This is a genomic window from Schaedlerella sp. (assembly GCF_056796775.1).
In genome coordinates this window covers 1-57,671 of the sequence record NZ_JBQIKP010000002.1, presented here as the reverse complement: position 1 = coordinate 57,671, position 57,671 = coordinate 1, and the positions used below count along the sequence as shown (strand labels likewise).

The following is a 57,671-nucleotide window of genomic DNA, read 5'->3' as shown; positions in this document are numbered from 1 at the left end:
TTCCGTAAGGGGTGCGGACCAGCACCACCGGAACCGGCCCCTCCTTCTGAGGAAGATATATATCCGCCGCCAGACGGATCCCGTCCCGCATGGGCACCATGCAAGTCTGCGCCGGCCGGACGCAGCAGATCGGCTCCTGATACATCTCCTTCCACCTTGGCAGGATCGTCCTGTCCTCATACCCCTCCCGCACAAGCAGGGAGCAGCAGTCCCGGGCGGGCGTCACAAAGGCGATGATCCGCCCGTTTTCTACCAAAAAGTCCTGGGGAAATTTGATCTCACGCTCCACATACTCCGTCTCGCTCTTTTGCTCATAGCGGGTGCCGGCCGCGGTCTGAAAGCCCTCCGGATTGCTGGCCAGGGCACGCTCGTATTCCTCCGTGTGAAGCAGGGCGTCCAGAACATCCATCTTCCCCAGCTTTTTATACCACTCCTCTTCCTTTTTCAGTACTCTCCTCTCACCATACTCTCCCGTCTCTACATTCAACGGTTGATGGTAAATGTGTTCTCCTTCTTTTTCGCAGATACCGTATTGGATACCTGACAGATAAAATCCCCAGCGCTCCATAGTTTCTCCTTCCGTTCTTTGAAAACCACTCTGCTTTCGCAATTAAAGCAATGCAGAATGCCTGCCGCTTGCAGATATTTCCTGTCGTCTATGCCCCGATGATCGCTCTGATCAGATACGCCACCAGGATTCCCGCGTAATTTCCGCATACTCCGCCGACCACGCCCATGAGCAGACCCACGCTGATGAGCCGGTTCCATTTTGCGCTGGACGCCACCAGGGAGGCAGTCGTTCCGTCCGCGATGGCTCCTGTGATGCCCAGGATCACATACTCGTAGGGCACCTTAAGAAACCTGCTGATCAAGAGATGGAGCAGGATGCTTCCGATGATCACGCAGAAGCAGAATACGGTAATGATCATCGTGGAGCCGAAGAACGATGCCAGATCCACGCTGAATCCGATGATCGCCAGATACATCATCCCGAAAAACAGCCCCAGGTTGATATTTCCCCGCAGCCTGTTCACAAACGGAATCTGCGCGGCTGCAATGGAAAATGTGGAGATCAGCAGAACCCTTCCCGCACTGGCAAAATCTGAGGGCAGGAAGGCGGAGAGCTTTGTGGAAATGGTCACGATCAATATGGAGATCGCAAGGAGCCAGGCAATATCTTTGATGCTCCATTTTTCATCCCCCATCAGCACCGGGTGATCTCCTTCGCCGACCCGCTCCTTTTCCTCCAGTTCGAAGGGCCATATCTTTTTCAGAAATTTAACATTTTGGAACAAGGCCGGAGCCGCAAACATCAAAAACAGGGTCGGCATGCCGATCACATAATCCGCCGCGTTCGCCGCCGCAATGGTATCGTTGGCCGCGTCCAGCCCCACCGCGATGGCCGTCAGGTTGCCGCTGCCGCCGGTATAGGTTCCTACGAACATTCCGGCAATCTTCCATCCCTCCGGCATCTTCCCGCCGAAGATCACACCGAACACTGCCGCCACCAGGCACACGCTGAATACTGCCGATACAAGCGCCGCCAGCGCTTTTCCGGACAGCTTGGCAAGCTCCTTTAGATCGACATTCAGCAGATAGATGGAAATGGACATGGGAACGCAGTATGTGATGATCACTCCGTACACGTCCTGATATCCCGGCACAATATGAAGGTTGACCAGGATCATCCCCAGGACGATCACGGTCAGCGCCGGTCCTATATACTTAAACGCTTTAAACTTCTGTACCCACAGAGCAAATGCGACCATCAGAAGGATGACTGTCAGCATCGAATCCGTAGACTGAAAAATTGGAAACCGCATATTTTTTCTCCTCTTTTTGTTTTTTTTGCTGCATCAGATCTCTCAGCTTCAAATTGTACTCATCTTGTGCCGGAGTACTGCCTCCGGCAGCTTTTTCTGCATAAGCACGGATTAGAATGTCACACCGAATCCCGGCTTGTCCAGCAGCGTAAAGAGATCCTTCTCCTGGATAAATCCGCCTTCCACCGGGTTCTCTTTATAATACAGAAAGCTGTCGCAGTCGGCCTCCGTCACATTTTTCTTTGCCGCCACCAGGCTTAAACCCGCCGTGATCGCCAGCTTGGTCTCCAGCATACAGCCTACCATGCAGGTCACGCCGTTTGCCTCCGCAATGGCATTGATCTTCTGTGCCGGATACAGGCCGCCGCATTTCATCAGCTTGATATTGAAAATGTCCGCGGAACCCAGACGGCACGCCCTTGCCGCATCCACCGGGCCGTGGATGGACTCGTCCAGCATCATGTGGATTCCCTCCGAATGATCCCGAAGATACGCAGCTCCCTCCAGATCCCAATGGGGCAGGCACTGCTCCACCGCCTCAATGCCGTATTCCCGGAAGCCCCTGAGAGCACGCCGTGCTTTGGCGGTATCGTATCCCTGGTTCGCGTCCACCCGCAGACGTATCTCAGGCCCCACTGCTTCCCGGATCAGCTTCATGGCACGGATATCCTCCTGACAGTCAATACCCGCCTTAATCTTCAAGATCCGGTATCCATCTTCGAAAACACGTTTTTTCGCTTCGGCCGCCATTTCCTCCGGGGTGCTGATGCCGATGGTGATGTCGCTCTGCACGCTGCTGCCAAAGCCGCCAAGCAGTTTGTACACCGGCTGTCCGAACGCTTTTCCCATCAGATCATACATGGCAAGATCCACGGCGCACTTAGCGGCTCCGTTTCCCACGATCACGCTGTCCATCATAGCATGCACGGCTTCAATATCCATGGGATCCATGCCGATCAGCCCCTGCCGGAAAATGTCCAGCACCGCGATGACTCCATCCACCGTCTCTCCAGTCACCGGCGCAAAGGGGGAAGCTTCCCCGAAGCCCACACAGCCCTCGTCCGTCTCTATGCGGATCAAAACACTTTCCAGAGCTTCCACTGTGGCAAACGCCACCTTGAAGGGGGCGATCAGGGGAATCGTAACCTTTTCTACTTTCATTCCTGTAATTCTCATTTCTTCTCTCTCCTTTTCACAATTAAAAGTAAGAAAATACCGAAATTTTGCTTTCAATATTTTATTTAATTTTACTATATGTATAATTATCAGTCAACTAATTTCTTAAGGGAAATCATTGCCGGTTCAGTCAATAGCCGAATATTCATAATATGCTTTTTGTAAACATGACTGCAACTGTCCAGGCGGAAATTTTTCTTGCAGAATCTACACAAAAACAGTAGAATAAAAGTAATCGCAATATAAGGAGTATTTATGGCAGATAATAAAATCAGAAAATACCGTAAAAAATTAAACCTGACGATCAAAGACCTGGCGGAACGCACGGGTCTGTCCATCGGATATATTTCACAGCTGGAACGGGATGAGGCAGAGCCATCCCTGTCCTCCCTTCGGAAGATCGCGAAGGAATTTGACGTGCCGATCTATGTACTGATCGAGGAGGAAAAGGAAAACGACGGCCTGACGATCCGCAGGGAAGAAAGGATATCCGTGCATACGAAAAAAAATGTCGTTGAATACGAATTTCTCACCCCTCTTCCTTCCCAAAATTTTTTGCCCAGGGTTTTAGTGATGAGGGCGGTCATGCAGCCCCATTCCCGGGACAGCGAGATTCCGATCGTACATCACTCCGAGGAAACGCTGATCGTCCTTTCCGGCACCCTGAACCTGATGCTCGGAGACGATCTCATTGTCCTTCGGGAAGGCGACACGACCATCATCCGGGAAGACATTCCCCACACGTGCATCAATGAGACGGATGATATCACGGAGGTCCTCTGTACTATCAGCCCGCCGGTCTGGAATACGCTGCATTTTCCGAAATGACCTTCCCTGGAAAGATTCCCCATGCGAAAGGCACGCCGGCGTATTGTTCTGCTGAAATAAACCTCAGGCCAGTAAGGAACTGTCGGTTTGCCGCCGCGCAAATGAGCACGATTGGAGTTGAGCATTATCATGAGACCAAAACTTTTAATCGTAGATGACGAACCCGGCATCGTAGACATGATCCGGAGTTATTTTCAATCAGAATACGATATCCTGACTGCGTACAGCGGACGGGAGGCCCTGGAAAAGGTCTCCGCCCGGCCGGACCTGATCCTGCTTGACATCAATATGCCGGAGATGGACGGGCTCGCGGTCTGCCAGCAGATCCGGGAGTACGTCAGCTGTCCGGTCTTATTTTTGACGGCGCGTATTGAGTCCTCGGATAAGATCATCGGATTCCAGGCCGGGGCCGACGACTATATCGTAAAGCCCTTTGACCTGGATGAGCTCGGCGCCCGGATCGCCGCGCATCTGCGGAGGGAGCAGCGGCGGCAGGGCAATGCGGCGGTGCGTTTTTTCGGGAATCTGTCCATCGACTATTCCGCCCGGACCGTACATCTGGACGGGGAAAATATTTCGTTCTCCAAACGGGAATTTGACATTATTGAGCTGCTCTCCATGAATGCCGGACAGGTTTTTGACCGGGAGAGGATCTATGAGCTTGTCTGGGGGCTGGACGGAGGCGGAAGCAGCGATACGATCATGGAACATATCCGGAAGATCCGCGCCAAGCTTTCCGGTGCTTCGCCTGGCAGCTATATTGAGACAGTCTGGGGGGTGGGTTACAAATGGGTTGGATAAAGCGGATGCGTTTAAAAAATGCATTGTTTGCGATGATGTTTTTCGGTCTGCTTCTGGCGTCCCTTCTTTCCATCGGTGCCTTTATCGGATGCAACCGGTTGATCCAGACGCTTCCGCAGGCCACCGCCTCCATAGAGATCAGTTCAAATCCGTCGGTCACCATTATACATCCGGAGGCGTCTGCTCCGCCTGCCTGGTCCCAGGCTGTCGGTTCTCTGCTGGGAGTCCTGCTGATCGCCCTGCCGATCCTGATCTTCACGCTTGTGATCCTGCTGACCTCCATTCTATTTTATCGGACCAAGCTGAAAGAACCTCTGCATATCCTGAAAAGCAGTACAGAGCGTATTATGCAGGATGACCTGGATTTTGTGATCCCGGCACCCTCCGGCCAGGATGAGCTGGGGCAGCTCTGCGGGGCATTTGAGAAAATGCGGGAAAACCTGCTGGCCAATAACCAGACGCTTTGGCGGCAGGCCGAGGAACGGAAACGGCTGAATGCCGCCTTTGCACATGACCTGCGCAATCCGGTCACGGTTTTAAAGGGAACCGCCAAGCTGCTGCGGAAGGGGATCTGTGATGAGCAGACCATCGGCCGGCTGGAGGATTATACGCTCCGCATTGAGCAGTATATCGAGAGCATGAGCAGCATCCAGCGGCTGGAGCAGGTGTCTGTGCAAAGAAAAATGATTGCATGCGATCTGCTGTATCGGGAACTGGAGGATACGGCACGGCTGCTCGCGCCTGGGCTTTCCTGCCGAATCACGATGCAGGAGTGTGAATCCTTTGGAACGAAGACGGCGGAAACTAAAGCAGTCGGGATAGATACGTCAGTGATTGAGACAGTGGCCGTGGCAATTGACCATGGATTATTTATGACGGTTGCTGAAAATTTGATTGCGAATGGGGCGCGTTTTGCAGAGCGTGAGCTGATGATCGGGTTGGAAATTGCAGATTCCTTTTTACTGCTGTCCGTAATGGATGACGGTCCTGGATTTCCTGACGAATTGCTGCAGAACGGGCCGAAACCATTTGGCAAAGTCAAACAATACACAACATACTCCAGAAAGGCAGCGGAATGCACAGCATGTTCCGAAACGATCATGGACGATGCAAAGCCTTCCAAAGTCTCAGCAGAAAATGGCACCCATTTCGGCATGGGACTGTATAGCTGCCAGACCATATGTCTGAAGCACGGCGGGAGGCTGACATTGGAAAATATCGAAGGCTCCGGCGCAAAGGCAGCCGCATTTTTCAAAATAGAATAAAGTTCCAAAACCTTGAGCGTTTCTTGAGATTTACCAGATACACTCTTCTTATGTCATCACCGGATGGAATGTTCCCAATCCCTTCCGGCCAGACAGCTTTTGCTGTCAAACCAGACAAAAAGGAGAGTGTTATTTTTATGAATATCGAAGCAAAGGAATTATCAAAGATCTACGGAACCGGCGGAGGGAAGGTCACGGCGCTGGATCGTGCCTGCCTGGAGATCGCCTCGGGAGATTTCATTTCTATCATGGGGCCATCCGGAAGCGGCAAGAGCACCCTGCTCCATCTGCTGTCCGGGCTGGACCGGCCCACCTCCGGCAGTCTCGTCTATGACGGCAGGGACATCTACGGGCTTCGGGACCGGGAGCTGTCCGCGTTCCGGCGGCAGCGCATCGGCTTTATTTTTCAACAGTTCAATCTGCTTCCTGTCCTGACCGCGAGGGAAAATATCATCATGCCTCTGCTTCTGGACAAAAAACAGCCGGATGAAACATATTTGGATCAGCTTACGGAACTGCTGGGAATCCGGGAGCGGCTCACCCATCTGCCTCATGAGCTTTCCGGGGGACAGCAGCAGCGGACCGCCATTGCACGGGCCCTGATCGCCAAACCGGATATCATCTTTGCGGATGAGCCTACCGGCAACCTGGACAGCCGAAGCGGCGGCGAAGTCATGGAGCTGCTGAAAAATATCTGGCGGAGCATGGGAAAAACGCTGGTGATCATTACCCACGATAAACGGATCGCACAGATGGCCGAGCGCCGGTTTATGATCGTGGACGGGGTACTTTCGGAGGTGAATGCGGCATGAAATCTTATTTAGCACTGGCATGGAAAGAATTGAAGGCCCAGAAGGTCACCTCTGTCCTGATCCTCATCGCCGTGATCCTGTCTGCCGCCGCGACCTCCGCCATGGGGCAGTCCATCGGCATTCTGCAGACGATGCGCGAGGACCAGGCGGCCGGTCTGAACGGGGACCGTTATGCCACGTTCCATCAACTGAATGAATCACAGCATCAGGCCCTTTTGTCGGATTCCCGCCTGGAAGATGTAGGCAGCTGGATCTTTCTGGGATCCGTCCCTCTGAAAAACAGCAGCCTGACTCTTTCTCTTCGGGAATATCATGACAATGGACTGCAGGCATATCCTTCCGTCGGAGCACTGAAGGAGGGCCGGCTTCCGGAGAAAGCAGGCGAGATCGCGCTCTCCGGGGAAGCACTGCGGTATCTGGGGTTCGATATAGACAGCAAAGCTTCTGACGTATCGCAAATCGGCGGCGAAGAAAATAACGGCACATCACAGAGCATCCGTCTGGGCAATACCGTCACGCTGCCCGTCAGCGTCGGCCTGAAAGCGGACACTCAGCCTCCTTATGAGTATACCGCGGATTTCGTACTGACCGGAATCCTGGAAGATCACTATATCGGCTATATAAGCGGAACACTGGATGGAGTGATCGGCGAGGGATCAGCGGAAAAGCTGCTTCCGGAACGGTATTTCCTGTATTCTACGGATTTTAAGACAAAGAGCCGGGAACAATTTCAATCCATTGTGCGGGAATTGGCCGAAAAACTGCAGGTGCCGGAAGACGACATCCAGTACAACTGGGTCCTTCTGGATGCGCTGGGCATTTCCTATGACAAAAAATCGGATTCGGACACCGGAAATGGTTTTCCGTTCATGGCGGCGGCGTGCGTGCTGGTGGGTGTGCTGATCCTGCTGGCTGCCGGTCTGGTGATCTACAATATCCTGCGGGTGGCCGTCACGAAACGCATCCGCGAATACGGCACGCTCCGGGCGATCGGCAGCGAGCAGAAACAGCTCTATCTTCTGGTGACTGTGCAGCTTCTGATCCTCTGCGGGATCGGCCTTCCTCTGGGGCTGGCGCTGGGAAGCCTTTCGGCAAAAGGGATTCTGACCGCGGCGCTGGGCATGCTGAACCCGGATCTGTTTCTGGCTGAGAATACGCAGGAATTAAATAATATGGTCGCAGGCAGCAGGACCGGCGGTCCCCTGCCCATGCTCCTGAGTGTCTTTGTCACGCTGCTTTTTGCAGTACTGGCCGCATTCCCATCCGCCCGGTACGCTTCCCGTGTGTCTCCGACAGCAGCCATGAGTGGGCAGACTGTAAAGATCCGGCGGCGCCGCAGGAAGCAGAAAAAGATTCGGAACTTCGAAGCATTTTACGCACGGCTCAATCTCCGGCGGAACCCCGGCCGCACGGTGATCACCATTTTGTCCATTGTCATGAGCATCACCGTTTTCGTTGCCCTGCAGAGCTTCAGCGGCCTGCTGGACGCCAGCCAGGACGTGCAGGATATGCACATGGGAGATTATTCCATATCCAATGAAAACGGCGGTATTTCTCCGGAGGCTGTGGAGCAGCTCAAAAGTCAGGAAATGGTATCCGGGCTTTCTGCTACAAAGCTGACCGTTTACTCGCAGGATGAAAAGGGCGTATTTCCGGTGAATCTGGATTTTACTCCGGGTCCCAGTGAAACATTTCAGCTTGGGACCGTAGATCCGGATCGTCTGGAAGCGCTGGCCTCGGGCCTGTCGGAAACGGATCTGGAGGAGCTGCGAAACGGCAAAGCCTGCCTTGTAAAAAATCCCATTGCATTTGCCGCCGAAGGGCACGAGGTGGAGCATACGGAGTTTCAAAAAGGTGACAGGATCACAGTAAATGGGACGTCTCTTCGGATCGCCGGAATCCTGGATAATGCTTTAACGGACGGCAACGGATTCACCAACGGCATTCAGGTTGTGACTGCGGATTCGATGTATGAACGTCTGGTGGGAAACGGACAGTTTTCGATCGTCTATCCCACCCTGGCAGAGGATGCGGATGCCAAAGCCTTTGAAAAATGGATGGATGGCTGGTGCGCGGAGAATCCGGGAACCCACTGGCTGTCTTACCGGGAGGCAGACGCGCAGCTGGCCGAGAGCTTTGAGCAGATCCGTCTGCTCTGCTGGGGACTGATCCTGTTCATCGGGCTGATCGGGATCCTGAATATCATCAATACCGTTTACACCAATATCCATACCCGCATCCATGAGATCGGGATGCAGCGTGCGGTCGGGATGAGCAGCCGAAGCCTGTATCAGACCTTTTTGTGGGAAGGGGCTTATTATGGATTGATCGCTTCGGTGATCGGCGGGGTGTGCGGGTATATCTGCACGATCTTCGTCAGGGCCGCAGCCACCGATACGCTGCAGTTCACGGCTGTGCCTGCGGCGGCAATCCTGGAAGCAGCGGCCGTGTCCGTGGCGGCGTGTCTGGCGGCGACTGCCGTACCGCTGTATGGGATCGGGAAGATGAGCATTGTGGATTCGATTGAGACGGTGGAATAAGCGGAAAAGCAGGAGATATGATCAGCTCCTGCTTTTTTGGAATTGTTTAAATAGTATGATTTTCTCTCCATACTGCCTTTATACTTGATATGACATCTCGTTTTCTCATAGCTTTTAAAATTGATTCTATCTCTTTAACTGATATCGAAGTGTTTTGCTTTTTAGCAATCTCTTCTATAAGCTGAACACCATTAAGTATTTGCAATGAATATTGACCTAAACGCATTCGCCTTTTCGCTATATCACGCAACATTTCAATATCTGAATCCTCAGTTAATAAAACAGGCATTTGCAAAAAAGATGCCATTAAAATCATATGAACATCCCCCATGCTGCTACCTTGCTTATGTGTATTATATATGGTCTGTCCTTTATGTAAACATAATTTCTCTACTTGCTTTGGACTATTCATTGCTTCCAAAGTCAATCTCATATCTTCATATAGTACACTATAATAATCTTCATACGATTGTTTATCAATTTCATCCTTTTGAAATTCATTATACTGAATTACTTTTATATACTTTTCCTCAACTAAACGAACAAAATATGAATGTAACGATAATTCATGTTCATAAATATACGGATGAGCAACGGGAATGTACTCTAACTCAGCCAATACTTTTTTTATATTGTCTATTGCCTTTCCTTCTGAAGATAACTTTTGAAGAAAACAGGTGTCTACAATAACCTCAGTTTTCCTCATGCTTACCTCCTTCTATAGAAATTTCCACAATATCATCAGTCCCATTTATATTATCAATATCAAAGTCTCTCTTTATCCTATTAATCGTATAAATGCTCAGTTCTCCGCTTTTTTCAACAGTTTCCAACAAATCTCTTAAACCGGGAATTGTTTTCTTTGCGGTCACCCTATCCAACATTGTATTCTGATCCTTTGAAAAAGCATTGACCAAAGGCAATATGGTTTCTTCATTCTTCAAAAGAACATCTCCAATCTTCTGAGTGATTATTTTTGTTTCGATGGCTCTCCTTCTTACAGATTCGTACGGAACCATATAATCATTCATCTGTAACACCATAACACGAATCATATCCACAAGTCTAAGCTTGTTAGAGTCAAGACCCAATTTTTCCATATGCACCCAAAAGGTTTTCCTAAATTCTTTTGCTGGCATTAACAATTCCGCTGCAAATCTATTAATTATTCGCTCTTCTATCTGACTTTCTAATATGCCTTGTTCTCCAGCCAGCTCCCACACTTGGGCAGCAACCCCCCATACATGTCCCAACTCATGAGCAGCCACAAAAACTTGTTCAGCAACAGACTTTGCAGTATTAATATATACAAAGTCCTCTAATTTATCTTTAACAAAACGTTTTGTATGAAAACCACAGTTAATTTCATCCTCTATCGGATAATATACAACTGTACAATGCTTTTCCAAAATTCCAAATATATCGTCCTTAATTATCATATTATTCAAAACATAATCTTTTCTAACTTTTTCTATTGCTGTTGGAATTTGTTCCACTATCTTTTCCCAATCCATTTTCCACCTCAAAAAAGCTGTACTTTCGTACAGCTTTTTATACAACTTCTCTAAGTTCCACATATTCATCCATCAAATCCAATATTCTATCCAAATTATCAGGATTGCTAAACTCTTTCATATACTGCAGCTCCGGCACCAAACTGTCCGATTCATGATTAATCAATTCACTCTTTGTTGTTTTAAGAATACTTGCCATCTTATCTAATTCAGCTGGAGGAATTATAACCTTTCCTTCGATAACATTCCACACATCTTTCATTGAATACCCTAAATGTTTGGCAAAGCTATCAAGACTAATATCAGCTTCCCGTATGCACGTACTAATGTTTACACCAAGCTTTCTTCCTACGTTAGCCATATTGCATCCTCCTTTATAATCTTCACTGCAAAACATCTTCGGCAAAATAAGCTACAATGCTCAAATTATAGCATTAGGGCGTTGACCCGTCAATCACTTTCTTACATATCTATCAAAAACATATTTTCATACATTTTTATTTTTCTCCATTAGCCTTATATTCATATGCAGTGGTATTTCTGAAAATATTTTCCTTTATCAATATAATCTCTGGTGATCATTGAGTCAAAAGCTAAATCCCTGTTTCTACAAAATGCACCGTAGAATTGTCCCAATATTTTTTATAAACACTGTGGTCTCTTTTCATTTGTCCCTCCGTAAATTCCATCTTGATTTTCTCTTCCTTCATTCCGTCAGACCATTATGTTGTATAGGCTCTTGTAAACCATGCTTTTCTGTTATTAAAATCATAGGGCGTTTCCTCGTATCCGTCAAGCAGAATAAACAGATTCCGAAACATTGGAGATCTATGAAAAGAAATGGTCGGAGTATACGACCAGCCCGCCCCTGCGTTGAAAGCCGGTATCCCAGAGTTCTCCCAGATCCAGCCACTCCCAGCTCCCATAGGTGACTGCTTTTACCATACAGGTATTCTGCTGAATCTCATATCCTGTCAGGAGAAACCAGTGCCATTCGTAATCCTTGAACGAACGCTTCTTGTGCTTCAGAAGCAGGCAGGGCACCGGAAGGCCCTTGTCTATCTGGCCTTTCAGCGCGCTTTCTGCTTCCGCGGCACTTCGGTTCCCATATAAGGGGCGCATTCCGATGGCTGTGCAGCCGCGGTCTGTCAGGAACTGCCCGAAGCCTTCCATATAGATCTCCAGCGTGTCGATCCCGGACCATCTTGGCCGCAGATACGGCTTCATTAGCATTCCGAACCGGATATAATCTTTTTTGGTAAGATGCTGTATATCAAATGGATACAGCGTTGTTCCTTTATAGAGGTCAAGGCAGATGCAGCTGTCGCAGGCTGTAAGGGCAGCGCATCCGCCGATCTTCATCATAAAATCCGGAAACCAGTCCTGATTGCCTCCGTAAGTATTGCCGATCCGAAAATAATCCAGTTCCTTTTTCATCTTAAGCCCTTCCGTCATGCTGTGCCGGCCGTCTCTCCACCTTCATTTCAGCTCTGCCTTCACCATCCCCAGCGTGATCGACTCCAATTCCCGCTCCATGGCATCCTGCACCTGGGCCAGGCGGCCGTCCAGGATCCGGTGGATATTCTTTCCCACCGGGCAGTCCGGGTTGGGATTTTCGTGAAAATGGAACAGCGTATTTTCCCCGATGCAGTCCACCGCCCGGTAAATGTCCAGAAATGTGATCTCGTCCAGCGGCCTGGCAGGAACAGCCCCGCCCGGCCCGCGCCGGACCTCGGCCAGTCCGGCATCCTTGAGCTGGGACAAAAGTTTTCGGACGATCACAGGATTGACCCCGATGCTAAACGCCATAAATTCGCTGGTCACCTTGTACTCCTCCTGAAATACATCCATACACAGGAGCATATGAACCGCGATCGTAAATCTACTTGTAATCTGCATCCTATGCTCCTTTCTTCCTGGATTCCTCTTTCTGGAACATCGCATCAGAATGCCCGGGATCTGCCTTTGATTCCCGCACAGACACTTCCGCCGGCCCAAAGCCCTTTACCAGCTCCCGCACAAACGCGTCCGCCGGGTTCTGCCGGATCTGCTCCGGCGTATCCAGCTGGCGGACCTTCCCCTGCTCCATGACCAGCATCCGGTCCCCCAGCTTCATGGCCTCCCGGATATCATGGGTGATAAATACGATGGTCAGCTTCAATTCCTTCTGCAGCCGGAGGATCTCATCCTGCATGGTCTGCCGGGTGATCTCGTCCAGCGCGCCGAAGGGCTCATCCATGAGAAGGATCCTGGGTTCCGCCGCAAGCGCCCGGGCGATCCCCACCCTCTGCTGCTGTCCACCGGAAAGTTCCGACGGATATCTGCCGGCCATCTCTTCCTCCAGCCCCACGGTCCGCAGCAGGCGCAGGGCGAGCTGACGGTTCTCGGCCTTATTTTTTCTGCCGCTGATGACTGGAACGTAGGTAATATTTTTTTCCACGGTCATGTGGGGAAAGATCCCCCCGTTCTGGATCACATAGCCGATCCTGCGCCGCAGTGCCACCAGGTCGGCCCCTGCCAGATCCTTTCCTTCCACGAAGATCCGCCCCGCATCCGGAGTGAGCAGGCCGTTGATCAGTTTCAGCATGGTTGTCTTGCCGCACCCGGATTTTCCGATAACCGTCAGAAATTCTCCCTCCCGCACCTGCAGGCTGAAATCATCCAATATACAATTTTCTCCAAAACTTTTTATTACATGTTCAAATCGAATCCTATCCATTTTTTATACCTCATCGGACGAAAGTCCGCCCGTCCCGCAGGGACATGCATTACGGGATGCCCCTTGGGTATACCTCATCGGACGAAAGTCCGCCCGTCCCGCAGGGACATGCCGCCTCATGCAGATATCACATCAGTCCTTTAGCTTTCAGAAATACTTCCGCCACTTCCACCTCGTCTTTTCCTTCCACTTCCACCTGGTAATTCAATTCCGCCATTTCCTGATCCGTCAGAATGCCGTCCATTTTCATCAATGCATCCTCCAGGCCCGGATATTTTTCCAAGGCATCTTTTCTAACTACGGTGGAGCAGAAATAGTTCACCTGCAGATGCTTGTCGTCTTCCAGCACCATGATATCATCCCGGCTGAGCTGGGCATCTGTGGTGAATCCATTAGTCACATCAATGTCACCCTGCTCCATGGCCTCGTATTTCAGGCCGATGTCAATGTCCCGCACTGCCTTAAAGTCCAGTCCGTAGGTGTCGCACAGCAGGTTGAAGCCGTCCTCCCGCTCGATATAATCCGGATTTCCGCCGAACACCAGCTTGTCCGATACCGTCGCCATGTCTGAGGTGGTCTTCAGGTCATATTCTTCCGCCGCTTCTTTGCGCACGGCGACCGCAAAGGTATTGTTAAAGCCGTAAAGTCCGACCCAGGTCATGTCAAACCGCTCCTCATACTCTGCTTTCAGCTTTTCCAGCATTTCCTCATCGCTGACTTCATCTGCCTCATGCTTCAATACCATGACCCAGCCGCTGGAGGTGTACTCCGGATACAGATCGAACTCGCCCTTTTCCATGGCCGGATGGATATTGCTGGTCCCGCCGCCGATCCCTTTTGTGATCTCCGCCGTATAATCCGTATTCTCCTCGATCAGGAGCTTTAGCATTTCTCCCAGGATATACTGCTCCGTCATGGGCTTGGTGGCAATCTGGATCGGCTCCCCAGAGCCCTTTGAGGATCCATTTTCATCAGCATCTCCCGCATCGCTGCCGTCTGCCTCTGTGCCTGCAGTCTCATTTCCGGAGCTTTCGGAACCGGCGCTTCCGCCCGCGCTTTCATTTCCTCCGCTGTTTCCGCATCCCACGCCTGCAAACGCAAGCATGGCTGCCATCAATAGTGCTGCTGTCTGTTTCATCTTCATGTCAATTTCCACTCCTCTTTTTCATCATTTTTTCTAATCTTCCAAGCAGCAGGTCGCTGAGCAGCGCCAGAAGCGCGATCAGAAAACTGCCACCGAAGGTCAGTGCCATATTGTAGGTTGTGATACCTCTGTAGATCGCCACGCCCAGGCCGCCTGCCCCGATAAATGAGGCGATGGCCGCCGTGGAAATGGTCATGACTACCATGTTTCGGACTCCGGCTATGATCACGCCCGCTGCCAGCGGGAGCTTGATCTTTGTCATGATCTGAAAGTCCGTGCTCCCCATCCCCCTTGCCGCCATGATCACGTCCGGCGATACGCCCCGAATCCCGGCGTAGGTGTTGCGCACCATGGGCATGAACCCGTAGATAGTCAGCGCTGCCACCGCCGTATTATTTCCGATTCCCAGAAATGGGATCAGCATACCCAGCAGCGAGATCGAAGGAATTGTGTAAAATACATTGGCGATCCCCAGGACCGGGGCGGACATCCGCTCATGCTCCGCGATCCAGATCCCCGCCAGGAGCCCCAGCACTCCCGACAGCGCAATGGCGATCAGCGCCAGGGTGATGTGCTGCAGCATCAGCTCCAGAAACCAGTCCTTCCGTTCCAGATAAGTCTGGATGACTTCATTGAATAACATCCGTCTTTTCTCCTCTTTTGCGTATACTTTTTCTGACTTTGGAATGCATTTCCAGCATACATTCTTTCCCAGGACGGCTGTGTGGGACTTCTCTGCTTCTGCCGGAAATAGATTCCCGCCGCTTATGCATATCGCTTCCTTACCGCTTATGCATGGAGCTTCCTCACCGCCCCCGCGGGACATGCTTCCCTGCACGCGCCGCACTGCAGGCAGTGTATCGGGTCGATCCGGTATGGCTCCCCTTGGGCAATGCATTTCTGCGGACAGACCTTCACGCAGGAGCCGCAGCCGATACAGGCATCCGTGATCTCGAATCCGGCCATTTCCTCCTCCGTCCCGTAGGAAAATGTCTCCCGGCTGATGGGATAACGCATCAGGTCGAACCATTCTCCGGAGCCCTCATAGATCAGAAATGCATCCAGGATATAGCGGGTATCTCCGGGGTAGACCTCGTTCATTCCCGGGTTCTCCTCGAATACCCGATCCACCCAGAGCTTTTCCGCCTTCCTTATCTTACCATAAAATTTCAAAGATTGACAGTCCGGACACATGGCACTTAACGCAATCTCCCCGGTATTCATGAGCTGCTCGTAAAAGGGCTTGCCTTTGGATGTGACAATATACATCCCTTCGTCCGCGGCGATCATCACATTGATGATCCTGCTACGGGGATGTCCCTCCTGGTCTACGGTCGCCGCAGACGCAATCTTCACCTTCCGAAATAAATCTACATACTTTTTTGCTTTCTCGTTCATCATTTTCTCCTCCGTTTCATTAAAATATTCCATTCCTTCCGGGAATAGATTTTCGAATCGCCGCAGAATATCTTTGTCTTTGATGTAATATTGTTTATTACATCAAAGACTTTACCACACATTTGATGTAATGTCAATAGTTACATCTAACTTTCTTTAATTTTATGAAAAAGGCCTATAAAAAAGGGAGCACCCGCTGTTGCCGGTACTCCCTTTTTTCATAAAATCAATTGTATCCAGTCAGATATAATTGATTCAAATTACAATTTAGGAAATCACAATCAGATTTTTTTACAAGGATTGAGCTTCCTTCACAATGCTTTGAAATCTCTCCAGATCCGCCTTTGTTGTAATCTTAAAATTGTTTTCATCTCCGAAAATCATGGCAACATCCAGCCCGGCCATTACCGCCGGTTCCGTCGATCCGTTGATATTCTTGATTCGATCCGGAAGCAGTCTGACATTCGCCGCATAGTACACCCCCAGCCGAAATACTTCCGGAGCCTGTCCCGCATAAATCTCACTTCGGTCCAGCAATGCGGTGATCCGTTTCCCGTCTGCGCTGGAATAAACCGTGTCCTTCATCGGAAGCACAGGGATCACTCCGTCATGCCCTTTTGTCGCATCCAGGCAGGCTGTGATCTGTTTTGGGGTAAGCAGCGGCCTTGCGGCGTCATGAATAAATACATAGTCGGAATCATCCGCATATTTTCTGATTGCTTCCAGTCCATTTAGAATGGAAAGCTGCCGATTGCTTCCCGGGGCGGAAAATCCTCTGAATTTTTTCCCGGGCTCGTAAGCAGGAAGCCATGATTGGATCGGTTTCTGCCAGGCGGAATCCGCAATGATCTGGATTGCGTCAATCTGCCTATGGGCCGAGAGGCTCTCTATGCAATAGGAAATAATCGGCTTTCCATAGACTTCGATATACTGTTTTGGAATATCGGAGGCCAGGCGGGTGCCTGTGCCTCCTGATATAATTTGACATACAGTTGAGACTGATATTGGCAGTGATCTGTCAGCGGAATGAAAATCCGTTTCCGCTTTTCTTTTGTGGAAATATAAATCCCGGAATCTCCATACCGGTAGGCCCGTTCTGCAATGGAAAGACCCGCTACCGAATCCGCATGCTGCTTCACATGATATTTTCTGACCTGCCTGCACAGATAGCGGTGAAGTTTTTCCGTATCCACCTGTGCCTGAAATTCATCATACTTTCGCTGGATTTCCTTCTGCAGCGTTACCGGCCTTTCATTTAATACTGCGTCGAATGCATTGTTGACCTTCAATAAAAAACGAAGATAGTGCTTTTCCTCTGCTGTCAGATTCTGATTCACTCTTGCCAGCTTGAGAACCTTGGACTTTGTCCTGGTCCACTGGCTCTTGATGTCTCCCAGCGCGTCAAACATCGCCAGATAAAAATAGACCGACGGCATATCCAGCTCTGCCCGAAGCCCGCTCTTCGTCATCTCATTCTGCACCGTATATCCCGGATAGATCTTGAATAAACTGCCGATGCCCCCGTAGCGGCCGTATACATAATTCTTCACCTTTTTATAATCCTCCGCGATTTCCAGGAGCTGCTGCATATCGGCTTTTGGAATCGGCTCTTTGTTATACTGGTGAATGGTCTTGCATATCTTTTCAGGCAATCCGCGTCCATCCTTCCCTATGTATAATCTGTTCCCGTTACAAAGAATATGGAATGTCTGGCTGTATCACACAGAATGATTTTCCGTATATACAGCGCATTTTTATTTACCGTCAGGTTTTCGCAGAAGTTGATATTCTACGAAGATTCGACATAAAGAAACGATCCCAGTTGCTAATCAGGGGGTTGTAGATCAGATAAAGTGAATTGTTTTCCAGACTAAAAAAGGGTTCCGGCTGATTCAAAACTGCCGGAACCCTTTTTAATTCTCTCTATTGTATACATTATCTTTGTATCTTCAACTCCCTTTTAAGCGCCGATGTCAAAACAGAGGAAAAATTTACTCCCGCTTTTTCTGCTTCAAAGCTAAGCCATGACGGTATGGTACAATTCTTTCTCACCGCCCGCATATCATTTTTTCTGCGGTACTCGACAAAATCGACATCTACAAACGTCACAATATCCGTTGGCGAACCGGTCTTTACATCTGAAATGGCTGTCGGTTCAGGTAATACCTCTCCCGCCCCCGCGCATCAGCTCCAGATATTCCCCTTTATCAATATGCATCATAGTAATCTGATTCTGATACCGCCGGAACCCATACACACTGTCCACATTGCGGATCAGCGACTGGAGACGTTCGTCCGGAACGCAGACGATGAGCTGCAGCTCCAACTCCCTCGCATAGCGCAGGCAGACCTCGCTCCGTTCCTTATCCATCTTGGAAAATGCCTCATCCAATAGCACCAGGCGGATCTTGGAATCCCGGTTGCTCTGCTGCATATAGAGCATGGCAAACCCGGCCAGCAGCGCGACGTACTTGGGGTTCTGTCCTTCCCCGCCGGAGTCCCTCCCGGCCATTTCATCCACCGCGTTTTTCTTCACATTTCCCTGGTCGTCCTCCACCCGCTCATACATGCTGAAGGTCAGATAATTACGGTAGTCCGCATAGCGTTCCATCTCCTGGTTATGGCGGGAACGGCTGTCACCCTCCCCGTCTCTGGGGGGCATGAACTTTTCCGTCAGCCTCTGGATCTGCTGCTCGTACTTCTGAAAAAACGCGTCCTCCCCGATGCTGAGCTGGCCTTCGAAGCCGTCATTGTCCAGTACCTTGCTGTCCAGCTCCGGCGCCATCAGCATTTCGTAAAACTGTCCGTTCTCGTTTTCAGCCGGCAGGATGTCGATCTGGTAGGTGCTGTCGGAAAACCGGATCCTGGACAGCATCTGGTTGATCTCCCGCTTGTGCCGGTATGCCGCCTTGATCTCGCCGTGGATAGTGGCAATCACATTTTCCCGGAGGGAATGGTAGACCTGCCGGTACTGGTTCTCAAAGTCCTCCTTGTACTGGGGCGCATAATCCCGTTTCAGTTCTTCCCTCAGCTTATCGTACACAGTATTCTCATGTTCTACCCCGGAAAATCCATAGGCCGGGTATTCCCTGTTGAAACGATTTCGGGCCAGGATCCGCTGTTCTTCCTGCTCCTCCTCCTGCCCGGCAAGATGCTGGCACAAGTCATGCTGCTTTCTGCGGTATGCGGCCTCGCTCTGAAATTCCAGACCTTCCCGGACCTCCGCCAGCAGACGTTCATCCGCCCGAAAGCCCTCCTGCAGCGCGGACAGTCTATCCTGAAAGTCTCCGTATTCCTTCTGTGCCGCCCGGAGGTCGCCCTCCCGGCCGATCCGTTCCTTATTGACCCGTTCCTGTATGCGGGACAGCTCTGCGATCCCCTGCTCCAACAGCGCCTTTTGTGCTTTCAGCTCTGCGGTCAGCGTACCGTCTTCCAGTTCTTTCAATTCCTTCGCAAGCTGCTCCCGCTTATCCAGATAAACCTCCAACTCTCTGTGAGCCTTGGAAAGACGCAGAAGCTGTTCCGAACTTTGGTTCAGCTGTTCCAGCTTCTTCGCCTGGTTCAGCGTTTCCCGCATCTGCAGATCCCCGATCTGCCGCTGTTCCAGTTGATAGATCTCCTCTTCCAGCTCCTTTAGCTTCGCCTTGGAGACCCTGGTCCCGATACAGGAAAATCGTCTGTAATCGTCCTCCCGCAGATGGCGGAGTATATAATTGCTGTAGGAATAGCAGTCCGGCGTCACCCCGTCCCGGACTGCATGGAGCTCTTCCACGGTCTCGCATTTGCAGATCCTTCCCAGATACCTTCTCAGGCACAGGTCCGCATAAGGTTCGCCGGCCCGGACTGCCTCATAAAGCGTACCGGCTTCGGCTGCGGGTTCGTCTCTTTTGATTGCCGCTGTATTGATCAGGTCCACTTCCTCGTATTCCTTCCGCTTCATCCTGCGGAAGATCCTGGCAGCGTCCAGAGCATACTGAGGCTCGGTCACCAGGCTGTGCTTAATTCGGCCCAGCCTTCCCTCAACGGCATCCTTCCATTTTTCATCCACAATGTCAAACAGGTCCGCAAAGATTTCCACATGGATGGTCCGGCCGTACTGGCTGCTCAGCTCGCTCTGGAGCTGTGCCCGGGCGCTTTTCAATTCCTTCCGGTAAGGCTTGCGGTCATTTTTCAGATCCTCCGCCATCTCCTTTTTTTCACTCAGCTCCCGGGCCGCGGCGCGGATGCCGTCGTTGAGCTCCGCAAGCTCCTCCCCGATCATTTCCATTGCATCCTGAAGGCCATTACGCAGCTTGTCCAGGGCGGACTCCGATATCTCACCGTCCAGGATCTCCTCCAGACACTGCAGGGTGGGGTTGCTGACGTAGCCGCTGATCTCCTCGTCCGTCTCCCATTCCTTCAGATTCTGCAGGATCTCCTGCCACTGCCTGGCATTTCCTTTCAAAAGGCCGATGGTATTTTTCAGTTCTTCCATTTCCTTCTGCTTCACGCCGTAATCGCTGGAATGGAGCTCTGCCTTGACCTCAATCAGCTCTTCCGTTTTTTCCTTCTTGTCCGCGTCCAGAGTTCCATACCGCTCCTCCAGCTCGGCAATTTTTACAGAAATCGCTTCCAGATCCTCTTTTTTTGCTTCCAGCCGGGTCTTGCAGCTTTCGATATCCACGATCCGAAGGACCGTCTCCGCGCGCATCCTGTCCGCCCGGATCCGAACCAGCTCCTGGTTGGCGCTGTGGACCTCATCCAGGATCTCGATCCGACGCTCCAGATCGTCCACCTTTTCCTTGATCTCCCGGTACGCGCCAAGCTGCCGGCTGATTGCGGACACCGTGTCCTCCTTACTCTTTGGAAACATATAATCCTTGATGAACTGCCCGGTGCCGTCCGCCATCCGAAGCGCAATGGCGCTTTTTTCCATGGTCATCAGCCGGCCCGGGTCGATGTATCCGAAAATGGAATCGTACAGGGTGCCCAGATAGGCTTCCCGTGAAGGGTACATCCGGTTCACCTCCACCCGTCCCCGGTTGTCCTCGGAATGGCTGCGGGCCTCAATCAACTTTTTCAGCTGGGCGGAGGTGTAGGGAATGCCCTGGTCCGTCAGATATCCGTCCTCCGGAAGCCGCCCCGAATGACTGAAAAAATGGTATTTCCGCAGCTCCGTATCCTGGCTCCCCACCTCAAATACGGCTCCGATGCAGGTCATCAGCCGGCCTCCCGTATCCTCCAGCTCCAGCACGATCTGGGAGCAGAAGTCTACATTTTCCCGGTTTGAGGTTCCGTCCTTCTGGGCGCCCCGCAGGTAGCTGAGGACACTTCTCTTATTTTTCGCGTCATCCGCCGCTTTATTCAAAAAGGCAGCCGACACGCTGCCGTAAAGGATTACCTGAATCGCATCCATAACCGTGGATTTTCCGGAACCGCTCTTGCCGCTGAACAGGTTCACGTATTCGTGAAATTCCATGATCTTATGGCTGATGCCTCCCCAGTTATTGATCAGCATCCGCCGGAAGATTTTCTTGGATTGCTTCATCGTCTGCCTCCTCCCTGTATTCTTCAATCAGTTCGTTCATATCCGCCGCGCTCACGTAGAGAAGGATGGTGCTGTACAGATAGATCGGTGTCTCATCTTTCACGTCACGGACCGCCGCCGGAAGCTCGATCATCTGGTGCCTGCTCATCAGATACAGCGCCTCCCGCCACTCCGCAGCCGTCAGCTTCCGGTTCAAAAGCCCGGTATTGGCCCCATATTCCCGGATCTCTCCCAGGCTCGTAACTGTTGCGCCCAGCCCCTCCCCCAGGATCTTGTCCCGATAGATCATCCGTACGAGCAGGATGAGCATGGTGGTGGTCTGGCTGAATCTTTCCGTCTCCGCCCCTTCCCCTTTCAGCCGGAAAATGTGCTCCTGCGGGTCATGCTCCATCTCGCACCCCAGCACGGCAAGATAATTTTCGATAAAATGCCTGTGGCGGACACATATTTCATAGTCCGGATTATCTCTCGGCGTCAGCGTGACCGGATCATACCGCAGCTGCAGAATGCAGGTCTGGCGGAATAATCTGGAAATGGTCTTTTTCAGATTTTCCGCCTCGGACGCGGATAGCTCTTCCATGTATGTGATCATTTGTAGGATTCCTTTCTATATTAAATGTAATAGGACAGCAGCTCCGGAATCTCACTCTAAACCGGACGCACCGCCTGATTCCGTCATTCCTGAATCGTCAACGCGGAGAAGCGACACCCTTCCCGGTTCTCCAGTTCCTCCCCGATCTCAATCTTTTTTGCGTCATCCGCAATCTCCACCGCGTCCTGCCATACGAAAAATAATTTCTCCAGATCTTCCGGAGAACGCACGGAATCCTCCGTGACTGTAAATGCCCCGTTCCGCTCATTTTTTCTCCGAAACTCGGCAATCTCCTGTCTGGTATAGAGAGGCTTCAGCACAAACTCATCCAACCCTTCCTCCGTCCGTTCCGCGTCCCGTGCCACAGCCTGCGGGGCAAATACTGTTTTTTCCGTATTCCTGCGGCGGGCCAGGCTCTGTCCGGTAACAGTGCGGAAAGGCTCTGTCAGACGCATCCGGTCGGAGAGCTTTTCCAAAATCTCCGTGCTTCGTCTGCTCTGGTTCAAAAGCTTGGCCAGCACCGCAGTCGGATCTTCTTCCAGCGCGCCCTCCATGAGGATGTACCGGATCCTTGCCGCCGCCCGGCTGGCAAACAGGGTCTTCTGCTCGATCAGCTTATTGTATCTGCGCTCAATGGCGTCAAATTCCCGTTCGATCATACAGATAATCGTCATTGCCTCATCGGTACGCCGGAGGGCATGCTCCAGGCGGCGGAGCTCGATCCTGTCCTCCGGCGAAAGTCTTTCCAGATCTGCAGGTTCTCTCTGGCCAGTCTGAATATGACGGTCTGGCTCTCCCTGCTCCTCTCCTATCCGCCCAGCCCGCGTCCTCAGCTCCCGCTGCCTTCCCGACAGTTCCTGCTTCCTCGCTTCATTTTCACTGAGGTTCCGGTCGATCAGTTCCTTGACCGCCTCCTTATATCGGTAAAAGCTGTCTGTGGTAGTGAGGATTGCGTATTTCCTGCTCTCGTTGTTATTCATTTCCTTTACGAGAACTTCCTGGATCCCGAGAAAGCTCCTCTGCCTGGAAAGCTCGTCAAAGTATCCTCTCATGCCCTCCTGCATGTTGGAAAGCATCTGCAGAAGGGAACGGGATGCCTGTAGCGCGCTTTTCAGGATGTCATTATTTTTTTCGCTGTCGGAGCTGTAGGTGTACAGATAGCTGTAGACTGCCAGGACACTTTCCCGCTCCCGGGTATCCTCTTCGCTGTAAAGACGCTGAAACAGCTCCACAAACAGCTGGCTATATTCTGGAAAGGAGACCACGTAGCTGTCCAGGACTTCATCATAGTCCCGTCTGAGCCATCCCCAGTCTTCCAGATGCTTCAGGCAGATAGAGGCCATATTGCTCCTGGTCAGAAGCTCCCCCTCCTCATCAAACTGCTCCTCGCTCCAGTCCAGCGTCTCCGCCGCGATCTGCTCATTCATGATCATGCGGCACTCCCGCTCCGTGAGGCCAAGCAGAGAGTATGAGCGGCCGGATTCCTCATAGATTGCGGTCAGGAAACGCTGGTAATAGTCCATATATTTGCTTGCGAAAAGCTTGTAAAACTCTTTTGGGATCTTGCTGATTAAATTCATAAGGTTGCGCCTTCTTTCTTCCCCTCCCGTTCAATCGCCTGGATGATCTGCTTCCGGTCGGCTTCATTGAGTTCTATGAACTGGCATCCGTACTCGAATAGCTCATCTTCTCTTTCGACGATGCGGCATACTTCTGTTAAGATAAGGGAGCTGTCCCTGTCCGGGTGCAGTTTCACCTGCAGAAAAAACCTCTCCCCCAGCTCCAATGCAGGCTCCGTCCTGATATATGCGCCACCTACGCTGATATTGAGCAGCCTGCAGGGTTCCTTTTCTGTCTCTGTCCCTTCCGTCAGTATCATACTGCCGTCCAGATTCGTATTTAAACGGTAAAAGGCGCGGTCATTGCCGGACTTGATAAATGTCAGTCCCTCCACCGGCCAGATGCTGTCCTTCCCCTGCTTCAGAGTTCCTTCCATATGGATCACTTTTTTATCGATATCGCTGTAACCGCGGATCCTGATCTTCATTTCCTCTTCTTCAAGCAAAAACTCTGATTCCGAATACTGGTGCAGCTTGCCACTGTTCTTATGCAGACTCATCAGCTTTGCGATGAAGATCAGCTGCTTCTTATCGTCCATGATCTCGACACGCATGCCGGAGTAAGCTCCGCGCGCTTCCAATGTGAGCTCCTTTTCAGGCTCCTGGCTCGCTTCCTTTTTTGCAGATTTCCCAACTAAATGAAATAACTTCATAAAACCTCCTACTGGATATGTATACCTTATAAAACGGCTGTATGGCCATGACAGAGTGCCCCCCCAAGTATACCTTGTCAAACGTCCGGATGGCCATAATGGGATACCCTCGGGTATAAGTATTAAAACATAAATACGCTTTTAACGCAAGAAAAAACGCTAATCCTCTTTTTGCAAAAATGATTGAAAAACAGATAAATTTATGTTATGAATGTACTTATATAGTGTAAAAACGCACAGCAGCTCCGCTGCCGCGCGTTTTTACTATGATTCTACCCTTTGGATGCTCCTGTAACAGTATTCGGTCTATATCAATCCTCCTGTCCTAAACTTCTCTTTCCAATGCCCGCAGCAGCATCACATGGTATTCCTCATCCTGGATGATCCGTCTCAGCACTGCGTTTACACAGTCGTCATCGATCATCTTGATATGCATCTGGTACTGGCTGATCGCATCCTTTTCCGCCGCAATGTCGGCCTGAAGCATTTTCCCCACGTGTTCGGGGATGGTCAGGTATTCCGGCGTCCACATTCTGGGCCGTCCGTTATAGGGCCTTGCGATAAAATCCACCTTCCCGCCCAGCAGGCAGATCAGCTCGCCCAGCTTCTGCAGGTGCATCATCTCCGCGATCCCAATTCCCAGAAGTGTCTTTGCCATCGCACATTTTTCGCGGGAAACGCGGTTTTCGTTGTTGATGTACTGAGTGATCGCTGACAGCTCCGATACCGGCCCGCAGTAGTCCATGCCCAGCAGATTCGCATAGGCCGGATTCTCTCTCCTCACCTGGATCGGCGGATAAGGCAGATCGACCATAATCGGTTTTACACCCGCAAAGCTGCAGGTATTTGTCAGGCACGCTTCGTTTCTTTCCATATTATGAAATGTTCTCCTTAAGCTCTTCTTTAGTTGATGATATGTCGGAGCAGTCATAACTATGAACCTAACCTGGATAAACCAGAAAATAACAGCAAAACAGCGGCTCAGTTTCCCAAGCCGCACTCCCTTTTACTCGTCCCGCTTTTCCGTTTTCTCCAATCTCAGATAATCCGCATAGTATTTATAATATACATCCCGGATCACGGCGTTCGGCGTTTCCAGCACCACATCATAGACCGCCCCGTTTCCTTGCTTGCCGTAATCGCTTTTGATATTCACATCCGCCATCTGGCGGACTTCCCCCAACGCCGTATACTCGTCCAGAAAATACATCACCAGATTACTGTTCAGGATCCGCTCTGCCTGCTTTGGGTCATGGCAGAATACATATCCGTTGTAATACGCAGTCAGCCGGTTCAGGACAGCGTCCCAATCCACGATTCCCAGCTCGCCCAGAACTTTTCTCGTCTCCGCTTCCGTAAATCCGGCCATCGCGTTTACCCTTGGATTCATGGAAATATTTTTGGCAATATTGAACCCGCTGGTCAGGCTGTCCAGAGTCATGCTGGTCACTCCTGTAGTCTTTCTTCTTCTCTTCCCTCTTGCCTTCCCTCTTCTCTGCCTTTATTTACCAGCTTTTGTCCAAGTCGCGTCAATCCGACCACCTCCATCAATAATTCCCCTGAATACCAGGAAAGATAAAACCAGATAATAGAATAAATGGATACTGATTGAACGGTGAACGTTCCAAAAGGTATGAAGTATAAAAATGGACGTTTTCTCTATATCAGATCACTGTCTGTAAAGAGAAATTTAATATAGCTCGAACAGAATGTCAATAAATAAAGAAAACAGCCGCAGACTTATTTTGAATCTGCGGCTGTTAAAGCTGCTTATTCCATTTTTATATTACGCTCTATATCTGTGTTATCCCTGATTGCCCTCACCACTCTTAGTCAAGATTTCTCCCAGATCAGCTCCGCCTCACTGAACATCTCATCATACCCGTCATATCTCATCATCTCATCCGAATCGAAAATCCCATTTCCATTATAATCCACCGGATCAGAATGAAGTTGGTCAGGAAGATCACCTGGTCCGTAGTAGATTCGGTCGATTTCTTCCCTGTCTCCCAAGTAGAACGTATGTCTGTCACCATGTACGTTATCACGGCTTAAAAATACAGGCGCGATATATTTCGACCAAAGGGTTTCATAATAGCAGACGACAGCCGCCTTTTTTTCTTCCCCGTCGATCTCCATGTCAAACGGATGCGTGCCGAAGGTCATATCCAGGTTGTCTCCCTCGTAGCTGGCATAGAGCTTTCCGTCCGTCTCCTCTATGCTGATCCTTGCGCTGTCATAGGGAATAAAAATTTTCGGCAGAGTCAGGATGCAGTACACTCCGAATATCACTGCGGCAGCCGCGGCAGCCGAGAGGATCGCTGTGACTGCTTTTCTCTTGAATAACCGTTTCTTCAGATTTTTCAGGATCCTTGCGTCCAGGAACGTCGTGCTTCTGTCTGCCGGCAGTGCAATACTGCTTTTTAAAACGCATGCTTCCTTTCTGCAGGCATCGCAGGATTCCAGATGCTCCTCCACCATTTCCCTGGTGTCCTGGCTGACCACATCATCCAGATAAAGCGGAAGAATATCTTTTATGACATTACAGCTGATCTGTTTCATTTTCCATCGCCTCCATATATTCTATGATCTGTTTTTTTGCACGGTAGTACGTAACCCTCGCCCAGCCGGAGCTTTTTCCGAAGATCGCGCCGATTTTTTCAAAAGACAGCTCTCCGAATACCCGCAGATTCAACACCTCCTTGTATGGCTCCTCCATGCTGTGAAGAAACCGGTGAATGAGAAAGGCGGTTTCTTCGTCCGCGAACCGTTCCGTAAAATCCGTCTGAACCGATGCGGCGTCTTCTGTCATCTCTTCATCCGCATAAATCTTACGGCGCTTGCAATAGGTAAAATATGTGTTCCGCGCTATCGTAAAGAGCCATGCGCGGATATCCTTTGAGCCGTCAAATGTGCCGATCGATCTCAATGCTTTTACAAATGTTTCCTGTGTGATCTCCTCCGCAATGTCTTCATTTGCCGACAGGCTACACATGTACAGGAAAACGTCCTTGAAATAGGAACGATATATTCCGTCAAAGTCCACGTCTCTCACCCCCTTCACTTTATTAACTGCCGAGATTGCAAAATGTTACAGATCTTATGTGAAAAAGTTTCACATCATCCGATAAAATATACCCTGGTGCATCCCATTATGGCCATCCGGCCGTATCACAGGATATAAAAATGCGGAATATATCCCTTTTCACGGACATATCCCGCATATGTGATCTCACTCTGCATTTTTATCAAAATATAGTAAAGTCAGATTTTGTTCCATACAATACTTTTTAATATCCTGATACACATCCACTGCCCCATCACTGCAGTTTTCCATAATCCAAATTAGCTTTTGCTGATGCAGCTCACGATTAAAATAGTCATGTGTGATTTCATTTCTCAGCAGAAGCTCTTTTAGAAATGTTTTTTCATTCTCTGTTTGTTCGAACCCGAATGTGTCAAAACTATTAATACAATATCGTAGGGAAACTCCACCCCTATATGTGCCTTCTTTTTTCCTCATAAAAATGATCAAGTCCATAAAAACCTGCGCAAAGTCATTCAATTGGGCCGTGACGATATCCATGCAGTCTAATCTTATATCAGCTATTAAGGTTTTTGAATAAACCCAGCTTTTTGACTGAATCCTCATTGCACAATTTTCCATAAAATCAAGCATATCGTCTATGCGCATAACATTCACCGGTTCTTTTACCTTACTATGTTCCAGGTCCAGCTGCTTTAATATCTCTTCGCTAAACTTCATGACATCATCCTCATTTTTGTTTGATCCAACACTTTCTGACAGGCCCTTCGAAATTCTTCCAAACAAGGCGGATAAAATCCTGTAAGCTGTACTTTAGAGTTCAGCGGCGCAGTATAAACAGGTGCTGCCATATTTATATCAATATAAAATATATCGCTTTTAACCTGCCTTTTTTCAAAATACTCTTCAATATAAAGCGATATCTTCTTATACAGATCAAAATCCTCCGTATATACTGCTACATCTATATCACTCACTCCTTCAATATAGTTCACCGTAATATAGCTGCCAAATACAAATATATTATATTGATTCGGATCAAATCTTTGCTCCAGATCTTTTTGAAGTTCCAGTAATCCATATAGCCTCTTCATGGCTTGTTCCCTGGCTTTCACCATAGTTTTCATAACTTGGATTTCCTTTCCTTATACTGCATGCAGTCTGCTCTTCCACTGCCGCAATGTGTTTCAGGTTTTCTTGATTCATAGCTCACGTTCACGGTTTATAGCTGCTTCTTAAAGATACTGTAATAACAATTCCACTCAAAATCTTCCTGCTCATAAAATTTCAAAAGATTTGCAGCAACATCATAGCAATGATACGCTGATTTAAAAAATCGGATATCGCACATGCCTTCACCGCCTGAATACGACCACGCCTGTACGTTGAATCTCTTTTTTCAAACGCTCTCCCAATTTGGAATGAAATATAAGGTCAAGCTCACTCTGAATATTCGACAGGGATGCGTCAATCCGAATCTGTTGGTCGTCACGCACAATCAAAACATCCAGGTCGCTCATGGAATGGCAGTCAAAGCGCACTGCACTCCCGAATACAATAATGCCTGTAATGTGAGGATCGCTTTTGGCATCCTGTATCAGCAGAGCAACATCCCTTTGCTTCAGCGGATGGATACGGTTCACATTCTCATACGGTATGTCAGATATAACTTCAAAATCCCATAAGTTGTCCCCATTATGAGAAACAAATGCGTCTACTGTAGTCAGCATATTACGGATTTCCTTTCTTTACAGTTCCTTATACTGACTATAGTATACGTTCTCAGAATAAAAAAAACAATAGATTACCTTCATTTTGCCTGGAGAGATCGCTAGTACAGCATTGCATTAATAATTGAGTAATAATCACTCGCTGTCCATGCCATTACTGCGTTGGAGTCAGTCAACGATGCTACCGGCATCGCCTCCTTCCTCCGCCTTGTCCTGACATGCACATCAAGCGCTTATTACTTCAAAATTAATGCAACGCTGTACTAACAGAAGAGCCTTCCATATCTACATCCCCGCAACCGCCCCTGCCAGCAGCATCACCACCGGTACAATATATTTCCGCGGATGGTGCCACAGGTCGTTTTCGATCTTCCAGCCCCGGATGGGATATCTCCATTCCAGAAATACCGACAGAATGGCGCTGGCCGCGGCAAACCCCGCTGCCGTTAAGACTTCTGCGATTCCGATCCCGCCATAGATCACCTGCCAGCTGACCAGATACACACTGCTTCCTGTAAAATTTACCAGGGCAATGAACAGGCCGTATGCTCCGCAGAAACGGACGGACTGTCCGGGCAGGAGCCGCACTGCCTGCTCCAGATCCGGATCGCATGACAGCAGGATGCAGATCGGCGTATTCATGCAGAGGATCGCAAAGCCCATGGGCAGCGTGTTCAGTCCGTCAAACTGCCCCAGCATCAGCGGAAGGAGACCAGCGATCAGCCAGAGGCCGGCGGTATTTACCAGATAGTTTTTATTTGATGTGATATACCGCAGAAGGTAACGGAGAATATAGCCTTTTCTCCCGGTATGTCTCTTTTTTCCATACGATATGGACGGCTGGAAAAATACATAGGCATCGAGTCTTTTTCGGGGATTTGGTTCTCCTGCTTTCGCTTCCGGCACTTTTCCATGGAATGCATTCCATAGATTGGATTCCCGGCCTTCCTTATATAAATGTATCGCTGCATACCATCCGGCTGACACCACACATCCCAGACAGGCCAGCAGGACCGCCGCCCCGATCTCCGCCGCGCTCCACTGCGCCGCCGCGAAAAACAGCGCAAGGACCACAGCCGTTTTCGTGATCAGAGTATAGCCGCCGAATGCCGCCGCATACGAAATCATCATTTCCCTGTCGTCAAAAGGCAGCATGAACAGCCCCATAAATATTTCCGCATTCTGTGAGGAATTTAATGTACGCCACATAATCCCCGCTGAAAACGCGGCTGCTGTCAGATACAGAACCGCAGGGGACACCTGTACCCGAAGCTCCGACGCGTAAACCGCAAGGAACAGGATCAGGCACAGCATCAGGCTGCGGGAAATCCGCTCATACTTCCTTCCGAATAATTGTTTTGCGACTGCATGAAACGGTGTGTTTTTTCCGTATTTTTCACAAAATGATCTCATGTTCTCTAAGCACCTCCTGAATGATTAGATTTCTCGAAAACTCTTTGCGCTTCCCCCGCGGCAGACTGACAGGGCATCAAGATTTCCATTACAAAACCAGCACAAATACAGGATAATACAAATCCATGGCTTCTGCCATTTTGTCCGTAAACGGCGGGTTTTTGTCCGCGGCAGAGTGTTCACCTAAGAACTATATAGAACTTGATACAGCAAAAAAAGAATACCGCAATATATGGATGCGATACGGTACATCATTCACATATATAACGGCATGAAGATTCAGGAAATCAGCTTTTCGAACATGTTCATTTTTAATCCGCCTTTACATATTTTTCAATCACACACTCATGAACCTTCTCTTCTTTATCATAATTGATCCCCACTAAAAGGATATCCCCGGTATACCCCTCGATCCAGGAGGCATATTTCTTCTCTTTGATCTGCCGGATCGCTCCGTCGGCCGTCTGATCCCATTTCAGTTCTACCACCAGTGCTGGGCGGTTTACATTCCGCCTAGGCAGATAAACCACATCCGCAAAGCCTTTCCCCGATGGCAGCTCCATGATCGGATCTGCATAGTACAACTTCGCGCTGTAGTACGCCATAAGCAATGCGCTGGTGAGCGAACTTTCATGATTGTATTTCAGGATGGAAGAGGTTTCGCTGTGAATGACGGACATTCCTTCCGCCACCGCATTTCCGTCCAGAGCCCATGTGCGCTCCAGCAGCTCCCTGGATCGGTCCAGCGACTGAATCACCCCGTCCCAGCCGCCGACCTTTACAGCCCGCATAAACTCCTGCTCAATCTCCCGGTTGGGGATAAACACCTCGCTCGTTTCTTTGTCATAGGTCAGATAGCCAAGATGAATCAGCAGTGTCAGCACATCATCCTTTGTCCGGAATACGGTCATGTCATTCTGGAACGTGGACGGATCGACCACACAGCGGCCATTCCCAAACATTGTCAGGATTGCCTCCTTCAGTCCGTCAAAGTTCAGGTCGATATACACCTTCAATGCCTCGTATGTCTCTGTCCCTGTCCAGTAGCTCTGAATTTCCCCCCATGTCAAAGCATCCGCCACAGATTTGGGATTGTAGATGTGGAGCTTTCCCACACGATATCCATCATACCATCTTTCCACCTCCGCATAATCCATCCCCTGCCGCTTACATGCCGCGCGTACTTCCTCTTCTGTGAATCCGAAATACTCCCCCAGATTCTTCGGTGAGATCATGGAATATTCATCAAAAATATTGATGGCGGAATGCTCCCCATATTTCTTGATCGGCAGAATCCCGGTCATATAGGCCAGTTCTGCGTAATCAGCCCCTTTAAACAGCCCCCGCATAAAATCCAGATACTCCTTCTGCATTTCTTTCCGGTTTCTGGCAATCCGAAATACGCAGTCCCATTCATCAATGATAAAGATGAATCCCTTTCCGGACTGAATAAAGATCTGGTCAAGAGCCGTTTTTAATCTGCTGTCCGAATCGAAGCCTTCGCATTCTGGAAACTCTTTCAGCAATTCGGATACTACGCTTTTCTCAATGTTGCTGATAAATGAATCCAGTTCGCTTTCTGATTCTATGAAACGCTGCACATCGATCCTGATCACATAGCGCTGGTTCAGATGCGTTGAAAAGCTGGTTTCCTTCGCAATCTTTAAACCTGCAAACAGCTCTGCGGAATCACAGCCGCAACTGTAATAGGCAGTCAGCATATTCGCTGCCATTGATTTGCCAAAACGGCGCGGACGACTGACACATATAAATTTTCTCTCCGTCCTGTATACGGCATTCACCTTCGAGATCAGCATACTTTTATCAATATATGTGCTGGAAAAACGAGAGTCTCTGAATGGAATATTTCCCGGATTTACATAGATTCCCATACCTGTCCGCCTCCTTTCATACTTCTGTTAATCTCATTTTATACCAAAGGGGCACTTATATTCAATCCAATTTTGCACATAAAGGCACTTTTTATTTTCTGTCACAAGGCGTTTTCCTTTTCCGTCAGTACCTCCCGGATCGTATCCGCCTGGATCTCCTGCCCGGTGAAGCTCCGGGATATCCGTCCATGCTCCAAAACCAATACCCGGTCAGAGGTCAGGCAGATGCTTTCCAGAATGTGGGAGGAAAACAGGATCGTACCGTACTGCCGATATCCGCTGATCAGCCGGTAAAGGTATTCGGTGCTCTGAAAGTCCAGCCCGTTGACCGGTTCATCCAGCAGCAGAAGCTCCGGACGCAGCGCGAATGCGGTGATCAGATATACTTTTTTCAGATTGCCTGTAGACAGTTCTTTGAGGAGCACATCTGTATATTCTTCAAAATGAAATCCCCGGATCAGCTCTGAGAGGTCCGGCAGCTTCTTCCCGTAGGACGCGGCCGCATAGGAAATGTATTCGCGGAAGGTAAAGTACTGGAATGAACGGTCCTCCGCGAAAACCGTGTAGCGGCTCTGCTTGAATGCCTGATCCCGGAAGGAAAGCTTCTGTCCCTTCCAAAGCGCTGTTTCCGCCTGAAAATGCCTGTTCAGACCGGAAAGTGTCTTTAAAAATGTAGTCTTTCCGGCTCCGTTCAAGCCGATCAGTCCAACGACTTCATTTGCGCTCAGGTCAAGAGAAAAATCAGAAAGGACATCTGTTCCCGGTGTATACCATGCACGCAGATTTTTTAATATAAGAAGCCGTTCCGCATCCTCTGGCGCATAAGGCTTATTTGAAAAAATATTCATGGCATTTCCCTCATTTCCCTTCATTCTTCTCTTTCTCCCGGATCGTGATGGCCGAATGGAAAAATCGGATTCCCAACACAAGATACAGAATCAGGCATGGTATGTTCATTGTCAGTAAGGAAACCGCCGCCGCGATCACCCAGATTACTCCCATGATAAGACGAATATAAAAATGACGCATAAATTTGTACCTCCTTCGTTATAAGAGCACTGCATAAGTATCGGTAGATGTCGTGTCAGATTTTGCCTTCTGCAGCTCCTTGCAGTGTGTTCTTTGTTTGATTACATTTACAGGATAATACAAATTCATGGCTTCTGCCGTTTTGTCCGTAAACGGCAGGTTTTTGTCCGTGAGAGAAGATCTGCGGCTGTTCTTTGGCAGAAAAAAGCCGCTGCTGTTTACACATTTCCAGAGTATACAGCAAACGGCATCATTGTCTATTCCATATTGACCGCTTCAAAAGACAGCGTGACCACCGCCCGGAATACGTGATCTTCGTACATGGTCTCCACGATCCCGTCATATTTTTCCGCCGCGGCGCGTACGCTTTTCAGCCCCCAGCCGTGAAGTCCGCCCTCTGTTTTAGATGTGATCAGTTCACCCTGCTTCGCAACGGGCGGGGCCTCGCATCCATTTTCCACCTTGATCACAAGCATGTTGTAGATCCGGCGGACCGTCAGACGGATAAAACGCTGATCCCCCCGCACTTTCTTTGCCGCTTCCAGCGCATTGTCCAACAGATTTCCCAGGATCGCGGTCAGGTCGGCGCTCCGGATGTTGGTATGCCGGGGAAATTCCATGTTGACCTCTGCGGCAATCTGCTGCTCCTGTGCGGCGGCGGTCTTATTTCCGATCAGATAATCCACCGCCTCATCTCCCGTCCAGCCGGAGTTCGTGATCTCCCGGACCGGCCCCCGCAGATCCTCCAGATACTCCACGGCCTCGTTGACATTTCCATGGGTCAGATGGCGGTGCAGAAGCTCGATGTGGTTGTGCAGGTCGTGGAACAGTCTGGCATTTTCTGAATACAGGCGGTTCAGGCTCTGGTAATCGCGGTCCAGCAGCTCGGCCTGCTCCTCCTTTAACCGGACGATCTCCTTCTCCGCTTCGTAATGGCGGTTCAGATTGTAGACCAGAACCGAAAACATCAGGATCACGGAAAGCAGATTCCACATCGCCAGTTCGTCCTCCGGGATCCCGATCACGGTCTGCGAGCCAAGAGTCACAGTGCAGATCATCCCCGCCACCGCGATGGCCGATGCCGTGCGGAATACATCCAGTTCTCTCCCGCCGCGCTTTTTCACAGCCGATATCAGGATCACCAGCATAAACACACGGACCGTCCAGACAGCCAGAAGATTCTCCGGCGCTCCGCTGTCCAAAAAACGCATCCAGAGCTGATCCTCCGGAAAAGCGGCTCCGACCGGTCCATTCAGATAGCCCTCCGTCATTGCTTCCATTCCCCGCACCATTGCGGCGGAAGATTCCTGTCCGGTCAGGCAGGGCCAGAACGCATCCATCGCCTGATGGGAGACACACCATCTTGCCAGATATCCCACACGGAACGCAATGGCAAACAGAGAGGAAATGATAAATTCCCACAGCGCCGCCGCGATTTCATAAAAGAAAAGTATAAACAGGCTCATCCGGGTCTGCTCCCGGGGCAGGTATACCCGGGATGCCGCGGCAAGGAGGATAATCTCCGCCCCGAGCACACCTGCGCCGGAAACAGAAAGCAACGGCAATGCCGTTATAGCCGCCGCTGCTGCCGCTGATATCATAACGGTTCTGCGCAGCTCCATCCGGGCCGAAAGCAGTCCGCATACGAGGTACAGCCCCAGGAATCCCCGGATACTGTTTGTCAGAAAATAAGAAAGGATCTGGTACCATTCCATCATATGCGCGCCCCCCAAAACCGATTGATCTGCTGCTTCACTTCCTGTAAATGCGCGCGGCTTATGGGCAGCTCCGCGCCGTTTTTCAGGACGGCTTTTCCCTCGCTGACCTTCATGATCTGAATGATATTCACAATGTAGCTTCGGTCAATAAAAAGGAACTCCGGCGAGTCCAGTTCCGAGCAAATCTGCTGCAGAGACTTCCGGACCTTTGCCGTCGCCATCCCCGCCGACGCTGACGTTGAAGCGCCCTCCATCCCGCCTGCGGCGGATAAGCATTGAAAATGGATCAGCGAATTTTTCCCGCCGTCACGCTCGATATAGAAAATGCTTTTATATGGTATTTTTTCCATCCGGTGGCTGGTCTGAATGATGTATTCCTGCCCCGCCTCCAGTTCGATCAGCTTTGCGGCATCCGCAACGGCGGCGGAAAGCCGCCTCTCCGGATGGTCCTTCGGAACGTAGCGAAAGATGGACAGCTCATAGGCGTCGATCGCATATTCCAGATGCGAGGTGATAAAAATGATCTTTACATTGGGCAGAAAGGGCTTAATCTTTTCCGGAAGCTCCATCCCGGTGAACCCGGGCATTTCGATATCCAGCAGGAGCAGGTCGTAGAAAAAATGATCGTCCGTGATGTCGTACAGCAGGTTGCTGCTCTTGGTGTAGGTTGTGATCTCGTATCCGATGCCAAGCTTCTGCAGGCTTGTCTTTACGATTTTTTCATGCAGGGCGACCGACTCCCGCTCGTCATCGCAGATTGCGATCTGTATCATGATACTGCCTCCTAAAATGCAATTTTACTAACTCTATGGTTGCAATTTTATAGGGATGTTGGAAAATGGACTTTTCCCCACATCCCTATTTTTCTGATTTTATAATTCCTGAATCTCTTCCAGCCTCTTTTTTAACTTTTTATCAGAAGTGATGATCCCTGATTGATCAAAGAGGGATTGGCATACCGTTCACGAGCCTTTTTTATTTAATATCATACCATTAGATCATATCCCCCGCAATATATATCTTCTGCCAATTGCGGATTGTAACCCCCCCAAAGCTCTATGGTGTCTATTTTTGATCCAGCACCAGCCTTGCCCTCCGGATCTCTTCTTTATCCGTCCGGAATATATCAAATTCCCCGATCCCCGGAACTCCCATATGGACCTGCCGGTTCCGGTAAGCCATGCCGCTGCTGATCATTTTCTTTCCGGACATGTGAAAGCTGGATGCGCCGATCTCCTCCATGATCTGCCGGATGACCTCCGCATTGACCCCGCTTCCCACAAGGATCTCGATCCTGCCGTCAGCCTGCCGGATCAGCTTCTTTAACGTCTCTTTTCCGCCAAGGCAGTCGGCCGCCTGTCCGGAGGTCAGGATCGTATCTACTCCCAGAGACACAGCCTCCTCCAATGCCTGGCCGGGATCCCGGCATACATCAAATGCCCGGTGCAGTGTCATCTGCAATGGACCGGCCTGCTCCCGGAGTGCTCCCATCCTGTCCGAATCCAGGCTGCCGTCTGCTTTCAGACAGCCGACCACCACACCGTCTGCCCCCAGTTCCCGGAACATCCGGATATCCTCGGAGATCATCTGAAATTCCGCATTTGTATATAAGAAATCTCCGAACCGCGGGCGGATCAGGACATTCAGATCGATATCACATGCCTTGCGGATCTGCTTAAACTGGCTTACCCCAGGCGTCGTCCCTCCGATGACCAGATTGGCGCAGACCTCCAGGCGGTCCGCGCCAGCCTCCTGGGCTATGATCGCAGATTCCACGGAATCTATACATACCTCTAATCTTCTCTTCATTTTTATTCCTCCTGCGAATAACAATTCACATGAATCACCGAATTTGCCGTTTCATCCAGAACTTCAACCCGGATCTCCTTCGAATAATCCAGCGGATAAAAGAGCGGCTGCAAGTCAAATTCCTTCGGAACCGCTTTCTGCATCCACTTTGCGATTTCCTCCGGGTCATCCAGATATTCGGAGCTTCGTTTTCCCCTGCCGCTTTCATTTCTTGTACTCACGCTGACCGAACGTGCGGAATAGTCCGAGAGTGTCCGGCCTGTCCACACGCCGTATGATTCCAGCAGACTGCAGGTCCGCGCAAAAAACGGATAGACGGGAATACTGCACGGAAGCATGGGGCCGTCCGAATCAAGCTCTACGAACCCCAATGGGAGCGCCTTCCTGAGATCGTCCATTTTCATGTCCCCGATATCCTTTTGACAGGCATCCAGAAGCGTCTCTTTCTCGCTTTCCTCCAGCTTCATCACCGTATCCGTCACCCCGTCGGACCAGGTGAAACGGGCATCCACCGCAAAGCCGCTGTTGTCCACAGGGTATGCGATCTGTTTATACTCGTCCGTCTCGAATACCGTGGCAAAAGCCTGCAGCTGTTCTTCGTCTACCGGGTAGAGCCGATAGACCTCGCTTCCGTTTTCCATATGGTAGCAGATGACCGCATGGGTTACTTCTGACAGGCAATTATTTTTTTCAGCCAGCAGCTTGATCCATGCCGCAGCCGCACTCTTTCCTTCCCTGGCAAGAAGGTAACGCTCCAACTGCCGCGGCGTTTCATATCTCTCCCCGCCTGTGCGGGTCTGAGTATAACTCTCATTGTTCATTCCAATGCCGCCGATGCTGACTCCGATCTTCTCAACTTCCCCTTCCTCCGGCAGGAATGCATCAAATACAGATGCCCCCAGCAGAAATACCATCCCTGATAAAACGACCGCCCCGCACTCCGCGGCAAGCTGCCATTTCCGCCGGAAAATCCCCTGGCGCAAAGCACATGTTCCACCGTGCTTTCCTCCTGCCCGGCGAACCCGGCCAGAATCTCCGCGCTCCGCGAGCGTCTCATTTATCATTGCTTCATCCGACCGCATTTTCCGACCGCATCCCACGCCCAGCTCCAGCAGGAAATGCACTGCGGCCGCGGCAGCAATCCCCGCCAGGATACTCAGCGCGCCGCAAAGCCCAGGTGATTTCATGGCAAGTCCGGTCAGCGCCGCCAGAAAGCTTCCCATCCACACCCCGGCCAAAAAGGAGAGCAGGCCTTCCGCCGCCCGTTCCGCCATGGGGATGGCAAACCATTTCCCGACTCGTTCCGTCCTTCTCCTTTTCTGCGCCGCGGCAAATAAAAGGAACGAAAGGACGATCCATTCGGAAGCCGCAAGGATGCTGCTCCCGGACGGTACATACCCGAACACTTCCCACTTGTCAAACAGATTGCTTCCCGCCAGATCCCGGGCCAGGGAGAAGGGAGCCGTCAGGATGTCCAGCTTCTCGAACACCGGAATCCTGTAGTAGGTCCGAAAATAATCTGCCGCCCACGCGGTCCATACATTTCCCACCAGAATATGTCCGTAGAGCAGACAGAGCGCATACCCCAGGATTGCCGGAAGGACCGTTCCGCAGACAGTAAGCAGCAGGATCCCTATATGATAAAACATCAAAAATACTCCTGCAAACACCAAGATACTGCGCACTGTATAGCCGGCTGAAAAGGGAAAGAAATCCATGTCAAAGCTGCTTTCATACAGACCGCAGCCTGTGACCACCAGGCACAGCGGCATCAGGAAACGCATCAGCCCATGCACATATCTTCCCCAGAATATGGTGCTTTTTCTCACAGGAAGACTGTAATAAAAATCCAGTTTTTTCGGCTGAAGCAGATAGAAAAATTCCAGAAAAGAGAGGGCAGCGCCAAGCCCCGCGCAGATCCACAATAACTCCCCGCTGCCGATACCGAAAAAGGAGTAGTCCGACTTGAAACGCAGCTGCACCGCAGTGATCATCCCATAGGTCAGCAGGCATCCCCAGGACAGGAACGCCGCAATATGCCCTCTCCCCGCTTCCCTGACCCATTTATTGAAGTACTTTTCTGATGTCATAGCCTGCGCCCTCCATTTCCGCAATAAATGTTTCCTCCAGACTTAACGGGACCTCACCCAGAAAAATCGGTTCCAGCTCCTCCAGGGCCTTTCGGATCTCTTCCGCGTTTCCCCGGGTGACCAGCGTGATAAAGCGGGCGTCTTCATGGAAACGCACTACCGACGGGTGCTGCCTCAGACGGTCCAGATCTGTCTCCAATGGGAGCACGCACTGGAACTTTCGGACATTTTCTGTACGCTCCCGGAAGTCTCCGGCAGTTACCACACCGCCCTTATGGAGAATGGCGATATTTCCGCAGATGTCCTCCAGGTCCTGAAGCTTGTGGGAAGCCACAAGGATCGTAAAGTCACGGGACTCCATTTCCTGGCGGAACAGATTTTTCATGATCTCCGCCGCAATCGGGTCCAGACCGTCGAACACCTCATCGCAGAAAAGATATTTTGTCCGGGAGCACAGCGCCAGGATCAGAAATGTCTGCCGCTTCATCCCCTTCGAAAATGTCTGGATGGGGCGATCCCTGTCCAGGTTGAGGGATTCCGCCATATAAACCGCGGAGTCTGCATCCAGCCCCGGATACTGCTTTTTATAAAAATCCAGCATGGTCTGGATAGACGCATTCGGAAAATAATAGGGATCATCGGGCAGATAAAAGAGCTTTTCCTTGCACTGCGGCGAAAAAGGATTCTCCTCCCCGTCCATCCGGATCTCCCCGGAGTCCGCCTCGATAATGCCCGCCAGCATCCGCAGCAACGTGGTCTTGCCCGCGCCGTTCGTGCCCAGCAGGCCGAACATGGTGCCGTCCGGAATCTCCAGGGACACGTGATCGACCGCACAGATGTCATCGAAATATTTTGTCAGGCTGCTGATTGTGACCATAATTTTTTCCTCTCATCGATAAACTTCATATGCCGTATATTCGTGATCCAAATGGTAACCCAGCTTTTGGGCCAGTGCCGCCGACCCTGGATTCTGGGCATCCCAGCTCGGATACCAGCCCCGCTCCAGGCATTCCAGGATCAGCTTTGCCCCGCAGATATAGGCAAGCCCCTGCCTTCGGTAATCCTCCCGGGTATCGATCTGGATTTCAATCCCGCCTCTGTAGCTGGTATAAGAGGAAGCACCGGAAACCAGTTCTCCGTCCTTTAATATCGCCGCGCCCAGGCCGTACTTCCGGTATATGGCGTAATCCGCATAATTAGCTGTCCAGTCCCGGCACCAGGAGATTTCCCGGCATTGCAGGTACAGCGTTTCATCGATCATTTTTAATGTAAAGCCGTCAGACAGAGCCGAGACTTCCGTCTGCAGCTTTTCTCGGTCAAAAATATCCGGTTCTTTTTTTATCGCAAAGCGGGTGACCTTTTTGGCTTTGTCTTTGTAGCAGCTCTCGATCAGTTCTCCCCAGGCACAGCTGCGGGGTACCATGATGATGCCCCGGGTCCCAGAATCATTCGGGAGGTCGGGCGGCGCGCAAGGCATATCTCCTGGTACTTCCGCGGAACCCATCCTCTGCGCTGTCCTGTCAGACGCCGAATCCGGCATGTGCAGACCAGCCCAATACCGGACAAGCTCTGCGTCCGGCTTCCCAGCAAAAAAGCAGAAGTCAGCCAGCAATGCCATGGCAGAAACCGGATGCTCCGGAGAGTCTGTGTAGATCTTTCCCATGATCTTCTGCAGGCAGGACCAGATCATGGACTCCTGCCAGCCTTCAAAGAGCGGGGCTGCTTTTTCTGTATCCTTCAATTCATAAACCATGCGTTGTCCTCCTTGGCGCACTGCCATTATGTGCAAGCAATGTTTTAACCGGCCTAATATGCCCCATACTTCCTGTAGATCAGATACCCCGCCCCTGCCGTCACAAATTCGGTAAAGCAGAACGCAGCCCACACGCCGTTCACTCCCATCAGCCTGCTGAACAGAAATGCCGCGGGCATGATCACGATCACATACCGGAACAGGGATATGTACAGCGAAGGCTTTCCCTTTCCCAGCCCTTCCAGCGCCCCGCAGCAGCTGACCGAAACCGCAGACACCACGAAGCCAAGGCTGATGATATGCAGCGCGGTCACTCCGCTTTGGATGGTCTGCGGGTTTGCGGTAAATAATCCGATCAGATAGTTGGGAATCAGCCAGGACAACGCTGTCCCGACTGCCATCACGCCTGCGGTGAGCATCAGGGTCGTCCGGAAGATCTGCTTCACTCGTTCCTTCTCGCCCGCGCCGTAATTGTAGCCCATCAGCGGACGGATGCCCTGGATGATGCCGTTTGCCGTCAGATAGATGAAGGTCTGCAGCTTATAATATACCCCCAGCACGAGGACGTATTTTTCTGAAAAGCCTGCTAGGATTCCATTGAGTACGGAGATCAGAAGGGACGGCAGCGCCAGACTCAGCGTGGCGGAAAGCCCCACGGAATACATCCTGGCCGCCACATCCCGCTGGGGCCGCAGATACTTCCGCGTGATCTTCAGGGGCAGCGGATCGATTTTACAGAAGATCAGATATACCACAAGGGTGAGCACCTGCCCGATCCCGGTGGCATAAGCCGCCCCGGCGATCCCCATGGCCGGGAAAATGCCGATGCCGAAGATCATCAGCGGATCCAGTATGATATTTGCCGCAAATCCGCACATCATGCTGAACATGGAGACCTTCATCTTGCCTACCGCCTGAAATACCTTTTCGTAGACCAGAGTCATGGCGATGACCACGGCAAATAAAAATGCCCGGTTAGAATATTCCAGCGCCATCCGGATGACCGTTTCGTCCGTGGAGAACATCCGCAGGAACGCAGGCATCACAGCAATGCAGATCACCATCAGCACCGCCCCGTGAAGCATGTTTAAAACCATCCCCTGGGTGGCTGCCTTGTCCGCCCGCTCCTGGTCGCCGGCTCCCAGATAATAGGCCGCGCTGGAATTGATCCCAATGGCAAATCCGATGGCAATGGCGTTGATCATATTCTGCACCGGGTACACCAGGGACAGGGCCGTCATGGCATCTTCGCTCAATTTTGCAACAAAATAACTGTCCACAATGTTGTAGAGTGAGTTTACCGCCATGGAAATGACCATGGGCAGGGACATGGATAGCACAAGGGGCAGTATCTTCTTTTCTTTCATAAATGTTTGTTCCATAGATTCCTCAATTCTATCATGGCAGCATAGTGCCTGATCGAAAATTTTCCACCTGTACGGTTGCAATCCGAAATCTGTTTAAAAAATCATAACTCCATTTTTTCACCTCTAACTCACATCATATTCCATTTTCCGGTGAAAATCCAGTATTTTTTAACCAACCGGACTTATGGAACCGTCCCTAAATAACTTGCTATTTTGTGACAGTTCCTATGAATTTTAAAAGAGCCCGGCTGACCGCCTGTGCGTAATGCTCCGCCGGCTCCTCCATCCCCTCTGCGATCCAGCGCTGAAGCAGCAGGGAAAATCCGCCGGTAGAATACTCCGCAAAGTACTCCGTATCCCTGTCATTTTCCCGGTCCCTGCCGCTGATCCTGGCTTTCACTACCACTCCGGACGCACGGCTGAGTTCGAAGTACAGCATCTGGTCCAGGCCGCATCGATGCATGAGCAGCAATGTGTCCCGGTGTCGTCCCCAAAAGGTAAAATATTCCTGTGCAATCCGACTGATATCGTAGTGCTCAAGAGCCGCGTTCTAGCCGCGGTATTCTCGGCACAGACTTTCAAAATAGCAATGGAGCACCTCATCCTTTTCATGATACATTCTGTAAAATGTCCGCCTGGATACATCTGCCGTCTTTGCGATCTCAGACACGGTGATCTGAGCGTAAGGCTTCTCTTCCATGATCAGAAATAGCGCATCCTCTATCATCCTGCGGGACTGCTCTTTCTGCTTTTGATGACCGTTCATCCTGCTTTCCTCCTGGAAAATGTTCCGTATGTACGGCTGCAATCCGAACTATCAGTTTTATGCAATTCATTGCAATAAAACCGATAGTTCGGATTAGCAACGGTACAGGCAGAAAATATTTCTGCAGCTCAAATACGCCTTTCTGTAGCACTTTCGGCCTGCGTCTTGATTTTCCGCTTCATACAGTATACTATAAAAAAAGAATTGTCACAAGTGTAACACATTTTTGCATTTTCCAGAAGGGAGTTTTTTATGAATCGAATCGTTGTAGTATATGAGTCAAAATACGGTTATACCAAACGTTACGCCGAGTGGCTCGGGGAGGCGCTATCCTGCCCGGTCTTTGAACGGAAAGCCTTCCGTCCTCGAAATCTTTCCAAATATGAAACTGTGATCTACGGCGGAGGAATCTATGCAGGCGTGATCAGCGGCATCCAGTTCCTCCGCCGGAATGAAACGCTTCTATCCGAAAAAAAGGTGCTTCTGTTTACCTGTGGGCTTGCAGACCCGGACAATCCCGACAACATTTCCAATATCCGAAGCTTCGTGGAAAAGGCTTTTTCAGGGAAGATTCCGGAGCAGATCCGGCTCTTTCATCTGCGGGGCGGGATGGATTATTCCCGGCTGACTTTTGTACACAGGTCCATGATGTCTATACTCCGGAAAATGCTGCTCAAGAAGGCTGACAGCGAGCGCAGCTGGGAGGGCCGCCAGATTTTGGAGGCTTACGGACAGTGCCTGGATTTTACGGATCGGAAAAGTATCCGGCCTTTGGTGGAATATACGGGATGTGAATCGTCGTTTTGTGGAAGTCATTTTCGATCACTCCGAGCCCCGCAATGATCTCCTGTCCGTTCAGTACAACATACTATTGCGGGACCGGGGATGTATTGTTCAGGCATTCCTCCATGCTTTCCAGATAGGCGGATTCGGGGATATTCCATTTCTGGTGGAACCAGCGGGCGGCGGGTTTCAGGAGGTCTTTGTGTTCCTGGATTTTTTTGATCGGGTAATGGCTCATTCGCTTTCTCCATAGTTGTTTTTTCGGTAAAAACTAAAACGTTGCTCATTATATGATGGAATCTATAAACAGCCTGCGGGAACTCATTGGCTAACACCCAAATCCCCGCAGGCTGTTCCTGAATTCTAAAGTCTGCTCTCAATCTTATTAATATACTTTTTGAGCAAGATCGCCCATTCGGAAATATGCTCCTCTGTAAAATGAGTCGCCAGCCCGCTGATACTGACCGCCGCATATACATTTCTGCTTCGGTCAAGGACAGGCATCGCAATGCATTTGATTCCAAATTCATGCTCCATATCGTCCACCGCATAGCCCCTCTGTCTTGTCCGGGCCAGCTCTTCCTTCAGCGTGTCCCTGTCGGTGATACTGTTTTCCGTGTATCCTTTCAGCTCCTGCCGTTGCAGATATTCCGCCACGAACACGTCACCCATATAGGACAGCATGGCTTTTCCTAGCCCGGTGCAGTACATCTGAGCGCGCTCTCCGAGAATCGAACGCATCAGCTCCACCGAATCCGCAGGATACATAGCTTCCAGATAAAGCACCTCATACCGGTACGGGACGGCAAGATATACCCGCTCCCTGGTCTGATTGGCCATCTCCTGCATATAAGGCATTGCAATCTTGGTAATCGAGTAGTTGTCTCCCATCGCTTTACTGAGATTGAAGATCTGAATCCCCAAGCGATATTTTCCCGATGCTTCGTCCTGCTCCAGATATTCCATCGCCTGCAGGGTGGACAAAATATTATGCACCGTGCTCTTGTTCAAACTAAAATATTCGCTGATCTCCGTTACTCCAAGTAATGGCTTTTCCGTGAAATAGTTTAAAATATCCAAAGCTTTCCGGAGACTTTTGACCTTAACCTCACCATGCTCCATGCTTTCTTCCTCCTGCTTTTTCAGCTTCCGTACCAGACGCCACATGTGTACTGCCGCTTACAGCCCGGTACATCATTCCGCCAGACCGCTTCAACTGCAGTACATAAAGAACTGCTGCCAGAATATTTTCATTTTCATTATAGCATTCAGGAAGTATAGATTCAATAAGCTTTCTTCAGAAGCCTCTCTAAACCAGCCGGTGCTCTGGTTCTTCACCTCGTAATACTGCCAGAAGCGCTTTTGCCGTCACTATGGACGTTGTTTCGCAGTTTTCATAGGTCTCTGCAGATACGTGAGGAGTCGCGATATAATTTTCCATATGGAACAACGGGCCGTTCGGATCAATCGGCTCTTTTTCAAAGACATCGGTTCCGAACCCCGCCACCTTTCCGGCCTGCATTGCCTCGGCCATATGCGCCTCATTCACGATACTGCCCCGGGCCGTATTCACGACCAACACTCCGTACTTCATGACCGCGATCGTGTCTCGGTTCACAAAATGTTTTGTAGCCGGCGTTGCCGGAAGATGGATCGAAAGAATATCGGACTGTTCCAGCACTTCCTTCCGGGAAACCATCTCCACCCCCAGTCTGGCCGCCGCTTCCTGATCAGGATACATGTCATAGGCGATCATGCGGGGATGAAAGCCTGCCAGCCTTTCCGCCGCGTTTCTTGCGATCGCGCCGAATCCTAAAAATCCGATCGTCCGGCTTTTCAGTTCATGAAACATGGGGCGCGGCCATCCGCCGTTTCTCACAGCCGCATTCAGCCTGGGAACCTCCCGGACCAGACAAAGCATCAGGGCAATCGCCTGCTCCGCCACCGCCGAGGAATTGATCCCGGGGCTGTTACTCACAATGATCCCATGCGCTTTCGCGGCCTCCAGGTCAATATTGTCCACACCCACTCCGAATCTGGCCATCGCCCTCAGCTTCGGCGCCAGACGAAATACCTCTTCATTCCACGTATCCACTCCAACGACCACACCGTCAATATCCGGCACGATCTCTTTCAATTCTTCCAATGTATATGGTCTGCCGTGAGGATTTTCTATAATCGCACAGCCGGCCTCTTCCAGAATCTTTTTTCCGGCAACACAATATTTCGAATAATTGGTTGCCGTAACCAGAACTTTCATATTCTGCCATCCCTCCATATTCTATACCGCGCATTCTCACAAACCCGGGAACAAAGCGCTTCCGGGAGCGCTCATACTCATAGCCGATAAAATATGCCGTGAGTATTGCGTTAGGCGCAGCCGCAAAGCGGTATGCAGCCCCAGCGGAAATCCGATCAGATTCCCAGCTGCCCCCGCATATGATCCGTCAGCCGCATCAGCTGCTCAACCTCCAGCTTTCCGGTAGCATCCAAAAGCGCTGCATCCTTTGTCCTTGTATACAAAGAACAAAAATTTCCAAGCTGTTTCTGGCAATATTTTGCATTCACCGGATAGACCTGTCTTTCAATCATCGAGGTGATCGTCAGAAAATCTGCCAATATCCTGGCCTTCTCAGGCTCTTCCTGATAATGTCCGCAAAGCCACACATATAAGTCCGCATGAAAATTTGCCATCACGCCGCTGAACCCGCTTCCGCCAAGACGCAGCGTCTCCAAAAGGGTAGACGAATTGGCATTGAACAGTTTTAAACGGCTGCCCTGGATGCTCTCCAGCTTCCTGCGGATATTTTCAATGCTGCAGCTTGTGTCCTTGATAAAATAAAATCTTCCAGTATCCGCGCACCATTTTAACAATTCCGGTGAAATGATCCTTTTATAAGGATACGGGCACTCATAAAACCCGAGAGCCAGATCCTTTGGAAGCCCGGCCAAAAGCAGCTTTAGATTTTCCAGCCAGATTTCATCGCTTTCTCCCGTCTCCGCAAGCCGGTTCGTCAGCAGAATCACTGCGTCCACCCCGGTTTCCGCTACCGCATTCAATTCTTCTGCCTGTCCGGAAATGGAATCCGAGATGTGGCCTGAAGCTACGACAGATACTCTTCCGTCCGCCCGTTCTTTCACAAATCGGGCAATTTGTACCCGGTCTTCCAATGTCAGGAAAAACATTTCGCTGGACTGGCAGTCCGCAAACAGTCCTGCCACGCCGTTTTCTATGTACCAGTCCACTAATTTTCCAAGCGCGTCATAATCCACTTGATTGTTGTCTGTAAACGGAGTCAGCATGACCGGCCATACTCCGTCCTTGAATTTATCGCCCATAACTCTTCTCCTGCTGCTCATATTTTGCTGTGGTTTTCGGTCTGTTATCTAACCGTCCGCAAATCACGATCATAATCTTCCAGAATCCGTTGAACCTCTGTCATCTGGTTATTGGAAATACTCATACTGCGCTGCTGCATCCGCCGGCTTCCTCTCACATAGTATTCCGTTGCCGCTTTGATGGCTGCATTTCCATTTCCGATCAGATGGATCAGCCGATACAGACGATTGATCCGTACCTGACATGCTTTTATTTTTTCGGAATCTCCGTTCAAAAAAGCCCGGTACATCTCCACATATGGCTCAACACGTACATTGCTCAATCCCGATACCATTCCGTCCCCGCCTGCCAGCAGCGTCGCTCCGCACAGGTAGTCTTCTCCCTGAATCCACGCGAATCCTTCCTCTTTTCTTTCAAACAAACCGCGCGTAAAGTTCATAAAATTACCGGAGGAATCTTTTACGCCTGCTATATTTTGCAATCCGGCCAACCGTCCGATCGTATCCGGTTCTATCGGATTATGTGTGGCAGACGGAATATTGTAAATGATGACCGGAGCAAATGCCTTTACCGCTATTTGCTTGTAATGCTCCATGATGTCCTCCTGAGAGGCTGCATGGTAGTAGGGCGGCGTGGCAACGATATAATCTGCGCCGCAGTCCTTCATTTTATCGATTTCCTCCAGAACCGCTCTTGTATTGGAGCGGATCATTGCCATGCATAAGAAAATATCATTTCCTGCAGTCGATTTTATCTGCCTGCATATTTCCAGCTTTTCCTCTGTCTTCAGATATGCGCCTTCTCCCGTTCCGCCGCAGAGAAACAGCCCGTTTACTCCTGCGCGGATCAGATAGTCCGCCTGTTTTTTCAGCAGATCCGCATCCAGCTCTCCTGTTTCCTTGATCGGCGTCACGATTGCCGGAATGATTCCATGTAGTTTTTTTCTTTGATCAGACATCATTCTTTCCTCCTGCCATACATATTTTCTAATGGTTACAACGGCCGTATCTCAAACTGATAGCTTCCGGAAACAATCTCGTATACCACATACTTTTCTTCCTCATGAGAGTACCGCATCCCTTCCAGTTCAGCAGACGCGTCCCCAATCCAGCAGAGCTTTCCGTCTTCCCGGATCTGAACCTTCTTCCATCCATTCTTCGGCAGAAAGAGCTGTGCCGTTGTATTTCCCGGAATCTCAACCTCATAGCGCAGCCGCTCTCTGGATCGTTCCCAGCTGGAAAACACCTTTCCCCGGATGGTCTCTACCGAAGCGGAGGCATACGGCAGATCCCCGGACATCACCGGCTTCAAGATGATCTTTTTAAATCCGGGCTGCGCCGCATCCAATCCGATACCTGCCAGAACCTTATAAAAATAGACGTCAACGCTTCCTGCAAAGGGATGGCTGTGGGAGTTAAAGCATTTGTCATTATTCAAAAACTCCCAGCGTTCCCAAAGCGTGGTTGCGCCTTCCTTCTCAATCTGATACCCGAAGGACGGGAAGGAGGTCTGCGTGATCAGCCGATACGCCAGGTCTTCATACCCGTATCGGATCAGCACGTCAAAGAGGAATTTCAGTCCTACCACACCTGTATTGATATGCCATGCACGGGTCACTTCCAGATCCTGGACCAGTGTTTCCAGCACCTCCCCCACATGCTCTTTTGGTGTGATCCCCAGATACAGCGGAAGCAGATTCGCCGTCTGACTGCTGGAGGAATACAGCGTGGCATACCGTTTCATGACTGCCGGACGTTCCTCTTCCGGAAGCACATTCAGCCAGGACTGGATCTTCTCCGCCAGCTCTTCATCGGAAAACCTGGACGCCGAATAGCGGTCGCCCTTTAAGAATCTTTTGTTAAATGCTTCCGCAACCCGTTCATATACCCGGTAATATTTTTCCGCTGTTTCTTTTTTCCCGATCCGCTCCGCCATCCGCGCGACTTCCAGAGCGTCATGGCAGTAATACCAGGTGGAGGTGATCTCAAAGGGTGTATCTACCGGATTGGCATGCATCGGAGGGCACCAGTCTCCGAACAGTCCGAAGGATACGATTCCGTCCTCATCCTCCTGGCTGCCCAGATAATCCACCCATTTGGCCATTGCTTCCAGGCTTTCCTCAATGATCCTGTCATCTTCATAATACCGGCTTACGATCCTTGGAAATTCCACGCAGGCCGTCGCATAGGTTGGATCCGCGGGGTAGCAGCTCCAATACGCCGGAGAAACGCCTGCCACGCTTCCGGTCTCCTTCTGGGATTCCCGGATATCCCTTTCAAATTTGACGTAAAATTTTGCCATATCAAAATTGTATACCGCCGCCTCTGCCGAAAGCTGCGCGTCTCCGACCCAGCCCATTCTCTCGTCCCTCTGGCAACAGTCCGTGGGGACGCTGTGCAGGTTGCTCACCTGGGTCCAGATATAGTTGGAGTGAATCTGATTGATCAGCTCATTTCCGCAGCTGAAGCTCCCGATCCGCTCTACGGAAGAGTGTACGACTCTCGCCTCCACCGTGTCAATAGAGGGCGTTCCCGGATACCCCGTCAGTTCCATATAGCGGAATCCGTGATAGGTAAAATGCGGCTCGAAAATCTCGATCCCTTCCCCTTTACAGATATACGTATCCCGCGCTTCCGCATTCCGGTTGGTATTCGGGCAGAGCATCCCCGTCTCCTTGTCTTTCAGCTCCGCATAGTGTACGGACACTGCGGCTCCCGGCTTCCCGCACACCTTCAAATGTACCCAGCCCGCAAAATTCTGTCCGAAGTCATACAGATAAACGCCCGGAGCAGGCTGTGTCATAGAAATGGGGTTCCTTGATTTGATCACCTTCACTGCTGGAAACGCAGTCTGGGATACCAATCTGCCCATCTTCTCCGAAACCGCTACGGCCATTTCCCATGCCCGGTCGTCAAATTCCGGTCCGCTCCAGCCCGGTTGTTCTAATCTGGCATCATAGCGCTCTCCGTCATAAATGTCGTCAAAAATAATGGGGCCTGCGCTGGTTTTCCAGGTCGTGTCTGACACAAGCCATTCCTCGGTTCCGTCTTCATAGCCGATGTACTGCTGGAAATATAGAACCGGCGACGGCCCATATTTCTTCAACGGATGCCAGTTTTTCGCAATGGTCGTCTCATAGGGGGAATATCTGCCATTTCCAAGCATCACTCCCACCGCGTTTTTTCCGCACTGCATCCGGTCTGTCACATCGTAGACCGCATAATATACGGTCTGGTCAAAATCGGACCATGCCGGGTCCAGTACATGATCTCCCACCTTCTGTCCGTTCAGGTATAATTCATAATATCCCAGCCCCGCGATATAGATGCGGGATTTTTGGATCTTCTTTTTTGCTTCCAACTCTTTTCGGAACAGATTTTTTCCGCGGATCCATGCTGCCTTCCACTCCTCTTCATGGAGGATTGCCGTCTCGAAAAAAGAATCCTCTGCCCTATAGTCCTGTCCGCAGAGATCCCAGACCGTCAGCTCCCAGTGATAGATTGTTCCCGATTTCAGCGGTACGCCGCCATATTGTATATTGACACTGTTGTCAGATTCTATTTTTCCCGAATCCCATACCTCGTTTTTTTCTTCCTCTCTCACCCGGATCTGCCACGCACTCTGTCCGGCCCCTCTCTCCAATGCCTGCACCGTCCAGGAAAAACGAGGCTTCTGCACATCGATTCCCAGCGGGTTCACCGCATACTCACATTTGGGGTTTAATATTTGAATCATTCGGTTTCCTTTTTCCATACTTCTGTCCTTCCTTCTATGTTGTAACCTAACCTTTCACTGCGCCCGCAACCATTCCCTTTACCAGATATTTCTGCAGGAAGATCATCACCAGGCAGATCGGGATCACGATGCTGACCACGCCCGCCGCCGATAACGTCCAGTAAGACAGATCCTCCGCACCGTACTGGCCGATGGCGACCGGAAGTGTCATTGCATTTTTCTGTGTCAGGATCAGTGCGAATAAATATTCATTATAAGAAAGCAAAAATGTAAAGATGGATGCCGTTGCAATGCCTGGTGTAGCAATCGGCAGAATCACCCTAGTCACGGTCTGTACCATATTACACCCGTCGATCCTTGCCGCTTCATCCAGCTCCGGAGGGATCGTGATCAGAAATCCCCTCATCAACCATAGCGCGAAGGGCTGATTGGAAGCTACTACAATGATGACCAGTATGAATTTGGTATCTGCCAGTCCCAGATTTGTCGCAATGATAAAGTAAGGGATCGCAAGCAGCATCTGCGGAAACATCCTCAGAAGCAGCGTCGAATTGAGCATCCTGGTTGCAAATTTTCCGCCGTTCCGGATCAGTCCGTAGGCTCCCAGTGTCGCCGTGGGCACGGAGATCAGAACACAGCATCCGGTAATGATCAGCGTATTGCATAAATATTTTGTAAATCCCCTCTCGATCCAAAGGGTTTTAAAATTATCGAAAATAGGTTTGTATATCCAGGTAAAGGATGTGGAAAATGCGTCTACGGGCTGCTTTGTAGCGATCATGACCGCATATACGATCGGAAAAATAGAGATCAGCGCCACCAAGATCAGTACAATGTAGCTGGCCGCAATAATGATCCTTCGTTTTGTTCTCATCAATCCACCTCCTTTGAACGCAGAACCTTCATAATAATAGAAATAATTACCGCAAGAATCAGCAGGGTGATCACCCCGACCGCGCATCCTCTTCCTACACGCAGTTTTGTAAATGTCGTTGTATAATTATAAATTGCCAGTGTTTCCGTTGAGATCCCGGGCCCGCCCCCTGTGGTCACATTGACCCGGTCAAACAGCCGGAACGCATCCATGGTCCGCATCATGAAAATAATGATGATCAGCTGCCGGAGATTGGGGAGTTTGATGCTCCGAAACAGCTGCCAGCTGTTGGCCCCGTCTATTTTCGCCGCCTCCACCTGATCTGCCGGAATGGACTGCAGGCCTGCATATAAGATGATCACTGCAAACGGCGTATTCTGATATACTTCCCCCAGAATGACCACGACCCTTGCCCAGAATGCGGAGTCCAGCCAGCCCGGAGCATGGATTCCGACCGCTGCTAGAAGCTGGTCCATGATTCCCCAATTGGACATGAACATCCATCTGAAAATAACCCCCATTGCTGCCGCGGTGATAAAGTAAGGGATGTAGATCATAATGCTGATGGGCTTTTTGAAATGATGGATGTTATCCAGAAGCATTGCCAGAATCATCCCAAGCACAAACTGGAGCAATACGGCCGCCACCGTCAGGATCAGCGTAAAGCCCAGGGCGCTGGCAAATTCTGAATCCTGTAATACATTGATATAGTTATCCAGGCCAATGAATTTCGCTTCCCTTCCCAGGCGGTAATTTGTGAAGCTGTACACCACGGCATAGCCCACCGGAAACAGCATAATCGAAAATATCAGAATAAAGCTTGGCAGCGCAAATAATAAATATTTATTTTCCTTCTTCATGCATCCGTCCTTCCTGAGCAGAAACGGTGTGCCCAATGCCGCGCCTGCCAAAACTCCTGTTGATTTCCGCCCGCCCCGCATATCCACACCGTTTCTTTTTCTATTTTGTTTGTCTGCCGCAGTTATTATTCGTAATAACCTGCCTCGTCCAGAATTTCTTCACACTCCGCAGCTGCTTTATCCATTGCGGACTGCGCGTCTGTTCCGTTGATCAGGACATCTGCCAGAGCCGTCATGGAGATCTCCATGATCTCTGAAAATTCCGGAATTGCAGGACGCATCCTTGCTCCGTCCTGAATCGCGTCCCATGCCGCTTTGTAGTCCGGCCTGCTCTCGAACAGTTCGTCGTTCAGCAGAGAAGTCCTTACCGGCATTCCGGTTTCCGCCCCTTCTTTCATCACATCTTCGGTCAGCGCATTGCACATGGTCCGAAATACGAGATCCGGATCATTTTCCGTAAATGCGGAAATGGAATAGCCTGCTGTCGCGAATAATGATGCTGTCGGTCCGCTCTCTTCCAATGCCGGGGGATTGTAAAATCCAACCTTTCCTACAACCTTGGATTTTTCTTCATTGTCCATGTCTCCGGAGCGGGTCGTCTGGATCAGTCCCATTGCCGCAAGATCCTGCGTCATGGCAAGAGCCGCTTCATCGGATCCATAGGTGGTGCTGCCGTCCGGGCAATATGGCATCAGCTTCTGGATGTAAGAAATGGCTTCCATTGCCTCCTCGCTGTTGAATGCCGGCTTCATGTCATCGTCAAACCACCATCCTCCGCATGCGGTCATAAAGCACTGGAAGGTGATCGCCAGCAGATCCGATGCTTTCAGGGAAAGTGTCAATCCCGATCTGCTGTCCGTCGTCAGCGCCTCCGCCACTGCCACAAGGTCGTCCAACGTTTCCGGGGCATCCAGTCCGGCTTCTTTCAGCACATCATCCCGCGCAAAGATCAATGCTGCCCACTGGTGGCTCGGAATCCCGTAAATATGTCCGTCATAGGTATATGCGTCCCATAAGTAATCCGGGATATCATCGAAATGATATTCGTCTTTGTATTTTTCAATATAGTCGTCCAGCGGCAGAAGCCAGCCCCCATCCGCGAAGGTTGCCAGATCCGGCGGGAAGATGTAGGTCAGATCATAAGCACTGGACTTGGAGGACAAGTTCATGGTCATCTTTTCCTGCCAGTCCCCATAGGTGGTCAGCTCTGTATTCAGCGTCACATTGTCCGGCGCGTTGTCTACCATTGCCTGCGCATAATATTCCAGCGCCGCGTATCTGTGGCTCAGCAGATTAAGCTCTACGGCTTCTGTTCCGGCATCCTCATTGTTCCCGGTATCTTCCGCATCTGCGCCTGTATCGGAATCTACCGCTGTATCTTGTGTATCTGTACCCGAATTATTGCTGTTTCCGCACGCTGCCAGCATCCCGATCATTGCGCCGGTAAGCAGACATGCTGTAATCCGTTTCCAAAGCTTTGTTCTCATATTGTTTCTCCTTTCTACTTTGTCAAGCCCCAAATGATAGACTTTTTCATGAGTCTGACGTATTTGTACCTCTCCTGGTTTTTGTATATAGTTTGTGCAGCCAATGGATTGTATATTTACCTGCCGTTTACATTTTTCCTTCCCTTTCCATACATTACGGATTTAAAATTACTTTGATTGCTTTACTGTCTGGTTCGCACAGCAGGTCAAAGCCTTCCTTTACCTTTTCCAGAGGAAGCCTGTGCGTGATCACCTTTTCAATATCCACCATATTATTTTTCAGATATTCCAGAGTCGTCCCGCATTCATCCGCATATCCTGTGCTGCCGAATACATGCAGTTCCTTGTATACGATCTGCTGGATCGCCAGTTCCAGCTCTGGCTTCGTAAAGCCAAGCGCAACAACCGTCCCCCGCTTCCGGCACATCTGCAGTGCCAGATTGTAGGTCGTGCTGATTCCAACAGCTTCTACCACCACATCAGGGCCCATGCCGTCTGTCTCCTGCTTCACTTTTTCCAGAAAATCCGGATCATCGGATTTCAGACAGCAGGTCGCTCCAACGTCCTTTGCAATCCCCAGCTTGTAATCTGACAGGTCCACCGCAATGACCTTGACCGCGCCTGCAAGCCTGGCGGTCTGTACCGCAAGAAGCCCTATCGTTCCTGCCCCAGTAATGACCACCTTATCGCCCAGCTTCACACCTCCGCGGTTGATCAGATGAATGGCGTTGCCCAGCGGATCCAAAAAGGTTCCGTAATCATAGCTCACCTCATCCGGCAGATGATACAGCTGCTTCTCATGCATCACCAGATATTCGCACATGGCCCCGTCCAGGAATCCCCGCATGGACGATCCGATCAGTAACGGATGGTCACATAAATGCGGCAGGCCTTTTCTGCACATAATGCAGAATTCACAGTTGATCTGTGGATTGACCGCTACCCGGTCGCCTGGTTTCCATCTGGTAACCTTTCCACCAATTTCCGCCACATCACCGGTGGCTTCATGGCCCATAATAATACCAGGCTCTCTGCGGTCCAGTCCATTGCCTCTATATGGGTGTATATCCGAGCCACAGATCCCTACCGCACGGATGCGGATCAGCACTTCATGCTCCTTCGGTTTGGGAATCTCCCTTTCACAAATTTCAAATTCAAAAGGTGCTTTAAATATTGCTGCTTTCATCTCTTTTCCATAATCCTCCTTCCGTTTATTATTATTGTACAGTGTTTATATTATACAGCAAAAAAAATAGTCTCTGTAATTACAATGGATAATTATATCGGGCTCTTCGCAGTTTATTAATAATAAACACTGTTCTGTATTTATAATTATAGCATAAATAAGTGGATAATGCAATTATAACAATTTATCAATAATTGGGTGGGAATTTTGTGCATATGTTACGAAGTTCAAAAAAAAGAGCGCTCCTTTTTATTGGTTATGCAGTCTGATATTTCTGTCTAAAGAAAAAAGTCCCCCACCATTCAGTGAGAGACTACACCTATACTCCATTAAAACCTCTTTTGCCTGCGCCAGCAGCGCCGTATTTTCCAGTGCTGTCTTTTCCAGATTTTCTTATATCTATCGCTTTTTCCAGCTGTGATGATGTGATCACTTCTTTTTTATCTGATCTGCATGACATTAATACCACCGCTGAAACCGCCACTATCACAATTATCCCACTGATTACTACCGGAATTATTTTTTCTTCATATTATTCCTCCCACAAAAGTTCCCTGTTTTTGTTGCTCAGATTAATAAGTTTTCGTATTCCCATACTATTTTTTCACCGAAAATAATCCCTGAATGATCTGTCCGATTGCTTTTTTATCCGTATCTTCGGTAATCTGCTTTGACGCAGCTGTAACTTTTTCGATAAATTCCCTGGATAGTCTGGATTCCATTACCCTTGTTACCCAATCAATATCTTTTACTGTTTTCTTTCCTAGGTATACTTGTTCAAAAGCATATATGGTTCCTTCGCCAATTGCAGCCACAAAACTTCCGGCTATGATTGCATTGACGACACCTGCCGCCAAATTTATTCCAGGAATAGCCTTTAGACCACTTATCGCTGCTTTAGCTGCCGTACTTACAGTTCCCACTTCAATAATGGAATTAAAAAAATGTTTCGAATCCTCATTTTTCTTAATTCCATACACCTGCGCAAGCGCATTGATTTCCGCAACTTCAATCGGTGAAAGTATCACCGCATCGGCAAATGGTACTGGAACTGCTCCTACAAGTACTCCTGCTGTTGTAGATGCTCCCACTATACTTTGCGCAAAAATCCTTCTTCTATTAAGTTTGTATTGATAAATATCTCTCTCGGCTGCTTTAACCCCTTCCGGCATCAACTCATTAGTAATATCTATGAGTTCTGTAATTCCTTCCGGAGCAGCAAAAGCAGAATCATTCAAAACATATTTCGAAGCAACAACAGGAATTATTTTACGTAAATTTTTCGAGTACCGTTTTTGTTTTGCAAATGCCTGATTTACCATCTCAATATTATGCTCCCTGTCCGGCACAGAATATGACTTTGTAATTACCACAATAACCGGAACAGACTCCCACATGGAAGCAGCACTCATCAAGCTTTTTATCGTCTCCGGAAACAACTTGCCTGCCGTTCCCTCTACGCAAAACCAGATCACATTAATCTGACAGTCCTTATTTCCTTCTTTTACGCTATTTTTAGACCATTTTTTCACAGCATTGACCGCCTGCACCTTCTTAATAAATGAAGGCTCGAATCCAACGGAATCAATCATACGAAAGGGTATTTCATCGCTTTCATATATCTCCAAATAATTTGTTGTTCCTTCCGTTCCCCATCCTGTTTTGGCCTTTTCTTCTCCTAAAACAGCATTGATAAGGGTCGATTTTCCAACACCCGAATTTCCAATTACCAATACATTTCCTCTCTTCATAATGAGTGCCTCCCTCAGCTTGCGTTTTCCGCAGAAAACCTCACATATTTCAATTCAACAGACAGAATTTAATGTTTTTTAAGTTCTGCAATAGCAGCATAATGTAAAATATCAAATTCATTCGGCGCAATTTGTTCAAGGAGCGTCATATGCTCTTGTTCCCACATCGAAATCTCCTTCTCGGTAAGCGAAGCGCCGATTCCACGACAAGCCTTCATTCTTCCATTCCAACTTTCACGAGTAAACGGTATTCTTAAAGTATATTCTTCATGATATGCAAGCTCAAAGTTTTCTTTGTAGCAATCTGGTATGTCTATTTGGTGTTTCGTTTCTCCTGCGCCACTCCAATTTGGATTATATTTTAATACAAGTTTTTCACTGGCTCCTGCAATCTCATCCTCAAATGGCAGCCATGCCATATATAAAGCAAGAATACTTCCCCCTTGTTTCAACATACGATAAAACTTAGGCATAACAATCTCATGGTCGAAATACCAAAAACACTGGCATGCTGTAATTACATCAAAAGAGTTATCCGAAAAACTTATATCCTCTGTTGATATAACATGATAATCTATATCCATACCTTTTGAGAGAATTTTCGCTTGTTCAATTTGGTTTTCTGAAATAT

General features: G+C 49.9%; 57 protein-coding genes (1 of these 57 running past the window's edge). 6 read left to right on the top strand and 51 right to left on the bottom strand.

Features of this window, described 5'->3' with window-relative positions; genetic code table 11:
* The 3 genes from ACTOY7_RS01370 to ACTOY7_RS01360 all read right to left on the bottom strand — a co-directional run.
* Positions 1–568, bottom strand: the beginning of a protein-coding gene (locus ACTOY7_RS01370) for a CocE/NonD family hydrolase (RefSeq protein ID WP_482670499.1). Its footprint begins 1,493 nt before the window's first position; 568 of the gene's 2,061 nt are visible here — the first part of the coding sequence; it begins with the start codon at positions 566–568; the stop codon falls past the left edge of the window.
* 88 nt (positions 569–656) lie between these two features.
* Positions 657–1,823 carry a DUF819 family protein gene (locus ACTOY7_RS01365; protein WP_482670500.1) on the bottom strand — a complete coding sequence of 389 codons (1,167 nt, stop codon included), beginning with the start codon at positions 1,821–1,823 and terminating at the stop codon, positions 657–659.
* 111 nt (positions 1,824–1,934) lie between these two features.
* Complete coding sequence (locus ACTOY7_RS01360) at positions 1,935–2,999, bottom strand: mandelate racemase/muconate lactonizing enzyme family protein (protein ID WP_482670501.1); 1,065 nt, start codon at positions 2,997–2,999, stop codon at positions 1,935–1,937.
* 255 nt (positions 3,000–3,254) lie between these two features.
* Here ACTOY7_RS01360 and ACTOY7_RS01355 point away from each other — a divergent pair, with 255 nt between their 5' ends.
* The 5 genes from ACTOY7_RS01355 (at position 3,255) to ACTOY7_RS01335 (ending at position 9,245) form a co-directional block, all read left to right on the top strand.
* A complete protein-coding gene (locus tag ACTOY7_RS01355) occupies positions 3,255–3,827 on the top strand; it encodes a helix-turn-helix domain-containing protein (RefSeq protein ID WP_160282421.1) in 573 nt (190 codons plus the stop codon).
* A gap of 129 nt (positions 3,828–3,956) precedes the next feature.
* Positions 3,957–4,628 (top strand): response regulator transcription factor, encoded by a 672-nt coding sequence (locus tag ACTOY7_RS01350; protein WP_300884399.1) that lies wholly within the window; start codon positions 3,957–3,959, stop codon positions 4,626–4,628.
* Positions 4,616–5,893, top strand: coding sequence for an ATP-binding protein (locus ACTOY7_RS01345; protein ID WP_160282420.1), 1,278 nt, complete (start codon positions 4,616–4,618; stop codon positions 5,891–5,893). The genes ACTOY7_RS01350 and ACTOY7_RS01345 overlap by 13 nt, the downstream gene beginning before the upstream one ends.
* Before the next feature lie 137 nt (positions 5,894–6,030).
* Entirely contained in the window at positions 6,031–6,705 is a 675-nt protein-coding gene (locus ACTOY7_RS01340; RefSeq protein WP_160282419.1) for an ABC transporter ATP-binding protein, read from the top strand.
* Positions 6,702–9,245 (top strand): ABC transporter permease, encoded by a 2,544-nt coding sequence (locus tag ACTOY7_RS01335; RefSeq protein ID WP_160282418.1) that lies wholly within the window; start codon positions 6,702–6,704, stop codon positions 9,243–9,245. Before ACTOY7_RS01340 ends, ACTOY7_RS01335 begins: the two co-directional genes overlap by 4 nt.
* Positions 9,246–9,291: 46 nt before the next feature.
* Here the strand turns inward: ACTOY7_RS01335 and ACTOY7_RS01330 are convergent, their stop codons facing one another.
* The 35 genes from ACTOY7_RS01330 to ACTOY7_RS01160 form a co-directional block, all read right to left on the bottom strand.
* On the bottom strand, positions 9,292–9,951 hold the full coding sequence (locus ACTOY7_RS01330) for a hypothetical protein (protein WP_160282417.1): 660 nt from the start codon (positions 9,949–9,951) through the stop codon (positions 9,292–9,294).
* The gene (locus tag ACTOY7_RS01325) at positions 9,938–10,759 is read right to left on the bottom strand and encodes an ImmA/IrrE family metallo-endopeptidase (protein WP_160282416.1); all 822 of its coding nucleotides are present in this window, start codon (positions 10,757–10,759) and stop codon (positions 9,938–9,940) included. The genes ACTOY7_RS01330 and ACTOY7_RS01325 overlap by 14 nt, the downstream gene beginning before the upstream one ends.
* 37 nt (positions 10,760–10,796) lie before the next feature.
* Positions 10,797–11,120, bottom strand: a complete 324-nt coding sequence (locus ACTOY7_RS01320) for a hypothetical protein (RefSeq protein ID WP_160282415.1) — start codon at positions 11,118–11,120, stop codon at positions 10,797–10,799.
* Between the two features lie 467 nt (positions 11,121–11,587).
* Positions 11,588–12,196: a hypothetical protein gene (locus ACTOY7_RS01315; RefSeq protein WP_160282413.1), complete on the bottom strand. Its 609-nt coding sequence runs from the start codon at positions 12,194–12,196 to the stop codon at positions 11,588–11,590.
* Between the two features lie 42 nt (positions 12,197–12,238).
* Positions 12,239–12,658: an Rrf2 family transcriptional regulator gene (locus tag ACTOY7_RS01310; RefSeq protein ID WP_160282412.1), complete on the bottom strand. Its 420-nt coding sequence runs from the start codon at positions 12,656–12,658 to the stop codon at positions 12,239–12,241.
* 1 nt (position 12,659) lies between these two features.
* Positions 12,660–13,478, bottom strand: coding sequence for an ATP-binding cassette domain-containing protein (locus ACTOY7_RS01305; RefSeq protein ID WP_300884396.1), 819 nt, complete (start codon positions 13,476–13,478; stop codon positions 12,660–12,662).
* Positions 13,479–13,605: 127 nt separating this feature from the next.
* Positions 13,606–14,622, bottom strand: coding sequence for a glycine betaine ABC transporter substrate-binding protein (locus tag ACTOY7_RS01300; RefSeq protein WP_300884395.1), 1,017 nt, complete (start codon positions 14,620–14,622; stop codon positions 13,606–13,608).
* Position 14,623: 1 nt separating this feature from the next.
* Positions 14,624–15,265, bottom strand: a complete 642-nt coding sequence (locus ACTOY7_RS01295; RefSeq protein ID WP_300884394.1) for an ABC transporter permease — start codon at positions 15,263–15,265, stop codon at positions 14,624–14,626.
* Between the two features lie 146 nt (positions 15,266–15,411).
* Positions 15,412–16,023, bottom strand: coding sequence for a 4Fe-4S binding protein (locus tag ACTOY7_RS01290; protein ID WP_300884393.1), 612 nt, complete (start codon positions 16,021–16,023; stop codon positions 15,412–15,414).
* A 288-nt stretch (positions 16,024–16,311) separates the two neighbouring features.
* Positions 16,312–16,947, bottom strand: coding sequence for an IspD/TarI family cytidylyltransferase (locus ACTOY7_RS01285; protein WP_482672633.1), 636 nt, complete (start codon positions 16,945–16,947; stop codon positions 16,312–16,314).
* The gene (locus tag ACTOY7_RS01280; protein WP_300884392.1) at positions 16,908–17,672 is read right to left on the bottom strand and encodes a hypothetical protein; all 765 of its coding nucleotides are present in this window, start codon (positions 17,670–17,672) and stop codon (positions 16,908–16,910) included. Before ACTOY7_RS01280 ends, ACTOY7_RS01285 begins: the two co-directional genes overlap by 40 nt.
* 503 nt (positions 17,673–18,175) lie before the next feature.
* Complete coding sequence (locus tag ACTOY7_RS01275; RefSeq protein WP_482670502.1) at positions 18,176–21,547, bottom strand: SbcC/MukB-like Walker B domain-containing protein; 3,372 nt, start codon at positions 21,545–21,547, stop codon at positions 18,176–18,178.
* Positions 21,504–22,139, bottom strand: a complete 636-nt coding sequence (locus ACTOY7_RS01270; protein WP_394682921.1) for a DUF4194 domain-containing protein — start codon at positions 22,137–22,139, stop codon at positions 21,504–21,506. The genes ACTOY7_RS01275 and ACTOY7_RS01270 overlap by 44 nt, the downstream gene beginning before the upstream one ends.
* An 83-nt stretch (positions 22,140–22,222) precedes the next feature.
* Complete coding sequence (locus ACTOY7_RS01265; RefSeq protein ID WP_482670503.1) at positions 22,223–23,719, bottom strand: Wadjet anti-phage system protein JetA family protein; 1,497 nt, start codon at positions 23,717–23,719, stop codon at positions 22,223–22,225.
* On the bottom strand, positions 23,716–24,411 hold the full coding sequence (locus ACTOY7_RS01260; RefSeq protein ID WP_482670504.1) for a PilZ domain-containing protein: 696 nt from the start codon (positions 24,409–24,411) through the stop codon (positions 23,716–23,718). Before ACTOY7_RS01260 ends, ACTOY7_RS01265 begins: the two co-directional genes overlap by 4 nt.
* A 325-nt stretch (positions 24,412–24,736) precedes the next feature.
* Entirely contained in the window at positions 24,737–25,285 is a 549-nt protein-coding gene (locus ACTOY7_RS01255; protein ID WP_482670505.1) for a ferritin-like domain-containing protein, read from the bottom strand.
* A 132-nt stretch (positions 25,286–25,417) separates the two neighbouring features.
* The gene (locus tag ACTOY7_RS01250; RefSeq protein ID WP_482670506.1) at positions 25,418–25,852 is read right to left on the bottom strand and encodes a P-loop NTPase family protein; all 435 of its coding nucleotides are present in this window, start codon (positions 25,850–25,852) and stop codon (positions 25,418–25,420) included.
* A 392-nt stretch (positions 25,853–26,244) separates the two neighbouring features.
* Positions 26,245–26,973 (bottom strand): anti-sigma factor family protein, encoded by a 729-nt coding sequence (locus ACTOY7_RS01245; RefSeq protein WP_482670507.1) that lies wholly within the window; start codon positions 26,971–26,973, stop codon positions 26,245–26,247.
* The gene (locus tag ACTOY7_RS01240; protein ID WP_482670508.1) at positions 26,954–27,475 is read right to left on the bottom strand and encodes an RNA polymerase sigma factor; all 522 of its coding nucleotides are present in this window, start codon (positions 27,473–27,475) and stop codon (positions 26,954–26,956) included. Before ACTOY7_RS01240 ends, ACTOY7_RS01245 begins: the two co-directional genes overlap by 20 nt.
* A 168-nt stretch (positions 27,476–27,643) precedes the next feature.
* Positions 27,644–28,177 carry a hypothetical protein gene (locus ACTOY7_RS01235; RefSeq protein ID WP_482670509.1) on the bottom strand — a complete coding sequence of 178 codons (534 nt, stop codon included), beginning with the start codon at positions 28,175–28,177 and terminating at the stop codon, positions 27,644–27,646.
* The gene (locus ACTOY7_RS01230) at positions 28,174–28,584 is read right to left on the bottom strand and encodes a nucleotidyltransferase domain-containing protein (protein ID WP_300884383.1); all 411 of its coding nucleotides are present in this window, start codon (positions 28,582–28,584) and stop codon (positions 28,174–28,176) included. The genes ACTOY7_RS01235 and ACTOY7_RS01230 overlap by 4 nt, the downstream gene beginning before the upstream one ends.
* Before the next feature lie 228 nt (positions 28,585–28,812).
* Positions 28,813–29,187, bottom strand: coding sequence for a nucleotidyltransferase family protein (locus ACTOY7_RS01225; protein WP_300884382.1), 375 nt, complete (start codon positions 29,185–29,187; stop codon positions 28,813–28,815).
* A 285-nt stretch (positions 29,188–29,472) separates the two neighbouring features.
* On the bottom strand, positions 29,473–30,600 hold the full coding sequence (locus ACTOY7_RS01220; RefSeq protein WP_482670510.1) for a hypothetical protein: 1,128 nt from the start codon (positions 30,598–30,600) through the stop codon (positions 29,473–29,475).
* A gap of 311 nt (positions 30,601–30,911) precedes the next feature.
* Positions 30,912–32,492, bottom strand: coding sequence for an AAA family ATPase (locus ACTOY7_RS01215; protein WP_482670511.1), 1,581 nt, complete (start codon positions 32,490–32,492; stop codon positions 30,912–30,914).
* Positions 32,493–32,593: 101 nt separating this feature from the next.
* Positions 32,594–33,340 (bottom strand): ATP-binding cassette domain-containing protein, encoded by a 747-nt coding sequence (locus ACTOY7_RS01210; RefSeq protein ID WP_482670521.1) that lies wholly within the window; start codon positions 33,338–33,340, stop codon positions 32,594–32,596.
* A gap of 10 nt (positions 33,341–33,350) precedes the next feature.
* Entirely contained in the window at positions 33,351–33,521 is a 171-nt protein-coding gene (locus ACTOY7_RS01205) for a hypothetical protein (RefSeq protein WP_300884380.1), read from the bottom strand.
* Positions 33,522–33,778: 257 nt separating this feature from the next.
* Complete coding sequence (locus ACTOY7_RS01200; RefSeq protein ID WP_482670512.1) at positions 33,779–35,239, bottom strand: ATP-binding protein; 1,461 nt, start codon at positions 35,237–35,239, stop codon at positions 33,779–33,781.
* Positions 35,236–36,012 carry a LytR/AlgR family response regulator transcription factor gene (locus ACTOY7_RS01195; RefSeq protein ID WP_482670513.1) on the bottom strand — a complete coding sequence of 259 codons (777 nt, stop codon included), beginning with the start codon at positions 36,010–36,012 and terminating at the stop codon, positions 35,236–35,238. The genes ACTOY7_RS01200 and ACTOY7_RS01195 overlap by 4 nt, the downstream gene beginning before the upstream one ends.
* A 292-nt stretch (positions 36,013–36,304) precedes the next feature.
* Positions 36,305–37,048 (bottom strand): copper homeostasis protein CutC, encoded by a 744-nt coding sequence (locus ACTOY7_RS01190; RefSeq protein ID WP_160283501.1) that lies wholly within the window; start codon positions 37,046–37,048, stop codon positions 36,305–36,307.
* Between the two features lie 2 nt (positions 37,049–37,050).
* Positions 37,051–39,138, bottom strand: coding sequence for a DUF6449 domain-containing protein (locus tag ACTOY7_RS01185; protein WP_482670514.1), 2,088 nt, complete (start codon positions 39,136–39,138; stop codon positions 37,051–37,053).
* Positions 39,113–40,015 carry an ABC transporter ATP-binding protein gene (locus ACTOY7_RS01180; RefSeq protein ID WP_482670515.1) on the bottom strand — a complete coding sequence of 301 codons (903 nt, stop codon included), beginning with the start codon at positions 40,013–40,015 and terminating at the stop codon, positions 39,113–39,115. The genes ACTOY7_RS01185 and ACTOY7_RS01180 overlap by 26 nt, the downstream gene beginning before the upstream one ends.
* Before the next feature lie 12 nt (positions 40,016–40,027).
* A complete protein-coding gene (locus ACTOY7_RS01175) occupies positions 40,028–40,891 on the bottom strand; it encodes a GNAT family N-acetyltransferase (RefSeq protein WP_482670516.1) in 864 nt (287 codons plus the stop codon).
* A 53-nt stretch (positions 40,892–40,944) separates the two neighbouring features.
* The gene (locus ACTOY7_RS01170) at positions 40,945–42,273 is read right to left on the bottom strand and encodes an MATE family efflux transporter (protein ID WP_160283497.1); all 1,329 of its coding nucleotides are present in this window, start codon (positions 42,271–42,273) and stop codon (positions 40,945–40,947) included.
* 193 nt (positions 42,274–42,466) lie between these two features.
* A complete protein-coding gene (locus ACTOY7_RS01165) occupies positions 42,467–42,775 on the bottom strand; it encodes a TetR-like C-terminal domain-containing protein (protein ID WP_482672632.1) in 309 nt (102 codons plus the stop codon).
* A 33-nt stretch (positions 42,776–42,808) separates the two neighbouring features.
* Positions 42,809–43,024 (bottom strand): TetR/AcrR family transcriptional regulator, encoded by a 216-nt coding sequence (locus tag ACTOY7_RS01160; protein WP_482670517.1) that lies wholly within the window; start codon positions 43,022–43,024, stop codon positions 42,809–42,811.
* A 252-nt stretch (positions 43,025–43,276) separates the two neighbouring features.
* On the opposite strand from ACTOY7_RS01160, the gene ACTOY7_RS01155 reads away from it, so the two are divergent.
* Positions 43,277–43,867, top strand: coding sequence for a flavodoxin domain-containing protein (locus ACTOY7_RS01155; RefSeq protein ID WP_482670518.1), 591 nt, complete (start codon positions 43,277–43,279; stop codon positions 43,865–43,867).
* A 25-nt stretch (positions 43,868–43,892) separates the two neighbouring features.
* On the opposite strand, the gene ACTOY7_RS01150 is transcribed toward ACTOY7_RS01155, so the two are convergent.
* The 13 genes from ACTOY7_RS01150 to ACTOY7_RS01090 all read right to left on the bottom strand — a co-directional run.
* Positions 43,893–44,045: a hypothetical protein gene (locus ACTOY7_RS01150; RefSeq protein WP_160283494.1), complete on the bottom strand. Its 153-nt coding sequence runs from the start codon at positions 44,043–44,045 to the stop codon at positions 43,893–43,895.
* A gap of 125 nt (positions 44,046–44,170) precedes the next feature.
* On the bottom strand, positions 44,171–44,974 hold the full coding sequence (locus ACTOY7_RS01145) for an IclR family transcriptional regulator (protein WP_300884372.1): 804 nt from the start codon (positions 44,972–44,974) through the stop codon (positions 44,171–44,173).
* 142 nt (positions 44,975–45,116) lie between these two features.
* The gene (locus ACTOY7_RS01140; RefSeq protein ID WP_160283493.1) at positions 45,117–46,067 is read right to left on the bottom strand and encodes a phosphoglycerate dehydrogenase; all 951 of its coding nucleotides are present in this window, start codon (positions 46,065–46,067) and stop codon (positions 45,117–45,119) included.
* 155 nt (positions 46,068–46,222) lie between these two features.
* Positions 46,223–47,146, bottom strand: a complete 924-nt coding sequence (locus tag ACTOY7_RS01135; RefSeq protein WP_160283492.1) for a dihydrodipicolinate synthase family protein — start codon at positions 47,144–47,146, stop codon at positions 46,223–46,225.
* A gap of 44 nt (positions 47,147–47,190) precedes the next feature.
* Positions 47,191–48,108, bottom strand: coding sequence for a dihydrodipicolinate synthase family protein (locus ACTOY7_RS01130; RefSeq protein ID WP_482672114.1), 918 nt, complete (start codon positions 48,106–48,108; stop codon positions 47,191–47,193).
* 32 nt (positions 48,109–48,140) lie between these two features.
* Entirely contained in the window at positions 48,141–50,882 is a 2,742-nt protein-coding gene (locus tag ACTOY7_RS01125; RefSeq protein WP_482672115.1) for a family 78 glycoside hydrolase catalytic domain, read from the bottom strand.
* A gap of 46 nt (positions 50,883–50,928) precedes the next feature.
* Positions 50,929–51,756, bottom strand: coding sequence for a carbohydrate ABC transporter permease (locus ACTOY7_RS01120; protein ID WP_394683853.1), 828 nt, complete (start codon positions 51,754–51,756; stop codon positions 50,929–50,931).
* Complete coding sequence (locus ACTOY7_RS01115; RefSeq protein WP_482672116.1) at positions 51,756–52,616, bottom strand: carbohydrate ABC transporter permease; 861 nt, start codon at positions 52,614–52,616, stop codon at positions 51,756–51,758. Before ACTOY7_RS01115 ends, ACTOY7_RS01120 begins: the two co-directional genes overlap by 1 nt.
* Before the next feature lie 125 nt (positions 52,617–52,741).
* Positions 52,742–54,103: an ABC transporter substrate-binding protein gene (locus ACTOY7_RS01110; RefSeq protein ID WP_482672117.1), complete on the bottom strand. Its 1,362-nt coding sequence runs from the start codon at positions 54,101–54,103 to the stop codon at positions 52,742–52,744.
* Positions 54,104–54,257: 154 nt separating this feature from the next.
* Complete coding sequence (locus ACTOY7_RS01105; protein ID WP_482672118.1) at positions 54,258–55,289, bottom strand: zinc-dependent alcohol dehydrogenase; 1,032 nt, start codon at positions 55,287–55,289, stop codon at positions 54,258–54,260.
* A gap of 319 nt (positions 55,290–55,608) precedes the next feature.
* Positions 55,609–55,779 (bottom strand): hypothetical protein, encoded by a 171-nt coding sequence (locus ACTOY7_RS01100; RefSeq protein ID WP_160283486.1) that lies wholly within the window; start codon positions 55,777–55,779, stop codon positions 55,609–55,611.
* 106 nt (positions 55,780–55,885) lie between these two features.
* Positions 55,886–57,040 (bottom strand): YcjF family protein, encoded by a 1,155-nt coding sequence (locus ACTOY7_RS01095; RefSeq protein WP_482672119.1) that lies wholly within the window; start codon positions 57,038–57,040, stop codon positions 55,886–55,888.
* Between the two features lie 68 nt (positions 57,041–57,108).
* The coding region (locus ACTOY7_RS01090) for a class I SAM-dependent methyltransferase (protein ID WP_482672630.1) at positions 57,109–57,671 on the bottom strand (563 nt) is incomplete at its 5' end.

Coding starts and splice junctions, on each gene's coding strand:
- ACTOY7_RS01125 (WP_482672115.1), bottom strand. CDS start 50,882: ATGATTCAAATATTAAACCCCAAATGTGAGTATGCGGTGAACCCGCTG.
- ACTOY7_RS01350 (WP_300884399.1), top strand. CDS start 3,957: ATGAGACCAAAACTTTTAATCGTAGATGACGAACCCGGCATCGTAGAC.
- ACTOY7_RS01245 (WP_482670507.1), bottom strand. CDS start 26,973: ATGAAACAGATCAGCTGTAATGTCATAAAAGATATTCTTCCGCTTTAT.
- ACTOY7_RS01230 (WP_300884383.1), bottom strand. CDS start 28,584: ATGAAAACTATGGTGAAAGCCAGGGAACAAGCCATGAAGAGGCTATAT.
- ACTOY7_RS01235 (WP_482670509.1), bottom strand. CDS start 28,177: ATGAAGTTTAGCGAAGAGATATTAAAGCAGCTGGACCTGGAACATAGT.
- ACTOY7_RS01180 (WP_482670515.1), bottom strand. CDS start 40,015: ATGGTCACAATCAGCAGCCTGACAAAATATTTCGATGACATCTGTGCG.
- ACTOY7_RS01200 (WP_482670512.1), bottom strand. CDS start 35,239: ATGATGGAATGGTACCAGATCCTTTCTTATTTTCTGACAAACAGTATC.
- ACTOY7_RS01355 (WP_160282421.1), top strand. CDS start 3,255: ATGGCAGATAATAAAATCAGAAAATACCGTAAAAAATTAAACCTGACG.
- ACTOY7_RS01325 (WP_160282416.1), bottom strand. CDS start 10,759: ATGGATTGGGAAAAGATAGTGGAACAAATTCCAACAGCAATAGAAAAA.
- ACTOY7_RS01150 (WP_160283494.1), bottom strand. CDS start 44,045: ATGAGCCATTACCCGATCAAAAAAATCCAGGAACACAAAGACCTCCTG.
- ACTOY7_RS01260 (WP_482670504.1), bottom strand. CDS start 24,411: ATGAAGTTATTTCATTTAGTTGGGAAATCTGCAAAAAAGGAAGCGAGC.
- ACTOY7_RS01320 (WP_160282415.1), bottom strand. CDS start 11,120: ATGGCTAACGTAGGAAGAAAGCTTGGTGTAAACATTAGTACGTGCATA.
- ACTOY7_RS01140 (WP_160283493.1), bottom strand. CDS start 46,067: ATGAAAGTTCTGGTTACGGCAACCAATTATTCGAAATATTGTGTTGCC.
- ACTOY7_RS01310 (WP_160282412.1), bottom strand. CDS start 12,658: ATGCAGATTACAAGTAGATTTACGATCGCGGTTCATATGCTCCTGTGT.
- ACTOY7_RS01120 (WP_394683853.1), bottom strand. CDS start 51,756: ATGAGAACAAAACGAAGGATCATTATTGCGGCCAGCTACATTGTACTG.
- ACTOY7_RS01195 (WP_482670513.1), bottom strand. CDS start 36,012: ATGATACAGATCGCAATCTGCGATGACGAGCGGGAGTCGGTCGCCCTG.
- ACTOY7_RS01115 (WP_482672116.1), bottom strand. CDS start 52,616: ATGAAGAAGGAAAATAAATATTTATTATTTGCGCTGCCAAGCTTTATT.
- ACTOY7_RS01190 (WP_160283501.1), bottom strand. CDS start 37,048: ATGAAGAGAAGATTAGAGGTATGTATAGATTCCGTGGAATCTGCGATC.
- ACTOY7_RS01210 (WP_482670521.1), bottom strand. CDS start 33,340: ATGAATATTTTTTCAAATAAGCCTTATGCGCCAGAGGATGCGGAACGG.
- ACTOY7_RS01315 (WP_160282413.1), bottom strand. CDS start 12,196: ATGAAAAAGGAACTGGATTATTTTCGGATCGGCAATACTTACGGAGGC.
- ACTOY7_RS01215 (WP_482670511.1), bottom strand. CDS start 32,492: ATGGGAATCTATGTAAATCCGGGAAATATTCCATTCAGAGACTCTCGT.
- ACTOY7_RS01205 (WP_300884380.1), bottom strand. CDS start 33,521: ATGCGTCATTTTTATATTCGTCTTATCATGGGAGTAATCTGGGTGATC.
- ACTOY7_RS01185 (WP_482670514.1), bottom strand. CDS start 39,138: ATGACATCAGAAAAGTACTTCAATAAATGGGTCAGGGAAGCGGGGAGA.
- ACTOY7_RS01300 (WP_300884395.1), bottom strand. CDS start 14,622: ATGAAGATGAAACAGACAGCAGCACTATTGATGGCAGCCATGCTTGCG.
- ACTOY7_RS01335 (WP_160282418.1), top strand. CDS start 6,702: ATGAAATCTTATTTAGCACTGGCATGGAAAGAATTGAAGGCCCAGAAG.
- ACTOY7_RS01365 (WP_482670500.1), bottom strand. CDS start 1,823: ATGCGGTTTCCAATTTTTCAGTCTACGGATTCGATGCTGACAGTCATC.
- ACTOY7_RS01130 (WP_482672114.1), bottom strand. CDS start 48,108: ATGATGTCTGATCAAAGAAAAAAACTACATGGAATCATTCCGGCAATC.
- ACTOY7_RS01175 (WP_482670516.1), bottom strand. CDS start 40,891: ATGGTTTATGAATTGAAGGATACAGAAAAAGCAGCCCCGCTCTTTGAA.
- ACTOY7_RS01265 (WP_482670503.1), bottom strand. CDS start 23,719: ATGAATTTAATCAGCAAGATCCCAAAAGAGTTTTACAAGCTTTTCGCA.
- ACTOY7_RS01305 (WP_300884396.1), bottom strand. CDS start 13,478: ATGGATAGGATTCGATTTGAACATGTAATAAAAAGTTTTGGAGAAAAT.
- ACTOY7_RS01160 (WP_482670517.1), bottom strand. CDS start 43,024: ATGAACGGTCATCAAAAGCAGAAAGAGCAGTCCCGCAGGATGATAGAG.
- ACTOY7_RS01110 (WP_482672117.1), bottom strand. CDS start 54,103: ATGAGAACAAAGCTTTGGAAACGGATTACAGCATGTCTGCTTACCGGC.
- ACTOY7_RS01250 (WP_482670506.1), bottom strand. CDS start 25,852: ATGACTCTGGACAGCCTGACCAGCGGGTTCAATATTGCCAAAAATATT.
- ACTOY7_RS01155 (WP_482670518.1), top strand. CDS start 43,277: ATGAATCGAATCGTTGTAGTATATGAGTCAAAATACGGTTATACCAAA.
- ACTOY7_RS01105 (WP_482672118.1), bottom strand. CDS start 55,289: ATGAAAGCAGCAATATTTAAAGCACCTTTTGAATTTGAAATTTGTGAA.
- ACTOY7_RS01330 (WP_160282417.1), bottom strand. CDS start 9,951: ATGAGGAAAACTGAGGTTATTGTAGACACCTGTTTTCTTCAAAAGTTA.
- ACTOY7_RS01345 (WP_160282420.1), top strand. CDS start 4,616: ATGGGTTGGATAAAGCGGATGCGTTTAAAAAATGCATTGTTTGCGATG.
- ACTOY7_RS01360 (WP_482670501.1), bottom strand. CDS start 2,999: ATGAGAATTACAGGAATGAAAGTAGAAAAGGTTACGATTCCCCTGATC.
- ACTOY7_RS01220 (WP_482670510.1), bottom strand. CDS start 30,600: ATGAGATCATTTTGTGAAAAATACGGAAAAAACACACCGTTTCATGCA.
- ACTOY7_RS01340 (WP_160282419.1), top strand. CDS start 6,031: ATGAATATCGAAGCAAAGGAATTATCAAAGATCTACGGAACCGGCGGA.
- ACTOY7_RS01170 (WP_160283497.1), bottom strand. CDS start 42,273: ATGGAACAAACATTTATGAAAGAAAAGAAGATACTGCCCCTTGTGCTA.
- ACTOY7_RS01135 (WP_160283492.1), bottom strand. CDS start 47,146: ATGGGCGATAAATTCAAGGACGGAGTATGGCCGGTCATGCTGACTCCG.
- ACTOY7_RS01290 (WP_300884393.1), bottom strand. CDS start 16,023: ATGATGAACGAGAAAGCAAAAAAGTATGTAGATTTATTTCGGAAGGTG.
- ACTOY7_RS01145 (WP_300884372.1), bottom strand. CDS start 44,974: ATGTGGCGTCTGGTACGGAAGCTGAAAAAGCAGGAGGAAGAAAGCATG.
- ACTOY7_RS01275 (WP_482670502.1), bottom strand. CDS start 21,547: ATGAAGCAATCCAAGAAAATCTTCCGGCGGATGCTGATCAATAACTGG.
- ACTOY7_RS01270 (WP_394682921.1), bottom strand. CDS start 22,139: ATGATCACATACATGGAAGAGCTATCCGCGTCCGAGGCGGAAAATCTG.
- ACTOY7_RS01295 (WP_300884394.1), bottom strand. CDS start 15,265: ATGTTATTCAATGAAGTCATCCAGACTTATCTGGAACGGAAGGACTGG.
- ACTOY7_RS01255 (WP_482670505.1), bottom strand. CDS start 25,285: ATGGAAAGAAACGAAGCGTGCCTGACAAATACCTGCAGCTTTGCGGGT.
- ACTOY7_RS01095 (WP_482672119.1), bottom strand. CDS start 57,040: ATGAAGAGAGGAAATGTATTGGTAATTGGAAATTCGGGTGTTGGAAAA.
- ACTOY7_RS01225 (WP_300884382.1), bottom strand. CDS start 29,187: ATGCTGACTACAGTAGACGCATTTGTTTCTCATAATGGGGACAACTTA.